A 56952-nucleotide genomic window follows, 5' to 3' on the forward strand; every position below is an offset into this window, starting at 1 on the left:
TCACGGCGATCGGCGAACCCACAGCACTGCATCGCGCGTTGGAGTCCGCGGAGGGCGTCCGGCAGTTCCGAGATGCGGTCGCCGACTTCGGCCTCGGGTATTCCGAAACCACCGAGAGGAACGTGACAGTGCGGGCGTACGACGGGTCGAGTGACCTCCGATCCGCGCGGGCCGGCCAGTGACGGAACCGCCGAACTCGGGGCGCCACCGGGCAACGTCCTCGTCCTCTTCGGACCCCGCTGCCTCCTCGGACCCCGCTGTGTCGGCCGCGCGCGACAAACGGCCGAAGCCCAGCATCGGCGAGTGGGTGAGCGGCCTCGGCGACGAGGCGATGCCCCACCCCGCGCTCGGGCCGACCCAGATTCCCGGCGGCTGGATCGGCGCCACTGTCCGCGATGGCGCCAAAACTCCTGGTCACGACGGTCCTGGTGTCGGTGATACGACAGATTTTCCGGACGCCGATCGGCCTTCCCCGCCCGCTGCCGCACCGCCTTCGCCGCCCGCTGCCGCACCGCCTAGCACGACCGCTGAGCAGGCAGATGTCGGTGTCCAAGATCCACAGCGGAATCCCGGCGAACCGGTACCGGCAGGCATCGATCGAGGTTCGGACCAAACGGACGAAGATCTTCATCGCGACCGTCCCGCCCTCCAACGTGACGGGGTTATCCACATCGCGCCCCCCACTGCGGACACCGGCGGTGCAGGATGGGTCGGCGCGGACGATCTCCGCGCGCCCGGCAACCGGCCCGAGGGAGTGGATCAAGAGATGTCGTCCGGAGTGAACGGCGGCGGCACGCCGGCCGGTCGCGGCTGGGCCGATGACCCTGCCCCCGATGGTGGCTGGGTGTCCGACGACGCCCCTTGGACCAGCCGTGACGACCGCCCGGCCGCGGGTCAGGCCTGGTCTGACTCCTCGGCTGGCTTTGACTCCTCGGCTGGCTTTGACTCCTCGGCTGGCTTTGACTCCTCGGCCGGCTATGGCGAGTTTCCGGTCGCCGGGCGCGCTGCCGGTGCGGTTGAGCCTGGCGGTGCCGACATGAACTGGCCGGCCCAGTCTGGCGCCGGGCAGATGGATTGGTCCTCCGAGCCCGCCGGCGGCCCGGCAGATCGGTCCTCCGAGCCCGCTTTCGGCCGGCCGGATTGGTCTCCCGAGCCCACTGCTGGCCAGGCGGATTGGTCGGCCAAGCCGGCTTTCAGCCCGCCGAATCAGCCCGCCAAGCCTGCATTCGGCCCGCCGAATCAGCCCGCCAAGCCCGCTTTCGGCCAGCCGGATCGGTCGGCCGAGCCCGCTGCTGGCCAGGCGGATCGGACTGCCGAGCCCGCTTTCGGCCAGCCGGATCGGACTGCCGAGCCCGCTGCTGGCCAGGCGGATCGGACTGCCGAGCCCGCTTTCGGCCAGCCGGATCGGACTGCCGAGCCTGCTGCTGTCGAGGCGGTTTCGGCCGCTGCGGCAGCCGCCCCGCAGCGCGCCCGCCAGACCCGTGCCGTCGACGACGGAGCGTGGCGCGACGAGCCTGCTTGGGCTACTGAGGCGGCCGCTCAACCCCCCTTTGCCGGCGCGAGTCAGCCGCCGGCCGGCACGGCTCAAGTCCCGGCGGGTTCCGTTCCGTCGCGCGGCGCCGGTGTGGCCCAGTCATCTGCCGCCGCTCCCCGAGCCGACCATGACGATGCTCCCTGGGTGACCCAGCCCAATGTGGGGTCCGTGCCGCGCGGCGACGCCGCCGTCCAACTGGCCGTCTCCGGTGACAACGGGCAGTCCGGGGTGAGCGACTGGCCGACCGCGACCGATACACCGGCACCCCGCCGCGACCTTCCCGCAGCCGGCGACGGCTGGGCACCGGCCCTCGACGGCGCGGGCCATTCAGAGTCTGCCGCGAGCTCGCAGTTCGGCGATCAAGCTGCCGGTTGGGGCGCCTCCAACGGCGTTGCGGCGCGCCACCCGGAAGACACCACCGGTTGGGATGATCGACCCGCCTCGCGTCATGTCGTCCAGCCGGAGGACAACACGTGGGCTCCGCAGCCCGCCGACGGCGGTGACCCTTCGAACGTCGCGCCCGACCAGAACGGCCGAGCCGGCCGCCGGGCCCACCACCTAGACACCGATGTCCGCGATGGCCAGGCCGCCGAGGTGGGCACCTGGGCGCCGGACGGTGCCGCGGGCGGCCACGCCGTCCCGCAGCGCAGTGCGACAACCGACGAGACGGTCGCCGACGGCTGGACCGCCGAGCAATACCCCGAGACGCAGCCCGGTCAGCCAGGTGACCCTCGCGGTGGCTGGGAGGCCGAGGGGATCCATGGCCAGGCGCTCGGCGGCCGACGAGCAGCCCGACCGGAATGGCCGGTGCCCGGCGACGGCCAGGACACCCAGTGGTCGGCCGAGGGCGGCGTGGCCGGCGGTCCCCTCAGCGAGGGCGACGACTGGCACAACCCTGCCCCCTCCGACACCGGCGTCGCCTTCGGCCGGCGAGGCCAGGACCCGCTGGTCCGTTCCGCGGTCCCGTCGATCGACCCCACCCAGCCCCGCGCCGCAGCCGCCATGCCCTTCGCCCAGAACGGGTTCAACGCCGCCGCGACGCCGCAAGCGGCCGCCCCGAACCCCGCTCAAAGCCTGGACCCGGCCGCCACCGCCCCGAACCTCCCCGCCCCCACCCTGAACGGGCCGGCCTTCGCCCCCGCGCCAAACTCGGCCCGGCCCGCTTCAGCACCGGGCGTCGCAGTCTCCCGGCAGAACGGAACCGCATCGGTGCCGGGCCAGGCCCCCGCTCCCGGATTCCCGTCGGCCCGACCGGCCGCCATCCCCGGCGCCGCACCCGTCGTTCAAGGTGGCACCCCTTTCACTCCCGGCGCGGCACCCTCCGCACCGATGGCGTCCAGCGACGCGCCTTTCGCCCCCAGCGGGACGGCCTCTGTCCACGGCGGCATCCCAGTCGTCCCCGGCGGCACACCTTTCGCCCCCGGCACGACGACCTCCGCAGCGAGCAGCGCGGCCGATGATCCGCCATTCGTGGCGGGTTCCGGCCTAGGCATCGCCAACGGCCCGCGTAGCCAGCACCTTGGCGACTCCGACGGGCTGGTGGGCGATCGTCGAGGCTCCACCAGGTTCTTCACCGGCCCGGACGACGAGCCCGACCGAACCACCGGCCAACCGGCCACGAACGGCGAGTTCCGACGCCCTGGTGATCCGAACGGCACTGCTGCCGACCGGTCCGGCTTCGCGCCGAACGACCACCGTGAGCAGCGCGGATATGGCTCAGCAGTCGACGGCTTGCAGGCAGCCGGTTGGGGACGGGCCACCTCCGCTCCGGCGGACACCTGGGCGAACGGTCAGGTGTCCGGCCCGACCCAACCCGGTCGAGCCGCGCCGAGCGCCGTCCATCCCGCCCTGACGAACGGTCATGCAGCCGCTCAGGCCCAGCCCTACCCCGACCAGTCCGGTCTTCCGAACGGCCGGCCGGCCGGCAACGTGCAGCCACACCCCGATCAGACCGGTCTGGCGAACGGCTGGACCGGCCAGGCTCGTGACCTGCACTCCGGTCAGACCGAGCAGGGCGCGGCCGCGGTCGGTTGGCAGCACGCAGGCAGCGAGGACGCCGACTCCGAGATCCGCGGTCGTAACGGTGCCGCTGGGTTGACCGGCTGGCAGCCGTCCGAGGACCAGCGGCCAGAAGGCGGGCGACGCGGCCGGGCCGAGACCAACGGCTCTGCGGCTTGGCCGGCGTCCGACGGCCAGCCAGCAGGGCGGCGCAGCGACGACGCCACGGCGAATGGCGCCTGGTCGACCGACCACGCCCAGCAGCCTGACGACCAGAACGCCACCACCACCGCCAACGGCTGGCAGACCGACGGCGGCCGGAACGCCACCACGACGGCCAACGGCTGGCAGAGCGATAGCGAGCCTCGGACCAGCCAAGGCCGCACTGACGCTGGCGCTGCGATGAGTGGACGGCAGCGCGCCGACGAGCAGCAATCCGGTGGCCGGCGGCGCCGGCGGGAAGACACCACGGCCAACGGCTGGCCGACCGCGGATGATCAGCAGCCGGGCAGCGGCCGGCCCGACAACGTAGCCGCTGCCAACGCCGACTGGCAATCCGCGGGCAGCAGCCAGCAGCTTGGTGGCGGCCGGCACGACAGCGCAGCGGCCGCTAACAGCGACCGGCAAGCAAGGGGCAGCAGTCAGCTTGGTGGTGGCAGGCATGACAACGGAGCCGCCACGAACACCGAGTGGAAGGCCGCGGGTGGCGAGCAGCTGGGCGCTGGACGGCACGGCGCCAACGCCGACTGGCAGGCTGCGGGCAGCCAGCAATCGGGCGTCGGGCGGCGCCGGCGGGAAGACTCCACGGCCAACGGGTGGCCGAACCCGAATGAGCAGCAGCCCGGTGGCGGACAGCACGCCAACGGGACAGCAGGGGCCAACGGCTGGCAGACCCCTAACGGCCAGGACCCGGTCGGCGGACAGCGCGGCGACGCTGCCCCCGGCACCAACGGCTGGCCCGCCGACGGGCAGCAGCCTCCGGGCGGACGACGCGCCCGGCCGAACACGCCCAACGGCCGGCCGGACGAGCAGCAGCCGGGCAACGGCCATGCGGCCCGCACGACCAGCGGCTGGCCAGGCGCTGACGGGTCGCAACCCGGGCTGGCGGGCTACGAAGCCCCAGCGGCCGAGGACGGCGGCGGCGGGCGGGGGCGAGATGCTGCGACAGCGATAGCAGGCGACCAGCGAGCCAGGCGCGGTCAGCACGGCGCGCCCGAGGCCGACAGCTGGGATGCGGGCGCCGGTGACTGGCGTGAGCAGGCTGACGACGCGGGTGACGACTGGCTGGGGGCGTTGCGTGGCGGCGCTGACGGTGGTCAGGGGCGGCGCGGTGCTCTTGGGCACGGCGAGCAGCGCGGCATGGGTGCGGGGCTGGATGAGGCCCGGGTCGACGCCCGGGATGAGTGGCGGGCCGCCTCGGGTGCGTACCCGCAGGTGGCGGAGTCGGACGCCGCGCGTACGGCGATCATCAACACCGCTGACGCGCCCACCGGGCTTCTGCCTATTGTGCCTTTAGCGGGTGAGCGGGGCGCCAAACCGGCCCGGGAGACCGTGGGCGACGGTGCCAAGGGGGCCGCCAATGTGGCCGAGGCGGCCGCGAAGGCGGCCGCTGCCCCGCCCGAGGAGAACCAAGACGCTGATGACACCGCGCCGAAACGGGGCGAAAAGGTCGTCAAGTTGCGTCCTGAGCAGACGAGTGACGGTTACAAGAGCGTGTACTCCGAACTGACCCGCCCCTCGATGGGCTCCCGCGTGCGCGCGGGTGTCCGCGGCACCGGCGAGATGATGATCACTCTCGGGTTGATCGTGCTGTTGTTCGCCGGGTACGAGGTGTTCGGCAACACCGCGGCGGTGAATGACGAGCAGTCGACGCTGGACGACGCGCTGGCGCAGGAGTGGAACGCGCCGGTCGTGGGCCCGTCGAGCCCGGCTCCGATCGGGCCGGACGCACCGGGCAAGGGGCTGGTCGGCCGGCTCTACATCCCGAAGCTGAACAAGAAGTGGGTCGTCGTCGACGGCGTGCGCGCGCAGGACATCAGGCTCGGGCCGGGGCACTACCCGGACACCGCGCTGCCGGGCAAGGTCGGCAACTTCTCGGTGGCGGGTCACCGGATCCGGTCGATCTTCTGGCGTCTCGACGAGATGCGCGACGGTGACATCATCGGCGTGGAGACCCGGAACAACTGGTTCATCTACAAGGTGTCCAGCACCGAGGTCGTGCTGCCGACAGCGGTCGAGGTGGTCGCGGCGGTGCCGGGCAAGCCCAAGGCCAAGCCGACCACGGCGATGCTGACGCTGACCACCTGCAACCCGAAGTTCAACAACTACGAACGACTCATCGTGCATGCGAAGCTGACCGATACCATCACCCGCGACCAGACCCTTCCGGACGCCGGGATCCCCGCTGCGCTCGCGAAGATCAAGTCGTAGGAGATTTCATGTACGCCTGGATCTGGCGCAAGCTGCCCTTCGGTCTGCCCGGGAAGCTGACCGGGTCCGTCGTGATCGCCGGTGCGATCGTGGCGGTGCTCTGGTTCTTCGTGTTCCCCTGGGCGACGCCGCTGCTGCCCTTCGACGACGTGCAGGTGGGAACCGGCACCCAGCAGGACCAAGGACCGGCCCAGCAGAACCCGAACGCGGTGCATCCGAGCGAGGAGTCCGCGCCGGACGAGATCCCGTACAGCACCGAGTCGAACGCCCCGCACCCGTCGTCGATCCCGGGCGGGTGATCTCGTGCGCATCCTGGTGATCGACAACTACGACTCGTTCGTCTTCAACATCGTCCAGTACCTCGGCCAGCTCGGCGCCGAGTGCGAGGTGCGGCGGAACGACGAGATTTCGGTCGCCGACGTCGCCGGATTCGGGGCCGCGGGTGTGCTGCTGTCGCCGGGCCCGGGCACGCCGGAACGGGCCGGGATCATGATGGACGTGATCCGGGAGTACGCCGGAAAGCTGCCGCTGTTCGGCGTCTGCCTGGGACACCAGGCGATCGGGGCGGCCTTCGGCGGCACTGTCGAGCGGGCGCCCGAGCTGCTGCACGGCAAGACGTCCGAGGTGCACCACAAGGGCACCGGGGTGCTGGCCGGCCTGCCCGACCCGTTCACCGCGACCCGCTACCACTCGCTCGCCGTGCTGCCCGAGACGCTGCCGGACGAGCTCGAGGTCACCGGACAGACCGAAAACGGCATCGTGATGGCCATGCGCCACCGCGAACTGCCGGTCGAGGGCGTCCAGTTCCACCCCGAGTCGGTCCTGACCGAGGGCGGTCACACCATGCTCGCCAACTGGCTCGCCGTGTGCGGCCTGCCTTCCGCCCTCGACCGCGCCCCCGCTCTGGCCGCCGAGGTCGAGTCCCGCCGCCGCGCCGCCTTCGCCTCAGCCTGAGCAGCGGCAGAAGCAAAGCGCAAACGAAAGCGGCGCGACCCGAAGGCCGCGCCGCGTGAAGCACAAGAGCTAGAAGATCCCGCCACCCGGATCGGTGATACCGCCACCGTTGCCCGGGTCGGGGTTCGTCGGCGACTCGGTGCCCGTCGGATCGGGATCCGGGTCGGGCTGCGCCACCACGTTGATCGTCACTGAGCTGCCCCGCTTCGCCTTCGACTTGCCCTTCGGGGTCTGACTGGCCACCGTGCCCGGCTCGCCCCCGGTCGGGACCTCCTTGACGGTGACGTTGAAGCCCTCGAGCAGCGCCTTGGCGGTGTCCTCGCTGCGGCCGGTCACATCCGGCACCTCGACCAGGTTGCCCCGCGAGACCTGCACCTCGATGGTGGTGCCCGGGTCGACCTGGTCGCCCGACTTCTCCACCTTGATGACCTGGCCCTCTTCGCGGGTGTCGTCGACCTCGCGAATCTTCGGGTCGAGCTTGAGCTTCTTCAGCGCGTCGATGGCCGCGTCCTCGGTGCTGCCGACCAGGTTGGTCGGGACCTGCACCTTGTCGGGCGCCTTGCACAGCGTGTAGGTGACCGGCTTGTCCACCGCGATCTGGGTGTTCTGCTCCGGCGTTTGCTTCGCCACTGTGGGCGTGTCGGGGCACTTGTCGGTGGTTTCCGGCTCGGTCGCCGAGAAGCTGGTGAACTTGGCGTCGGTGAGCTTCTTGGTCGCCTCGTCCTCGGTCAGGCCGGTCAGTTTCGGCATGGCCACCACGGCCGTGGCCGGGGTCTCGGGCTTCTTGTCGCCGCGGGACAACGCCAGGCCGACACCGAGCGCCACCACGGCGAGCACACCGAGGGCGGCCAGCACCGCCATCACCCAGGTCGACGACTTGCGCGGCGGCGGCCCCGGAGGCGGCACGGCGCCGGGCACCGGCCGGTGGATCTGGGTGGCGCCGGCCGGCGTACGCGCCGGTCCGGTCATTGCCATCGTCTCGGCCTCGGACATCACCGGGGTGGCCAGGACGGGACGGCCGGAGACGGCCCGGAGGGCGTCGGCGCGCATCTCCTGCGCGCTCTGGTAGCGGTTGATCGGGTTCTTCGCGAGCGCCTTGAGCACGATCGCGTCGATCTCCGGCGGCACCTCACGGTTGATCGAGCTCGGCGCCCGCGGGTCTTCGCGTACGTGCTGGTAGGCCACGCTGACCGGGCTGTCGCCGACGAACGGCGGATGACCGACCACCAGTTCGAAGAGCACACAGCCGGCGGCGTACACGTCGGAGCGCGCGTCCACCGACTCGCCCCGAGCCTGCTCGGGCGACAGGTATTGGGCCGTGCCGATCACCGCGCTGGTCTGCGTCATGGTGGTGGCGCCGCTGGCCAGGGCCCGGGCGATACCGAAGTCCATCACCTTGACCTGGCCGTTCGGGGTGACCATCACGTTGCCGGGCTTGATGTCCCGGTGGATGATCCCGTGCCGGTGGCTGAACTCCAGCGCGGCACAGATGTCGGCGATCATTTCCAGGGCGCGGCGCGGCTGGATCCGCTGCTCCTGGGCGAGCACCTCTTTCAGCGTGCTTCCGTTCACGTACTCCATGACGATGAACGGGAGTTTCTCGCCGGTGGAGGAGATCTCTTCGCCGGTGTCGTAGACGGCCACGATGGCGGGGTGGTTCAGCGCGGCGGAGTTCTGCGCCTCACGGCGGAACCGCTCTTGGAACGTCGCGTCGCGGGCCAGGTCGGTACGCAACATCTTGATGGCCACGTCGCGGCCGAGCCGGAGGTCACGTCCCTTGTGCACCTCGGCCATGCCGCCGTAGCCCAGCAGTTCGCCGACCTGATACCTGCCACCGAGCAGGCGGGCCTGCGCCGTCATAGCGTTCGTCGTCCTTCGCTCGCGCTCGTCGGCGCCCGCGGATCGGACGCCTGCTCTCTAAGACGGTACGACGTCGCCGGCGTTCCCTCGCCGGCCACGCCCGTGCGGACGACCGCGGCATTTCCCCCGGAATCGCCCAGGGCAGTCGTGTCACCCTGTTTCAGCAGGAAAGAGATAACACCTGCGCACAACAACACCAGCAGTGCGAGCACCACGGCCAACACGATCAGAACCTGTCGGCCGCCGGAACCCTCCGCCTTCTGCGCCATCGGTTGCTGATGGGGCTGCATCGGCGGTGCCGACGGGTGACGATACGGCTGTTGCGCCGGGGGCACGGAAGCGGCCCCCCGCGCCTGGGCGCCGGAGACCGGTCGGGGCACCGGCGGGTAGGGCGGACGTGCAGGTCCGCCCATTGGCGGGTGCATGGCGGGCGCCGACGGGCCGCCCGAGTGTGGCCGGTTGACCATCGGGCTGCCGGACTGCGGGCGGTTCATCGCCGGGCCGGCCGACCCGTTCACGGCCGGTTGGTGGGTGGCGGTGGTCAGCGACGAGGCGGACTGCCGGGCGACGCCGGCCATCGCGGCCGCGGTGGGCCAGCGGGCCGACGGGTCCTTCGCCATCGCGCGCTCGACGATCGCCCGCACCTCGGGCGGGATGTCCGACGGCAGCGGCCGGGCACTGTCCCGTACGTGCTTCATAGCGATCTCGATCGGGGTCGACCCGTCGAAGGGGCGATGACCCGAGAGGCATTGGTACGCGACCACGCCGAGCGCGTACACATCGGAGGCGGCCGTGGCCACCGCACCGGACGCCTGCTCGGGCGAGATGTAGGAGGCGGTGCCGAGCACCGACCCGGCCACGGTCAACTGGCCGACCATGGCCGACCGGGCGATGCCGAAGTCGGTCAGCACGAGCGTGCCGTTCGGGCGTACCAGAAGATTGCCGGGCTTGACGTCGCGGTGGACGATCCCGTTGGCGTGGGCGGCCTGCAGCGCGTCGGCGGCCTGGGCCACCAGCGCCATCGTGCGGGCCGGGGTCAGCCGTCCCACCCGGCTCAGCGTGCGGGACAGCGCGTCGCCCTCGACGTACTCCATGACCAGGAACGCGAGCTGCTGATCGCTGCCGTAGTCGTAGACGTCGACCACGCCGGGGTGGTTGATCGTGGCCATCGTGCGGGCCTCGCCGCGGAACCGCTCGGCGAACCCGGGCTCGTCCAGCAGGGCGGGCAGCAGGATCTTGACGGCGACCGTACGGCCCAGCACCTCGTCGGTGCCGCGCCAGACGTCGCCCATCCCGCCGCCGGCGATGCGCTCGTCCAGGCGATAGCGGCCGCCGAGGGTGACTCCAGGGCTGATCATCTCAGTCCCCTCCCCGTCCGGCCGCGGCCCGCATCATGAGCGCGGCGATCCGGGCCGCCTCGGCGCTGGCACCGCCGCCGGGCACGTTCTCCAGCATGACGCACGACGCCGAGATCGCCTCACCCTTCTCGTTGTAGGCGAACCCGATGAACCAGCCGTGGTTGCCGGCGCCCTCGGCGTTCTGGGCGGTGCCGGTCTTGCCGCCGACCTTGAAGCCGTTGATCCGGGCCTTCTTGGCGGTGCCGTTCTCGACGACGCTGACCATCATCTCGCGCAGGTCCTTGGCCACATCGCCGTTGATCGGCGTACGCAGAACCTGGGGGCTGGCCGTGTAGAGCGGGCGGCGCTCCGAGCTGAGCTGCTGCTGCACCAGGTAGGGCTTCATCTGCTTGCCGTCGTTGGCGACCGTGGCGGCGATCAGCGCGCCCTCCAGCACGGTCATCCGCACGTCGCGCTGCCCGATCGAGGACTGCGCCAGCGCGGCCTGGTCGGTGCTGCCGTCCGCGTTGGCCATGTCGCCGGTCTCGCTGGACGCGACGGCCAGGCCGCTGCCGTCCAGGTTGCCCACGGTCAGGTCTTTCTGGCCGAACCCGAACGCCTGCGCGGTCTTCTTCACGCGGTCGGCGCCGAGCTCGACGCCCAGCCGGGCGAAGCCGGTGTTGCAGCTGTCGGTGAGGGCTTCCTTCAGGGTGACCCGGGCGCCGGCGCAGGTCTCGTCGGCAGCGTTGCGGATGTCGGCGCCGCTGCCCGGTGGCCGGTAGACCTCGCCGGCCTGGATCTCGCTCTCCTGGGTCTTGCCGGCCTGGAGCGCGGCCGCCGAGATGATCACCTTCATCGCGGAGCCGGGCGGCTTGTTGTCGGCGATGGCCCGGTTGAGCAGCGGCTTCTGCTTGTCGCCGTTCAGCTCCTTGAAGGTCGCCGTGAACGTCTTCGCCTCGTGGCTGGCCAGCGGGTTCGGGTCGTAGCTGGGCATCGACACCATGGCCTGGACGGCGCCGGTCCGCGGGTCGATCGCGATCGCCGCGCCCCGCTTGACGTCCTTCTTGTTCTCGGTGAGTTCCTTGTAGGCGGTCTCCTGGGCCCGGGTGTTCAGGGTCAGCACGATGTTGCCGCCGCCGGTGTTGTCGCCGGTGAACATGTCACCGATCCGGTCGGCGATCAGCTTGTCGCTGGTCCCGGCGAGGAACTCGTTCTCGCTGCGCTCGATGCCGGTCTCCGCGTTGTCCACCGGCTTGTAGCCGATGACCGGCGCGTAGATCTCCTTCTTCGGGTAGATCCGCTGGAACTTGAGCACGCCGTCGGTGGCCTTGTTGGAGGCCAGGGGCTGACCGTCGGCCTCGATGATGCCGCGGGGCCGTTCGTACTCGGCCACGGTGACCCGGCGGTTGTAGTCGTTGGTGCGGTACTCGTCGGCCTTGTAGCCCTGCACCCAGTTGAGGTTGGCGAAGAGCAGCCCGAACAGCACCAGGACGACCACACCGGCCTTGCGCAGTGGTGCGTTCACGGCTTGATCACCTCCGTCATGGCGCCGTGCAGCTGAGCCGGCGGCGCCTTCGGCCCGCCCGGCCGTTCCTGGGGGCCACCCGCCGCCGGCCTGCGCCCCGCGTCCGAGATCCGGAGCAGCATGGCGACGAGAAGCCAGTTCGCCATGAGTGAGGAGCCTCCGGAGGACAGGAACGGGGTGGTCTGACCGGTCAACGGGATCAACCCGGTGATGCCACCCACGATGACGAAGACCTGCAAGCCCAAGGTGAACGCCAGGCCACCGGCGACCAGCTTGCCGAAGGAGTCGCGGACCGCGATGGCGGCGCGCAGGCCACGCTCGACGATCAGCAGATAGGTCACCAGCAGCGCGGACAGGCCGAACAGCCCGATCTCCTCGCCCATGCCGGCGAAGATGAAGTCGTTACGAACCTCGGGGATGTATCCGGGCGAACCGGCGCCCGGTCCGGTGCCGAACAGCCCGCCCGTCCCCAGGCCGAGGAGGCCCTGGACCAGCTGATAACTGCCGCCGACCCGTTCGTACTGCTCGGTGTTGAACGGGTCGAGCCAGACCTGCGCGCGGTCGTAGAAGTTGGCGAACGGGCCGCCCACCGACGCGCCGAGCAAGTAGGCCACGTAGACGCCGCCGAAGAACATCAGCAGACCGATGATCAGCCAGCTGGCCCGTTCGGTGGCGACGTAGAGCGTCACGATGAACAGGCCGAAGTACATCAGCGCCGTGCCCAGGTCTTTCTCGAAGACCAGGACCAGGAGGCTGAGCAGCCAGACGGTGACGACCGGGCCGAGGTCGCGGCCGCGCGGGAAGTCGATGCCGAGGAACCGCTTGCTGGCCAGCGACAGCACCTCGCGCTTGCGGACCAGGTAGTACGCGAAGAACGAGACCAGCGCCAGCTTGGCGAACTCACCCGGCTGGAGGGAGAACCCGCCGATCCGGATCCACAGCTTGGCCCCGTTGATCTCGGAGATGCTGCCCGGCAGGACGGCCGGGATCATCACCAGGACGATGCCGACCAGGCCCAGCGTGTAGGCATATTTCGATACCTGTTTGTGATCTCGGATCACCAGGAGCAGCACCGCGGCCAGGATCAGCGAGGCCAGCGTCCAGGCGAGCTGACGACCGCCGAACCCGCTGAACAGTCCCGGCTCGGGCAGCTTCCGATCGAGCGCCCGGGCGATGTCGAGCCGCCGCAGGAACCCCACGCCGAGCCCGTTGATCAGCGCGACCGTCGGCAGCAGCACCGGGTCGGCGTACGGCGCGGTGAACCTGATCACCACGTGCAGGCTCAGGAACAGGATGCTCAGCAGCGCGGCCGGAACCCAGAACGTCGGGGTGAGCTTGTCGTACTGGTTCGCCTCCACCGTGGCCCCGTACACCGCGACCAGGATCATCGCGAAGGCGAGGAGACCCAGCTCGGCGTTCCGGTGGGTCTTCAACCCCGGGATACGCGGCATCTCACCCGTCGTCGCGGGTGTGGGAGCCGGTACTGCGGGCGCGGTCAAGAAGCAGTCCCCAGACGTGGTGAGCGGAAGCTCAGTCCACCGGGCGGCAACCGACCGGTGGGATGACCGGCGGCGCAGCGTCGGAGGGCGAAGCGTCCGGCGTGGTGACGGGCGCGGAGGCCGGCGCCGAGGTGGCGTTCACCCGGCCCGGTGCGGAGGTTTCTCCGGCCGCGGAGGGCGCGACAGGTGGGGTCGAAGGCGTGACCGACGGCGCGGAGGCCGACGCGCTCGGGCCGCCGGCCGGCGCACAGACCGGCTTCAGGTTCGGGTTGGACGGCTCGTTGGCGGTCAGCTCGGCCAGCCGGCGCTCGGCGTCCGGGCGGTTGTCCGCCTGGATGCCCTCCTTGACCCGGTCCTGCGCGGTCGTGGTCAGGTCGTCCAGCCGCGCGTTGCTGGTCTGGTTGACGCTCGACAGGTCGAGCCCCGCCACCTCACCCGGCACGCCGCGGAAGATCGCCAGCTGTCCGGAATCGGTCGCGCCCACGTAGTACTGATCTTGCGTGTAGCGCCAGCCCAGGAACAGGCCGCCGCCGAGCATCGCGAGAAGCAGAAGCAGAAGCAGACCGGTACGGACGGGATGCCGCTTGGGCTCCGGCTCCGGCGCCTCGTACGCCCCGGCGTCCGGTTGGGCCGGGCGCGGTGGTTGCTGCAGAGCGGCCGCCCGGGCGGCAGCGGTGGACGCGTCGGCCACCGTCGAGTTGCCGCGGTCACGGGCGGCGGCGCCACCCACGATCGGCGCCTGCTCCATGATGTCGGCGTCGGTCGCGTCGGCGATCACCACGGTGATGTTGTCGGGCCCGCCGCCGCGCAGCGCCAGCTGCACGAGACGCTCGACACAGGCCTGCGGGTCGTGGATGTCCCGCATGCTGTCGCCGATGGTCTCGGCGCTCACCACGCCGGACAGGCCGTCGCTGCAGATCAGGTAGCGGTCGCCCTTGAGGACCTGGCGTACCGAGTATTCGGGGTCGATGTCCCGCCCGTCCAAGGCCCGGGTCAGCAGCGACCGCTGCGGGTGGCTGCTCGCCTCCTCAGGGCTGATCCGGCCCTCGTCGACCAGCATCTGGACGTACGTGTCGTCCTTGGTGATCTGGGCGAACTCACCCTGCCGGAGCATGTAGGCGCGGCTGTCGCCGATGTGCACCATGCCCAGCTTGCTGCCGGTGAACAGCACGGCGGTCAGCGTCGTACCCATGCCCTCGAGGCTCGGATTGGCGTCGACCGTGTCACGGAGCGTCTGGTTGGCGTTGCCGACGGCGTGACGCAGGGCGTCCACCAGGGCATCGCCGGGGACATCCTCGTCCAGCGGGGCCATCGCGGCTATCACGATGTTGCTGGCGACGTCGCCGGCGGCCATCCCGCCCATGCCGTCGGCGACAGCAAGCAGCCGCGGTCCGGCGTAGACGGAATCTTGGTTTCCGTCTCGGATCAGACCGCGGTCGCTTTGAGCGGCATAGCGCAGGGTCAGAGTCATGGCCGTAACTCGAGTGATGTGCGGCCGATCCGGATCGGCACGCCGAGGGGGACGGGGGTAGGTCCGGAGACCTTACCGCGATCAAGATAGGTGCCGTTCGTCGAGCCGAGATCCTCGACGAACCACTGCCCATCGCGGGGCACCAGGCGAGCATGGCGGGCCGAGGCGAAGTCGTCGGTGATGACGAGGGTGGAATCCTCGGCACGCCCGATCGTGATCTGCGCCTCCCCGAGAGTGATCCGGGTCCCGGCCAGCTGACCGGCGGTCACCACGAGTTGCCGAGCCGCCTTACCGCGCTTGGCCTTCGCCGGCGGCGGCCCGCCGAGCACCGCGCCACCCACCCCGCGTGGGCTGGCGACGATGCTCTTGGACCGCGAACTGCCGAAGAGGTCCCGGCGGATGACCCCGACCACGGTGAACACAAAGATCCACAGCAGGATGAGGAAGCCGAACCGGGCAACGGTGAGGACGAATTCGGGCAAGGTGACTAGCCGTCCACTCGGAACGTGAGGGTGGTCGTGCCCAACTGGATCATGTCGCCCGGGTTGAGCGCCACCGCGGACACGCGCTGACCGTTGACCATGGTCCCGTTGGTCGAGCCCAGGTCGGTCAGCACAACCTGACTGCCGTCGTAGTCGAGCCGGGCGTGCCGGCGCGAGATACCCACGTCAGGCAGGCGCAGGTTCGCCTGGTCACCACGGCCGATCACGGTCGAGCCCATCTGAAGCGGATAGGTACGCCCGTCGCCGGACACCAGGCCCACGTTGCGCCCGTTGTGCCCGCCGCCACCGCCGTGCTGCTGATAGCCACCACCCTGCTGGTCGTAGGGCGAGTACTGCGGCCCAGCGTCGTACGCCGGTTGCTGCACCGGGGCGACCTCGCCACCGGTGTAGACCTCGGCCGTGACCCGGAACATGCCCGTGTCCAGCCCGTCCCCACGCTCGATCTCGACTATCACGTCGCCATACACGGTCCAGGCCTGCTCACCGATGAACTCGGCCTGAGACTGCGCGAGTTCCTGAGCCAACGCAGCGGCGTACGGCGCCAACCGACTGTGATCGTAAGGTGACAGATCAATCACATAACGGTTCGGCACCAGCGTACGGCCGCCGGCGAGGATCGCCTTGTGCGCCTCTGCCTCCCGCTGCATGGCGTTAAGAATCTCCACCGGGTGCACGACACCCTTGAACACCTTCGCGAAGGCCCCCTCGACCAGGCCTTCCAACCGCTTCTCGAAGCGCTGCAGCACGCTCACCGGCTCCTCCTCGGGTTCCGAGGACATGATGGTATCCGGCCGCCGCTTCCGCGTCCCTGTGAAGAGCGACCGGCACTTCTGACCCTCGTATAACGCCCCCGGACGCCGTGCTAACCTTCTCGGCGTCGCAAGGGCTTGTATGCTCTCGCGGTAACTGGGACAGCGTAATCTGTCGCAGCTAGCAACGCGTCACGGGGATGTGGCGGAATGGCAGACGCGCACGGTTCAGGTCCGTGTGTCCGAAAGGACGTGGGGGTTCAACTCCCCCCATCCCCACGAGTGAGGGCTGAGGGCCCTGTGCGAGCAGAAAGCGCTCGCGCAGGGCCCTCACTCGTATGCCAGCTCCGGGGGCCGAGCCCCCGGAAACCCCGCGCTGTAGGCGCAAGCTGGAGCGAGATGCTCACCCCCGGGTGAAAAAACCCTGCACGCGCTGCGCGCGGAAGCGGCCAGGCTGCCCTGAGGGCTGAGGGGCTATGCTCGCGGCTGGTTTCGGACGGGCTGGAGGGGTTTCTGTGGGTGTTGCGCTGGTTACCGGTTCCGGGGGCCTGATCGGCTCCGAGGCGGTGCGGCACTTCGCTGGGCTGGGGCTGGATGTCGTCGGGATCGACAACGACATGCGCCAGGAGTTCTTCGGCTCGGAGGCGTCCACCGCCTGGAACGTCGAGCGCCTCCAGCAGGACCTCGGTAGTAAGTACAGCCACCACGGCATCGACATCCGCGACCGCGACGGCCTGGCCGCCATCTTCAAGAAGTACGGCCAAGACCTCTCCGTGGTGATCCACACCGCGGCGCAGCCCTCGCACGACTGGGCGGTGCGTGACCCGTTCACCGACTTCGACGTGAACGCCACCGGCACGCTCAACGTCCTGCAGAACGTTCGCGAGCACGCCATCGAGGCGCCGGTGATCCACTGCTCGACCAACAAGGTCTACGGCGACACGCCGAACCGGCTGCCGCTGGTCGAGCAGGAGACTCGGTGGGAGCTCGACCCGGCCCACCCCTGGGCGGCCGAGGGCATCACCGAGGAGATGTCCATCGACCACACGCTTCACTCGGTCTTCGGCGCCTCCAAGGTCGCCGCCGACGTGATGGTGCAGGAATACGGTCGCTACTTCGGCATGAAGACCGCGGTCTTCCGCGGCGGCACGCTGACCGGCCCGGCGCACTCCGCCACTGAACTGCACGGCTTCCTGGGCTACGTGATGCGGGCCAACATGGAACGCCGGAAGTACACGATCTTCGGGTACAAGGGCAAGCAGGTCCGCGACGCCATCCACAGCCACGACGTGCTCAGCGCGTTCGAGGCGTTCTTCCGCAACCCCCGCTCGGGCGCCGTCTACAACCTGGGCGGCGGCCGGCACTCGAACATCTCCAACCTCGAGGCGTTCGCACTGGCCGAGAAGATCAGCGGCACCGAGATGATCACCGAGTACGCCGACCAGAACCGGGTCGGCGACCACATCTGGTGGATCGGCTCGATGGCCCGGTTCCAGGCCGACTACCCGGAGTGGAAGCAGGTCTACGACGTGCCGATGATCCTCCAGGAGATCTACCAGGCCAACGTCGGCAAGTGGGTGCCCCAGGGATGATCGACAAGGGCAAGGGAAACGTGCTGGGGGTCCTGGTCGACATGGTCGACTACGAGGCCGCCACCGCGAAGATCCTGGAGGCCGCGCGGGATCGCCGGCCGTACGCGGTGACCGCTCTGGCCGTGCACGGCGTGATGACCGGCGTGCAGGACCCGGCCCACAATGCCCGGCTCAACTCGTTCGACCTGGTGACGCCGGACGGCCAGCCGGTCCGCGGCGCGCTCAACCTGCTTCATCACGCCGGTCTCGCCGACCGCGTCTACGGCCCCGAGCTGACCCTGCGGGTGTTGCGCCAGGCCGCGGCCGAAGGGCTGCCGGTCTACTTGTACGGCTCCACGCAGCCGACGCTGGACCGGTTGATCCCGGCGCTGGAGGTGATGTTCCCGGCCCTGAAGATCGCCGGGGTCGAGGCCTCCAAGTTCCGCACGTCGCACCCCGGCGAGCCGGCCGAGATCGCCGAGCGCATCAAGGCCTCCGGGGCCCGGATCGTGCTGGTCGGCCTGGGCTGTCCGCGCCAGGAGGTCTTCACGTACGCGATGCGCCCGCTGCTCGACATGCCGCTGCTGGCCGTCGGCGCCGCCTTCGACTATCACGCCGGTCTGCTGAAGAACCCGCCGCCGTGGATGCAGAAGTACGCCCTGGAGTGGCTGTGGCGGCTCGGCCTCGAGCCGAAGCGGCTGTGGAAGCGCTACGTCCTGCTCAACCCGAACTTCGTCGCCCGGCTCAGCGCACAGCGGTCGGGCGCCTGGAAGGCCACGCCACCGCCGGCGACGGACGCGCCCGTCGAGTCGTTCGCGGTCTAGGACAGTGCCGGGACCCCCGTGCCGGCGGGTCCCGGCCGACCTCCCCAGGTCGAGTCCGTGAGTCGACACTAGGACGCACATCACCGCCACGCCAGGGTGATTGTCCACTTCGCCCGGACGAATGATGGCTCTGCGTAAATCTTTCCGGACCATCCGTGACGGCCGCACCCCTTAGGGGTCACCGTCCGGTGATCTCCCGGTTTCGCGGGTTGCGCGGTGGGTGAAGTCTGTCGATGTGGACACCGTCGCGGACATCACCCTGATCGCCGGCCTCGCCGTGCTCTGGCTCACCGCCGGCCTGATCGCCGACGGGCTGCCCGGTTCGGCCACGGCCGCGATCCTGCGCCGCCGCGCGGTCCTGCTCGCGGCGGTGGCCGGGGCGGGCACAGCGATGCTGGTGGCGGTTCCGCTCATCAACCTGGGCCGGCCGGGCCCGGAGACCGCGGGTACGGCCGCCGTGCTGGTCTGCGTACCCGTCGCTGTCGTGCTGACGATCAGCCTGCGCCGCCTCACCCAGGTCCGGCACGGTGCGGCCGCGCTGAGCACCGCACCGCAGGCGCCGGTCCCACCCGGTCTGATCGCCGCCGCCGCGCACCCGCTGGTCGTGGTGCCGATGCAGGTGGCCGGGCTGGCCGCGATCGCCGGGCTGCCGATCGCCGCGGGCGTGATCGACGTCCCCACGGCGCTGCTGGTCGCGGTCGTCTGCGGCGCCGCCGGCCTGGTCGCGGTGGCCATCGCGATCCGGCACGGCCTGCGGCACAGCCGCTTGAGCGTCGGCGCCATCGCCCCTATCAAGCGCCTGCCCAAGCGGTGGGCCCAGTAGCTACTTGTTGCGAGCTTCCTGCACGTAGAGCAGCTCGAGGATGGACCGGGCGGCCTCGAACCAGCGGTCCAGCCACTCCGACGGCGGCAGGCTGCCACGGGCCGGCAGTTCGAGCAGCAGACCCCGCAGCAGCGGGTGGTCGGCCATCGAGCTCGAGGTGATCTGCGGCGCGTCCGACCAGTTCCCCGGCGAGAACACCGGCTCGGTCAGACCCTGCATGTCGAGGGACGGCAGCTTGGGGGCCCGGTCCAGCGCGCTGGAGGGCTCCAGTCCCTGGCTGCTCAGCCCGGGCGAGCGAGTCGGCAACGGGTTGCTGTCACGACGGGTGACCAGCTCACCGTCGGTGTCGGCGGTCTCGCGGCGGCTCTGCCGGTACGCGCTGACGCCGCCGCTGAACCGGTCCTGCGCGGTCGCGGAACCGTTGCTGAGGTTCTCGTTCATCGTCTCGCCTCGCTGATGTGATCAAACCGCGGTCCGGCCCGCGCTTAGGTCGTTCAACGAGGTTGGCCCGTTCGGGCGACGGCAAATGGGACATTTGGACATACCCTCAAACGCCCGGCCGGCATTCTGGCCGACCCTCCGCCAGGCGGCCGGAGGGCCGGCCGGCGCAGCTCAGAGGTCGAACTCGCCGTCCTTGGCCCCACCGACGAACGCGTCCCATTCGGCGGCGGTGAAGATCAATGCCGGGCCGGACGGGTTCTTCGAGTCACGGACCGCGATCGCGTGCTCGACGAACGCGACCTCGACGCAGTTGTCGCAGTTGGGGCCGCTCCTGGTGCTCTTGAACCAGGCCGCGCGGCCTAGGTCGAGCCTGAATCCCTTGGTCGTGATCTCCACAATGGCTCCTCTACCAGCGACTCGATCAACTTTGTCGACTCATCCGGGCTCAGGGCGATCGAGCGGATGAGGTCGAAGATCGAGTGGTACTTCCGCAGCTCGTCTTCCTTCTCAAGGAAAAGCCCACCGGTGGCGTTCTCGACGTACACCACGTCCGGATCAACCTGATCGGGGAAATCCAGGATCGCGAAGGCGCCGTCCATGCCCGCATGCGCGCCGGCCGCGAACGGCAGCACCTGGAGAGTCACGTTGGGCAACTCCTGCGCCTCGAGCAGATGACGCAGCTGTTCCCGCATGACCTCCTCGCCACCGACCGGCCGGCTGAGCACCGCCTCGTCGAGCACCGCCCAGAGATAGATGGGATCTTCCTGGGTCAGCAACGACTGCCGGGCGAGCCGGACATGCACCCTGCGATCAATGTCCTTCGGCGTATCACTCGTTCGGGCGTCGCGGATCAGCGCCAGCGCGTACTCCTCGCTCTGCAGCAGACCGGGGATGACCAGCTGCTCGTACGCGCGGATCCCGCGGGCCGCGGCTTCGAGGCCGACGTACGCGCCGACGAGCACCGCGCTGTACGGATGCCACCACCCTTTTTGCCGCGCCTCGCGAGCGATCTGCACCAATTCCTCGGCTTCGCGAGTTCCCACGCGATAAATGTCCAACATGTCGGCAACATCGCGGGGAGTTGCACTGTTATGTCCGGTTTCAATGCGGGACACTTTTGAGGGAGAACAGCCGATCCGCTCCGCCACCACCTCTATCGTGACTCCGGCTGCCTCGCGATATCGTCGCAGTTCCGCGCCCAGTCGGCGGCGGCGGATCGTCGGGCTTCGGCGGGGATTCACACGCCCAGTCTCGCGAATGATCGTCCGCCGATTCAACATCGTTTCGTGATCAAACAATCACGGACGGCTGACATGCAACTTGCATCGATACTGCGAGTAGTGCAATCTTCTGGGTATGGCCCAAGTCACTAAATGTTCTTGAGTGATCAGGTCACGCAAGCCCATGATCCCCTCATGGATTCGAATGTCCACCATGGAGTGATACGACTTTGCGACAGGTTGGTGCACCGAGAGGATGATTGACCTCCGGCAGGCTTGCAAAGGTGTACGAGCCGGGCACACTGGAGCATCGCCGGTCACCATGTGCGGCTGATCAATTCCACCCCGCAGACGAGATTCAGGACAGGAGAAGACGTGCTACCTCGGTCCGGCGATGTCATACACGTGACGAAGGCGGCGAGTGTCCAGTTCACGGCGCCGATGCTGTTCCGCGTGATTCGGGTGCACGATTGGCCGACGTACGACGGCTGGATCTGGCTGGACGGCTACGAGCTGAACTCGACCGGCGAAGCGGTGGAACGGCGCTCGATCTTCGTGCAGGTCAACGGATTGCGACAGGTGGGAAAGGCCCCTGATCCGCGTACCCGTAACGGCCGGCGTCCCGGGCAGAACACCGGAACGATCCGGGTCCGCTCCACCAACTGACCTGCCCCTCAGTTCTGGCCCCGCGTGCCGCCGATGCTCGGCGGAGCCTGCTGCGGCGCCGCGATGACCAGCGTGACCACGGTGTCCGGCGGGACCTCCTGGCCCTCCGCCGGATCGCTGTCGATCACCGTGCCGGCCGGGTTCTCGCTCGGCCGCACGATCGACCGGAACTTGAGACCACGCCTGGTCAGCGCCTCCTGCGCCTCCTGTTGGGACAGTCCGAGCAGCGCCGGCACGGTGATCTCGGTCGGGCCGGTCGGCTCGGTCGTGGTGGGCTCGGTGGTCGGCGGTGTCGTGGTCGGCTGATTAGTGGTGGTCGTGGTCGTGGTCCGCGGCGTCTGAACGCCCGGCGCCGAGATCTGTGGCACGGCCGGCGAATCGGAGGGCTCGTCGGAGTTCGTCGCGATCAGGTAGACACCCCAGCCCAGCGCGCCGAGCAGCACCAGGCCGACGATGCCGACCACGATCGGCAACCACCACTTGCCGCGCGGCTCGCGGGGTGAGCTGGTGGCCCAGTCGTCGGCGGAGGTCCAGTCCTCACGGGTCGGTCGCGGCGGACGCACCGTCGCCCGGCCGGCCCACGCGCCGTCATCCTTCACCGGCTCGCCGACCCTGGTCGCGTCCACGCTCGCCGACGAGTTGACCCTGGTCTCGTCCGCGCTCGCCGGCGCGTTCACTCTGGTCGCGTCCGCGCTCGCCGACGGGTTCACGGTGGTCTCGTCCGGGTGACCCGGCCGCACCCGTGTCCGATCATCATCATCGCCGTCATCGTCGAAGGGCGAGAACTGCCGTGTCTGGTCGGACATCGCCGCTCCCTCTCTCGCACACCCGGCGCCCGGGTCAACGTATCGAATCTTGCCGCCGTCGTGTGGCACCCGCGCGACAATGACGAACTCGCAGCCATCGGCACGTGCCGCTACAGTGCCCGCCATGGCCGCGAAGGGTTGGACGACACAGGTGGCCGCCGCGACCGGGGTGGCCGCCGCGACGGGCGCCGCACAGCTGGGCCTCGGCTACGGGCTCGGCGTAGTGGTGTGGCCGGTGACCCCCGGCGCCGACGACAGCATCTGGCTGGGCAGTCTCGGCTGGGCGACATGGATCGCCGCGAGCTCGACGGTGTTCGGCGCGATCATCGCCGCCGCGCTACGAGGCACTCGGCCCTCCGGGCCCTTGCGCGCCGGTCTGGCCTTCGCCGCCGGGATCGGTGCGCTGCTGACGGTCGCGCTGGTCGCGTTGCCGGCCCGCCTTGCTTCGGTACGCGCGGACGGCTTGAACCCCGAACAGACGGCAGCGCTGTACGCCGTGATCGGCATCGTCCTGGGCGTGCTCATCGCGTACTGGGCGGTGATCTCCGGTCCGGTCGCGGCCAACCTGATCGCCACCTCGGCCTACCTCTGGGCCCTGGCGGCGACCGCGATCGTGGTCGAGCTGACCGCCGGCCGCCCCGCCGCCACCTACCTGACCAGCTGGCAGTTCGCCAGCATCGCCGAAGATTCCCGGTACGGCGCGATCTACTGGCCCAGCGCCCTGATTACCCTGGGCGCGGCGTTCCTGCTCGGCGTACTCGCCGCGTGGCCAGCCGCCCGCCGGGGAAACCACGGCGTGGGTACGGCCGCATCCGGCGCCGTCGGCCCCACCCTGGTCGGCGCCGCCTTCCTCTTGCTGGCGCCCCAGCTCACGGGCGCGATCGGACAGCTCCAGTCGGCGTACCTGATCGCCCCCTACGCCGTCCTGGCCGGCCTCGCCGGCTCCGCCGTGGTGACCACCGCGGCCCACCGCCGAGCCGCCACCTCCCCTCCCGGCACTTCCCCTCCCGCCGCCCCGCCCACCGCCGGCGCACCCACGGATTACGACGATGACGACTGGTCCGAGGCCATCGGCCAACGCCCACCGTCCCGCACGAAGCGCACCCGCCCCGCCGCCGAGCCCACCCGCCAGGCCTCCGTGGGCTCCACCACCCGCCCGCCGCGCGAGTCCGTCCCAGGCCCCGCCGCCCGCCAGCCGTCCGCGAGCCCCGCGCCCCGGCAGTCGTCCCCGGCCTCCCCGCTCCGGCAGGCCCCCTCGAGCTCCTCGACCCGCGAGTCGTCCTCGACCCGCGAGTCGTCCTCGACCCGCGAGTCGTCCTCGACCCGCGAGTCGTCCTCGAGCCGCGAGTCGTCCTCGACCCGCGAGTCGTCCTCGAGCCCCGCCGCGCGTCAACCCGCCGCAGGCCCCACGCCCCGCGAGTCCTCCACGAGCTCCGCCAGGCGCCAGCCCTCCGCGAGCCCCGCGAGTTCGGACCCGGAGCCGGCGGGCGGAGCCGATGCTCCAGGCCGCCGGCAACCCGCCCCGCCTCCCGGGCAAGCACCTCCCGCCAGCGAAAAGCCTTCTCGCCGAGGCGGCCTCTTCGGCCGGCGCAAGCAGGACACCCCCGACGACGAGCCCGCCCTCGACCTCAAGCCGCCGACCTCGCCGCCTCCCGCGGAGAAGCCCTCCCGAGGCGGCCTCTTCGGCCGGCGCAGGCAGTCTTCCGCCGACGCCGACGCCGCTGGCGCTGGCGCTGGCGACGAGCCCACCGCCGACCTGGGCCGATCCAAGAACCCGTCGCCCACCCAGCTCGACCCATCAGCCCGGCAGTCAGGCCCGACGAAGCCTCCGGGTGCGCCGACGGCTCCGGGTACGACAGCCACCGCTCCGGGTGCGCCAACCGCCACTCCGGGCACGCCGACCGCCACTCCGTCAGCGCCCAAAACCGCGACAACAGCGCCCCCCAGCACTTCAGCGGAGCCCACCAGCGTGACAGGAGCGCCGACCAGGTCACCCGCGGCGTCGCCAAAGGCCCCGAACACCGCAGCACCGTCATCCCCGGCGCGAGCAGCGACCGAACCCGGCCCCGCCACCAAGCCTCCAGCACCCGCAGCCGACCCCTTCAAGCCGAGCGCGGTGAGCCGCCCTCGCAAGGGAACGTCGACCCGGAAGCAGACCACCCCACCCGCAGAGTCCCGGAACACCGACGAGCCGAAGGCCGACAATCCGCGCCCGGCCGATCCCGCACCGCGCAAGTCAACAGTCGCCGCCCCACCGGCAAGCCCTCCGATCGCCAAGATCAACCCGCCGCGAGAGCCTGACTGACCACAGCGCGCCAGCCCGACAGCACGCCAGCCCGACAGCGCACGAGCCGACAACGCGTGAGCCCAACAGCGCGCGCCCGCCGCCCGGCTCAGAGATCGAAGTTTTTCGATTGAGCGCGCCGCCACCTCCCCCACCCCGTCACTGGGTGGGCCGCCGACCGTAGCCTGCGAAAATGACGGTCTGACGACAATCCACAAAGCACAAGCGCCGCCCCCGACGAGCGGAGGCGGCGCCTGTGTAAGAACCAGAGGGTCAGGCCTGACGGATGGCCTCGCCCTCGATCTCGATCTTGATCTTCTTGCTGACCATGACGCCGCCGGACTCGAGGGCCATGTTCCAGGTCAGGCCCCAGTCCTCGCGGTCGATCTCGGTGGTGGCGCTGAAACCGAAGACGTCGAAGCCGTAGGGGCTCTTGCCGGCGCCCTCGAACTCGACCTTCAGCTCGACCGGCTTGGTGATGTCCTTGATCGTGAGCTCGCCGTTGAGGACGAACTCGCCGTTGTCCCAGGACTTGAGGCCGGTGCTGCGGAAGTCGATGGTCGGGTACTTCTCGGAGTCGAAGAAGTCGCCGCTGCGCAGGTGGTTGTCGCGGTCGGCGGCGTTGGTGTTGATGCTCGCGGTCTGGATCGACGCGGTGACGGAGGACTGCAGCGGGTCCTCGCCGACGACGATCGTGGCCTCGGCGGTCTCGAAGTTGCCACGCACCTTGCTGACCATCAGGTGTCGTGCCACGAAGCCGACGCGCTTGTGGTTGGCGTCGAGCAGGTAGGTGCCGGCGGCCGGGACCTGGAGGCCCTGGAACTCGCGCGGACCGGTGGCGACAGACTCGGTCATGACTGGATCTCCTTGAAGCGACGATGAGGGAAGGATGTTTGCGTGACGTAGCAACTATATCTCGCGCAATATTCCCCCTGTCAAGTGTCTGTTACAGTTGACAGGGTGAACGTCGACCTGTCAGACCCCCGCTTCACGGCCATCGGCTTGCTGACCGAGGCCTTCACCGGCCTGCGCGGCCACTTCGAGGCCCAACTCGACCAGCACCGGCTGTCGATCGTCGAGTTCGAGGTGCTGATGCGACTGGCCCGCACGCCCAGCCACCGGCTGCGGATGACCGACCTGGCCGGCCAGACCTCCCTGTCCACCAGCGGGGTGACCCGGGTGGTCGACCGGATGGACCGTGACGGCCTGATTCGTCGCGAGGCGTGCTCGGCCGACCGGCGCAGTTCGTACGCGGTGATCACCGACGCCGGCCTGGAACGGCTCGACGCCCTGCTGCCCGAGCACCTGGAGATCATTCAGCGCTGGCTGGTCGACCCGCTCTCGCCCGGGCAACTGGACGCGCTGCTCGAGGGACTGCGCAAGATTCGCGATGCGGTCAACCCGTGCGCGACGGCGGGAACCGGCGAACCGGCAGAACTACCGGCAGAACCCGCCAGCGCCTAGGGCATACGGGGCGAATCGCCCGAATCCGGCTACTGATCGCCGCTAGGGTGATCACCGCAAGGGGGATGCGGCGGACCGAGGTCGGTTTGGCGGGGCGACGGGGGAGCCATCGTTTTCGCCGCGTACCGGTGGGGCGTTGTGACGGCCGGCGCTGTGGGGGGCCACAGAGAGCGCCGGCCGTCTCACGCCAGGGCCTCACTCCAGCCGGGCTCTCTCATGCGGCAGCAACACGATGCCGCCCGCAGTGCAGATCTCGTCGAGGCGTGACAACGCCGCCTCCCGCTGATCGGGGTCGGGCGTCGTCGCGGCCAGCCCGACCAGCGCCTCGACCACATCCCGAGGATCCACATCTCCGGCGTACGCGTCGGCGGCGCGGGCGTAGCACTCAGCCGCACGCTTCTGATCGCCGGTGGCCATGGCGATCGCCGCCTCGACCATGGCGGCCGGCCCGTCCAGGAAGCCGCCCCCAGGGCCGTCCGAGGAAAGCGGGCCGTCCGAGGGAGAAGGGCCGTCGGACGCCGGGCTCAGCTCGGCCAGCATCGCCTCGGCCTCGTCGACCCGCCCCCACTCGGCCAGCGCCAGCCCGATCCGGCCGATCACCCGCCGACGGTGCATCGGGTCGCCGAGCACCTCGAGCTCGGCCACCGCCTGGCGGCCGAGCATCTCCGCCTCGCCGAACTCGCGGTCGAGCCGGGCCACCTCGGCCAGGTTGGCCCGGGCCAGGGCCTGCAGCCGGTGTTCGCCGCAGCGGGCGGCCAGCCGGTCGACGGCGGCCAGCCGCTCGCGGGCCGCGGCCAGGTCGCCGATCCGGATTTCGTGCCAGGTCAGGTTGTTCTCGGCGACGGCCATGTCGCGCACCCGGCCGGTCTCGCGGGCCAGTTCGAGCGCCGCGACGCCGTGCCGGCGGGCCTGGTCGAAGCCGTCCTTGGCCATCCACAGTGCCGCCAGCTGGGTGTGTGCGGCGAGCTGACCCTCGATCACGCCCAGCCGCTCGAAGTCGGCCAGCGCCTCGGCGGCCGAGACGATCTCGTCGCCGTCCGGGCTCGGCCGCGCGGCCAGCTGGGCCAGGCCGATCTTGGCCCAGGCGCGGACCACCGGGTCGGCGGAGGCGGTACGCGGATCGTCCAGCAACCGCCGGAGCCACTGCCGGCCGGTCACGTCCCGGCCCCGGAACCGCCACCAGCGCGGCAGGGCGGCGGCCAGCCGCAGGGCAGTGCGTGGATCTTCGGACGCCGCGAAGGCCAGGGCGGCGCCGACGTCACCGGCGACGTCGTCGAGCCGGTTCGCCGCCTCGGCCAGGTGAGGGCCGACGAGCTGCGGCGCGATGCCCTCGGCCAGGTCGGCGATCACCTCGGCATGGCGCTGCCGGCCACCGGGCAGCTCGCCCTCGGCCGCCGCCTGCTCGGCCGCGTAGTCGCGCACCACGTCGAGCAGCCGGAACCGGAATACCCCGCTCCCCCGGACGCTGAGCAGTCCCAGCTCCAGGAGGCGGTCGAGCAGGTGGACGACGTCGGTGTCGCCGGCGCGGCCGGGCTCGATCATCTGCTCGGCCAGCGACACCGACCAGCGGTGCCGGAACAGGCCGAGGCGGCGCAGGGCGTACTGCTCCTCGGTGGCGAGCAGGTGGTAGCTGGCGGCGACCGCGTCGCGCAACGACACCGCGTCGTCGCCGGGCCGGCCGGTCAGGTCGAGGAGACGGTCGCCGTAGCGGTGCAGGATCTCGGCCACGGTCAGCACCCGGCCGTGCGCGGCGGCCAGTTCGATCGCCATCGGCAGGCCGCCCAGCCGGCGGACCAGGGTGGCCAGGGGCTCCACCTCGTCGGGCGTGACCGGCTCACGGCGTACCCGGGCCAGGCGGTCGAGGAACAACGCGACCGCGGGAAAGTCGCTGACCTCGGCCAGCGTGCGGGCCGACTCGGGCGGCGCGACGAGAGGCGCGAGCGACCAGACCCGTTCGGCCGGCAGCCCGATCGGGTGGCGGCCGGTGGTGATGAAACGCAGCGTGGGCACGCGTTCGAGCAGCTTGGACAGCGCCTCGGCGACGGCCTCGGGCGATCGCTCGACCGCGTCGATGAGCAGCACCCCGGAGGTGCCGGCGAAGCGGGCCGACAGGTCTTCGAAGCGGCCGACGCCGAAGACCGCGGCGACCGTGCTCAGGATGTCGCCGGTCGCGAAGCCGTCGGTGACGACCAGGCCGGCCACGCCGCCCGAGTGCGCGTCGACCACGCGGTGGCAGACGGAGAGGGCGAGCGCGGTCTTGCCGACGCCGGCCAGACCGACCAGGGTGACCACGCGCGGGTGCCGGACCGGGCCGGTGAGCAGGTCGGCGAGTTCGGCGGCGTCGGCGTCGCGGCCGATCAGCTCGGCCGAGGGCGGCAGCCGGACGTAGCGCTGGGCCGGGATCGGATCGGCGCTCTGGCCGCGCGCGGCGAGCAGGAACGCGTGCCGATCGGCCCCGGTCAGGGCGAGGGCGTTGGCCAGCAGTTCGACGGTGGTGCGTTGGGGCCGGGAGGCGCGGCCGCGCTCCAGGTCACGGACCGTACGCACGCCGACGCCGGCCCGCTGGGCGAGTTCGTCCTGGGTCAGCCGGGCCTGTCGGCGATGACCGCCCAGCATGGCCCCGAATCCCGGACCGTCGACACGGTCCGCCCCGTGATCAGATGCCATGCCCATGAACCTAGGCATGTCGATCGATGCATGTCGCCCGCTATCAGGCTAGTTGTCCGGGAACGCACCCACTTGGGTCGGAATACCGACAGGAAACTTACGCTCCCCGTGCACCTTAACGATCGCTCAGAGTCCCAGGTCGCGTGCGATGAGCATCCGTTGTACCTCGGACGTGCCTTCCCCGACCTCAAGGATCTTGGCGTCCCGGTAGAACCGGCCGACCGCCGACTCGTTCATGAAGCCGTACCCGCCGTGCACCTGGGTGGCGTACCGGGCGTTCTCCATGGCCGCGTTGCTGGCGTGCAGCTTGGCCACCGCCGCCTTGGCCTTGAAGTCCTGACCGGCGATCATCCGGGCGGCCGCGTCGTAGTAGGCCAGCCGCGCCGTGTGTGCCCGCAGCTCCATGTCGGCGATCATGAACTTCACGGCCTGGAAGTTGCCGATGGTCCGGCCGAAGGCCTCACGCTGGTTCGCGTACGCCACGGACTCGTCCACGCAGCCCTGGGCGAGCCCGACCGACAGCGCCGCGATCGCGATCCGTCCCTCGTCGAGGATCCGCAGGAACTGGGCGAAGCCGCGGCCGCGCTCGCCGAGCAGGTTCGCGGCCGGCACCCGGACGTCGTCGAAGGACAGCTCGTGGGTGTCCGAGGCACACCAGCCGACCTTGTCGTACGCCGGCGCGACGGTGAAGCCGGGCGTACCCGAGGGCACGATGATGGTGGACAGCTCCTTGCTGCCGTCCGGGTTGACGCCGGTCACCGCCGCCACCGTGACCAGGACCGTGATGTCGGTGCCCGAGTTGGTGATGAACGCCTTGGTGCCGTTGATCACCCACTCGCCGGTTGCCTCGTCGAGCCGCGCCCGGGTGGTGGTGCCGCCGGCGTCCGAGCCGAAGCCCGGCTCGGTGAGACCGAAGGCCGCCAGGGCCTCGCCCGAGCACAGTTGCGGCAGCCAGCGGGACCGCTGTTCCGGCGTACCGAAGCGGTAGATCGGCATCGCGCCCAGCGAGACCGCCGCCTCCAGGGTGACCGCGACGGAGCTGTCGATCCGGGCCAGTTCCTCGAGGGCGAGGCAGAGCGCGAAGTAGTCGCCGCCCATGCCACCGTGCTCCTCGGGGAAGGGCAGGCCGAACAGGCCCATCTTGGCCATCTGCCGGACCAGGTCGTACGGGAACGTGTGTTGCGCGTAGTGCTCGGCGATGACCGGCGCGACCTGTTCACGTGCGAACTCCCGCACGCTCTCACGCAGCGCCTCCTGCTCCTCGCTGAGCCGGAAGTCGACCATGACTGCTCCCTTACACCGGTGTGACGCCGTGCCGGCGCCGAGAGAAGAAACGTTCCTTGCCACGCGCGGCCGCGAACCGGCGGATCAACTCGGTCCGCAGGTCGGCGGGCGCCACGATGGCGTCGATGACCAGCTCGGAGGCCAGCCGCACGATGTCGATGTCGCGCTCGTACTCGGCGCGCCTGGTGGCGACGAACTCGGCCCGCTCGGCCTCGTCCTCGATCGCCGCGATCTTGTTGGCGTACACCGCGTTGACGGCCGCGTCCGCGCCCATCACGGCGATCTTGGCGGTGGGCAGGGCGATGGTCGCGTCCGGCTCGAAACCGGGGCCGGCCATCGCGTACAGCCCGGCGCCATAGGCCTTGCGGACCACGACGCAGATCTTGGGTACGGTCGCCTCGCTGATCGCCGTGATCATCTTGGCGCCGTGCCGGATGATGCCCTGCTTCTCGACCGCCGTGCCGACCATGAACCCGGGCACGTCGGACAGGAAGAGCAGCGGGACGTTGAACGCGTCGCACAACTGCACGAAGCGGCTGGCCTTGTCGGCCGAGTCGACGAAGAGCACGCCGCCCTTGAACATCGAGTTGTTGCCGACGACGCCGACGACCTCGCCGTTCAGCCGCGCGAAGCCGATCGTCAGCTCACGGGCCCAGAGCGCCTGGATCTCGAAGAACGACCCCTCGTCGACGATCCCCTTGACGTACTTGCGCATGTCGAAGGCCTGCCGCTCGCTGACCGGGACCAACGCTTCGAGGTCCACAGTGGCCGGCTCGGCCGCCGACGCCGACGGCGGCTTGCCCTGCCAGTTGCCGGGCAGGTAGGAAAGGTAGTTCCGGACCACGTCGAGCGCGTCCTGCTCGGTCTTGCAGAGGAAGTGGCCGACGCCGGACTCGGCGCAGTGCACCCGGGCGCCGCCCATCGCCTCCAGCGTCGTCTTCTCGCCGGTGACCATCTCGACCATGCGGTCCGAGCCGAGGTACATGCTCGCGTTGCCCTCGACCATGGCCACCACGTCGCAGAACGCCGGGATGTAGGCCCCGCCGGCCGCGGACGGCCCGAACAGCGCGCAGACCTGAGGGATCGAGCCGGACGCCTTGACCTGGTTGTGGAAGATCTTGCCGGCGCCGCGACGGCCGGGGAAGAGGTCGACCTGGTCGGTGATGCGCGCGCCGGCCGAGTCGACGAGATAGACCATGGGTACGCCGTCCGCGTACGCCCGCTCGATGACCCGGATGATCTTCTCGACCGTCCGGGCGCCCCACGAGCCCGCCTTGACCGTCGAGTCGTTGGCCATCACGCCCACCGGCCGGCCGTCGATCTTCGCGGTTCCGGTGATCACGCCGTCGGCGGGCAGGCCCTCGGCCAGACTGTTGGCGTAGAGCCCGTCCTCGACGAACGAACCCTCATCGGTGAGCAGCCTGATCCGCTCCCGGGCGAAGAGTTTGCCCTTCGCCGCGTTGGCCGCGTGATAGCGCTCGGCGCCACCCGCCTCGACCCGCTTGCGGGTCTGCGCCAACGCCTCGTACTCGGCTGTCACTGTGCCCCCTGACGTCGTAACCTGAACGATCGTTAGGGTAGCGTAGCGCGCCCAGCACCGGAAGGGAGCCTCCGCCGGCTGCGGAGGCTCCCTTCCGTTTTATTGGTCACCGGCGCTGTGGAGGAGCACCGGCTTCATCCGACGCCGCGAGGCGCCGGCTCGGGTCGCACCCGGGACCGGTGCGACCCGCGCCTTTCAGGGTGTTACCGGGTGAGCGTCAGCCCAGGCCGCCGAGCAGACCGTTGGTCAGGCCCGCGACGTTGGCGTTGTTGCCGCCCAGGCCGCCGGTCACGCTGTCGACCGCGGAACCCTCGGTCGCCGCCGACTTGGCGTGCGCCTTGCCGGCCTTGCGCGGCGCGTCGCCGTACTTGTCGCCGTTGTTGCCGGCGTAGTCGTCGTCGCCGTTGTTGCCACCGTTGTTGCCACCGTTGTTGCCACCGTGGTGGTGGTGACCATCGTCGTCACCGTCGTGGTCGGCGTCGTAGTCGTCGTCGTTGCCGTTGTCGCCACCGTTGCCACCGCCCTGGTGACCACCGTTGCCGCCGTTGCCACCGAAGTCGTTGCCGCAGTCGGCAGCGGCGTTGGCCGCACCCAGCACGCCCAGCGCGTTGCCGCACAGGTTCAGGCCGAGGTCGACCGGCGCGGCGATCTGGGCGCCGTTCGCGATGCCGACGTTGTTGTGCGAGTCCTGCTTGATGTCGTCGTTGCCACCGCTCTCGACGTTCTTCGAGGCGCCGGCGGCGTGCGAGGCGCCGGCCACGGACACGGCGTTGCCGGTCACGTTGGCGAAGCCGTTGATCGGGGCGGCGAGCTGCAGGCCGTTGAGGGCACCGAAGTTGTCGTAGGTGACCTGCTCGATGCCGCTCTCCTGCTTGCCCTTGCCCTTGCCCTGCCCGCCGAAGAGGTTCCAGCAGGCGGCCTGGCCGTTGGCGAAGCCGAGCACGGAGGCCGAGTTGCCGCAGACGTTCGCGCCGAGGTTGATCGGAGCGTAGATCTGGGCGCCGTTGAGCAGCCCGTAGTTGCTGTGCGAGAGCTGGGTCGGGTCGCCCCCGCCCTTCTTCTCGGTGGTGGCGCTCTCCTTGGACTTGCCCTTGGAGTGGCCACCGAAGCTGTTCACGCCGGTGCCGGCCGCCTGGGCCCCGCCGGCCGCCGCGACGGCGTTGCCGACGACGTTCACGCCGCCGTCGACCGGGATGAGGACCTGCGCGCCGTTCAGGGCGCCGTAGTTCTTGGTCGACTTCTGCTTGTAGGAGCCGCCCTCGAACACGTTGCCGCAGGCGGCCTGGCCACTGGCCCAGCCGAGCGCGGAGATGGCGTTGCCGCAGACGTTCGCGCCCAGGTCGATCGGCGCGGCGGCCTGGATGCCGTTGCCGATGCCGTAGTTCCAGGACGTGTCCTGCGAGACCTTGTCGTCCGCGTGCGCGGCGTTGGCCGAGGTGAACAGCAGGGCGCCCGCGGCCAGGACACCGACGCTCAGAGTCTTGCGAACCCAAGTCTTCATGAGAAAATAGTGCCTTTCAGAATGTAAGCAGAATGTGATTGCACATATTCAGTTGGCGTTTCGCGGAACGGTGCATAGGGGCGCAGCGGTGCCCGGCATCAATTGCTGGAACCTGACTCCGCTTGTCGACGTGCGCCCAACAGCGGTGGAATGTGACGTGAACCGGCCGGAATGTGATTCGCCGTTTGTGCGCAAACGGTCAGGGAATCGAGGCGGCGGTCACTCAGTCAGGTGAGACGGTCGGTGCCTCGGCGTCGTGCCGCCGGACCTCGACATCGGTCGCCTGGAGCAGCCGGTGGGAAGCCACCGAACCGCTCGCGACCGCGGCCGGGAGGAAGGCCGCTGAGCCACCCTCCGTCGGAGCACCCGACGCGTTGGTCGAGATGCCGCTGAGTGCCCCGAACTGCACCTGCGGGGATGCGGGGAGATCGCCACCACCGGGCGTGCGGCCCGGCTCGGCCGCCGTGATGGCGTGCCTGGTGATCGCGTGCCGCGTGCCTGCGGACGCCTTCGGTGCCGCGGCGTCGTGCGGCCCGGCCGGCTGGCTCGGGGACACGACGTGCGCGGGCGGTGCTGGGTCCGCGATCCGGGTCGCCACCGCGTCGGTCACCGGCGACTCGGCCGGTGCCGGGCGCCGCGACTCGGTCTCGTCCGCCTCAGGGGCGGCCGGAAGGGCCTGGGCCGATCCGGGAACCGGGTCCGGTGTCCGGGTGAGCGGTGCCGCCACCGGGGCGATCTGCTCGGGATCCGTGGCGCCGTCGGTGAGACGGCTGGGGCCGGTCAGATCCCGGACGACGTGATCGGCCGTGCTGAGCACGGGCGCCGCGTCGTCCTTGGCGTGTGCCACCGCGCCGACGACCTTGAGCGGCTCGTCGAGGACGGCGGTGACACGCCGGTCTTTCCTGGTCGCCGGGCGGTCCGTGTCCAGCGGCCGGGCGGCCGCCTGCAGGACCCGGTCAACCGGCGTCTCGGTGCTGCTGCCGGTCAGGACCGTGCCGACCAGCGACGACACCTCGGTCGCCGGGTCGTGGTCCGCGGCCTGAGCGGCGGCTCCGGTGAGCAGCCAGGCAGCGCCGGCGAGGCCACCGATGACAAACGCACGCAGTGCCCAACGCCGTCCGCGCCGCTCCGCCCCCTGGCTGTGGGGCGGCATGGGCGTGGTCGGGGCGCTGGTGGGCGCGACGGACGACGCGAGCGTCCCGAGCGGCGTGCGCTCGATCACCCACCCCGTCATGTCCCACCCCTTTGTCGTCGGTCCCCTGCCGAACGGCCCATATCGGCCACTCGGTATGGGTAACGAAACGACAGAGGCGGGGTCACGCCGACAAATAGTAAAAATAATCGGGCCGGGAATTACACCGTTCGCGTCCGCGGTCCGGCCCGGAGAACACCGGACGGCAGTTGTTTGCCCAACAGTTTCTCGGCCAACTCGGCGACCTCGATCAGAGCGTCCAGGTCGATTCCGGTGTCCAGGCCCATGTCGTGCAGCATGTGGACCACCTCTTCCGTGGCCACGTTGCCGGAGGCGCCCGGCGCGTACGGGCAGCCGCCGATCCCGCCGACGCTGGCGTCGAACTCGGTCACGCCCAGGTCGAGCGCGGTGAGGATGTTGGCCAGCCCGGTACCCCGGGTGTTGTGGAAGTGCAGCAGGTCCGGGCGTACCGCGGACAGCAGGTCGCGCACCCGTCGCGGGGTGGCCATCCCGGTGGTGTCGCCGAACGCGATCCGGTCGGCGCCGTCGGCCCGCACCCGGGCCACGATGCCGGCCACCCGGTCGGGGTCGATGTCGCCCTCGAACGGGCACCCGAAGCTGGTCGCCACGATCACCTCGAGCGTGGCGCCGGCCTCGTGCACCAGCGGGATCAGGGCGGTGATGTCGTCCAGCGACTCGGCGGTGGAGCGGTTGAGGTTGCGGCGGTTGTGCGTGTCGCTGGCCGAGACGACGACCTCGATCTCACCGAAGCCGGCCGCGAGGGCCCGCTGGGCGCCCCGCGTGTTGGGGATCAGCGCCGACCAGCGGATCTCGGGACGCTTCGCGACCCGAGCCCACACCTCGTCGGCGTCGGCCATCTGCGGGATCGCCTTGGGATGCACGAACGACACCGCCTCGATCCGGCGTACGCCCGTGCCGCCCAGCGCGTCGATGAGCCGCACCTTGCTGTCGGTCGAGATGGGCTCCTCGTTCTGGAGCCCGTCCCGGGGTGCCACCTCACGGATCGAGATCATCACGATCACCTCATCCTGGCGACGATGCCCGTGTCGTAGTCGCCGCTGGTGAACTCGGGGTTGTCCAGCAGCTCGGTGAAGAACGGCAGGTTGTTCTTGGGACCGGCGATCTGGAAGCCGGCCACCGCGGTCCGGGCCCGGGCGATCGCCTCGGCGCGGTCGGCGGCGTACACGATCAGCTTGGCCATCAGCGAGTCGTAGTGGGGCGTGACGGTCAGGTCGGGCGCGTACCCGGAGTCGACCCGGACGCCCTCACCGGTCGGCTCGACCCAGGTGGTGATGTGGCCGGGGCCGGGGAAGAACCGCTTCGGGTCCTCGGCGTTCACCCGCAGCTCGATGGCGTGGCCGCTGGTGGTCAGCGCGTCCGGGTCGAAGGTGGGCGGCAGGCCGCTCGCGATCCGCAGCTGCTCCTCGACCAGGTCGATGCCGTGGATCAGCTCGGTGATCGGGTGTTCGACCTGAAGCCGGGTGTTCATCTCGAGGAAGAAGAACTCGCCGGTGGCCGGGTCGAGCAGGCACTCGACCGTGCCCGCGTTGCGGTAGCCCACCGCCTCGCCGGCCAGCACCGCGGCGGCCAGGAAGCGTTTCCGCAGCTCGGGGCTCACCGCCGGGGACGGCGCCTCTTCCACCAGCTTCTGGTTACGCCGCTGCACCGAGCATTCGCGCTCGCTCAGGGCGATCACCCGGCCGTCGGCCAGGCCGAGGATCTGCACCTCGACGTGGCGTACCCGGGGGAAATAGCGCTCCAGCAACACCGAGCCGTCGCCGAAGGTCCGCTCCGCGAACGCGGAGACCTGGTCGAACGCCTTGCGCAACCCGGCCTCGTCCTCGGCCACCGCCATGCCCATGCCGCCGCCGCCGGCCGACGCCTTGACCATGACCGGGTAGCCGATGCCGGCGGCGACCGCGTCGTCGGCCGAACCGGCGGGATCCTGGGTGCCGGGCGCGACCGGGACCCCGGCAGCGGCCATCAGATTGCGCGCGTTGATCTTGTCACCCATCGCGGTGATCGCGTCGGCGCCCGGCCCGACCCAGACCAGGCCGCCGGCCTCGACGGCGCGGGCAAAAGCCGCGTTTTCGCTCAGGAAGCCGTAGCCGGGGTGGATCGCCTGGGCGCCGGTGGACGCGGCGGCGGCCAGGATCGCCTCGGCGTTGCGGTAGCTCTGAGCCGGCGCCGCCGGGCCGATCGCGACCGACTCGTCGGCCTCCAGCACGAACGGCAGGCCGGCGTCGGGCTCCGAATGGACCGCGACGGTGCGGATGCCGAGGCGCTTCGCGGTGCGGATGATCCGCCGCGCGATCTCGCCGCGGTTGGCCACCAGCAGGGATTCGATCACTCCTGGGCCCGTCCTTCGAGGGCGCAGGCCGCCGCCGTACGCAGCAGAGCCGCCGCACGCTGCCGCTCGACCTCGTCGCCGAGGAACGGCGTGGAGTTCATCAGGCCGAACGCGGCGTGGGCGAGCACCCGGGCCTCGCCACCGTTCAGCTCGGGCCGCAGGGTCGCCAGCACGCCCACCCACTCCTCGACGTACTGACGCTGGAGGCGGCGGATCTGCCGGCGCGGCTCCTCGGGCAGCCGGTCGAGCTCGTGCAGGTGCAGCGCGATCACCGCCGGATTGGCCAGCGCGAACTCGACGTGGAAGGCGATCAGGTCGGTCAGCGCGGCGTGCGCGTCGTCGGGGTGGCGGGTCACCCGCTCGCGGCCGCCGTGGAGCAGGCCCTCGCTCACCGGGATCAGGGCGGCGACCAGCATCGCCTCCTTGCCGGCGAAGTGGTGGTAGAGCGCCGGCCCGGTGACCCCGGCGGCCGAACCGATGTCGTCCATCGAGACGCCGTGGTAGCCCTTGGCGGCGAAAAGGCCGACCGCGATGTCGAGGATCTCGTCGCGCCGCGACCGCCGGCGTGGTGCGGGCGGGCCCGGCCGCTGCTGCTGATCTACCGTCACCGGAAAACAATAACCCGCCGTCAAGTTCCTTACTTAACGCTCGTTCAGTGAGATGGCCCTCGTCGTGTACGGCTCGGCCGTCAGCACCCGCTCGACCGCGGCCGACCGGGCCGGCGTGCCGTTGCGGGCGTCGAACCGGGTGCCCAGCTCACGGGACGTACGGGACATCTCGGCCGCCAGCTCGGCGGCCGGAACGGTCTCCTCGCCCCGGCGGACCGGCGCGTCGCCGTGACCCAGCTCGGTCAGCCGGCGCAGCAGCAGCCCACCGGACGCGGTGAAACTCATCACCGCCGCCGGCGACGGCGCCTTCGGCAGCCAGCTCAGGTGCCGTTCGAGCAGCTCCAGGCCGCGGTGCTCGTTGCCCGTACGCGCGCAGAACTCGATGTGGTCGGCCACCGCGCCCATCTCACCGAGCTTGTCCTTGGCCCCGCGGTACGACCGCCGGAACGCGTCCGCCGCCTCGTCCGAGCGCCCGGTCCGGAGGTAGGGGAACATCAGCGCGCCGAGCACCGACTGCGGCTGCTTCTCGCAGTCCAGCTTCTGGGCCAGCGCCGCCTCGCCGACCGCGATCGCCTCGGCGTCCCGGCCGGTCGTGGCCAGGTACGCCATCCGGCTGTCCGGGTCACAGCCCGCGCAGTCGGACAGGTCGTCGCGCGGCGCGGTGACCCAGCGCTCGTACCACCGGGCCGCCGCGTCGTCGTCGCCGATGTGCCGGGCCACCAGGTGGCGGTAGTGGTAGACGGCCTGCGTCTTCTCGCCGGCCTCGCGGTAGCGGCGTTCCATGTCGTCCAGCACCGCGTACGTCCGGTCCAGCGGCACCTCGGGGAACTTCAGCAGCCCGCTCACCGCGAACTTGAAGTACCAGAGCAGCTCCCAGCTCCAGGCCTCGTGGTGGTCGAGACCCGGGTCGGCGTCGTACTCGGCCAGGCAGCGGGAGAACGTCACGAACGACTTCGCCGGCTCGCCGCTCATCACGTACGACTGGGTCAGGATCATCCGGGTCTGGAAGGCCAGCTCGGTCTCGCCGGCCGCGTCGGTGTGCCGGAGCACCTGCTCGAGCGCGGCGACCTGGCCCGGCCCGTACGGCAGATCGGTGGCCTGACCAAGCATCTGCCACAGCTCGTTGTATGAGTAGGCCATCACGCGCCACCCTCGACGGCGTGGCCCAGCAGGCCCAGGAACGAGCTGTTCAGCAGGTCGGCGTCGGCCGGCCGGATCGGGTGGTAGCCGAGCAGCAGCGCCTGGCCGTAGAGCGCGTCCACGGCCAGACCGGCCAGCTCGGGGTCGGCCAGCCCGCAGATCCGGCGGACCAGCGGATTGTTGTGGTTCAACACCAGCTGAGGCCGGTCGACCGGCACCGCGGCGGCCACCGCGCCGAGCACGTCAGCCCACAGGTCGTCGACCTTGTCGCGGGTCGCGCTCAGCTCGCGGCCGAACGCGGCGCTGCGGCTGACCAGGTAGAGCGCGGGCAGCCGGCTCGGCTCGAACGCCCGCAGCAGCACCTCGCAGCCCAGCCGGTCGAGCCGGCGCTGGGCCGCGGCCAGGAACGGGCGCAACGCCAGCTCGGCGTCCCGCTCCACCGACTCGAACCGGGTGGCCAGGTCGGACGGGTCCATCCGCTGAACACCGGGCAGCCGGGACAGGATGTCGGTGTCGTACGCGTACCCGGCGTTCACCAGCACCATGTCCTGCGCCGCGGCCACCGCCGCGAGCTGCCGGAACTGGTCGACATCGTCGACGTAGCGCACCACGCCGTGCCGCTCGCGCAGCTCGGCCAGCGTGGCCCGGCCGGCGTTCGTCTCCATCGGCAGCCACTGCTCGACCAGGCGCAGCATCTCGTCGTCGTGCAGGGCCAGCGCCTTGACGCCGAGGTGGTGCACGCGCAGGAAGTCGCCCAGCCGGCCCGGGTCCACTGTGGCCAGCCGCACCAGCCAGCCGCGGAGCTGGTCGGCGATCGCGTCCCGGGTGTCGGCCAGCAGCGAGTCGTCGTACAGGGCCTCGCGGCTGGCGGTCGGGCGCAGTTCGGTGCTGTCGACCACGCAGCGGACGAAGAACGCCCACTCGGGCAGCAGCTCGTCGACCGACTCGGCCAGCAGCATCCGCTTGAGGTAGACCCGGTGCCCGCCGCGCGTCGCCGGGTTGGCCGGGGTGGGCAGCACGAACGCCGCCCCGGACAGGCCCGCTTCGGGTACGGACAACGGGATCACGTCGAACGGCGTGAACCCGAGCGTCTCGGCGCCGTACCGCAGCATGTCGGCCCGGCTGCCGGCCCACGGAAGCGTCCCGGTCGTGGTGCGCCGGTCGTCGACCGTGACCTCGACCGGCAGCAGCGAGCCGTAGAGCGTGGCCAGGTGGACGACCGTGTCGTGGGTGCGGAACTCGTCGGTGCCCCGCCGCGGCAGCAGCGTGACCTCGGTGCCGGGCTCGCGGTCCTCGGCCGGCCGCACCTCGTAACGCCCGTCGGAGAACCCGATCCACCGCACCGCCGGCTGCCCGGCCTGCTGGGTGTGCACCCGGATCTCGTCGGCGACCAGGAAGCAGGAGAGCAGGCCGATGCCGAACTGGCCGAGGAACTCGTGCCGGGCGAAGCCCAGCTCGTCCCGCTTCGAGCTGCGGCCGATGGTGGCCAGCAGCTCGTGGACCTGCGCCTCGGTCAGGCCGATCCCGTTGTCCACGACCCGGATCAGGTCGTCGGTGGTGGTGATCCGCACCCGCCCCGCGTGGTCGGCGCCCACGGCGGTGATCGCGTCCACCGCGTTCTGCAGCAGCTCACGGACGTAGACGCGAGGGCTCGCGTACAGGTGATGGCTGAGCAGATCGACGATGCCGCGCAGGTCGACCTGAAACGTGTTACGCACGCAGAGAAGGTAGCGATCTCGGCGCGTTTTGGGCGTCCCGTTTTAGGGCTGGTCGCCTTTGGCGATGGGCGCGCGGACCAGGTTGCCCCACTCGGTCCAGGAGCCGTCGTAGTTGCGGACCCGCGGGAAACCGAGCAGGTGGGTGAGGACGAACCAGGTGTGGCTGGACCGCTCACCGATCCGGCAGTACGCGATCACGTCGTCGGACGGCGAAAGGCCCAGCCCGGCGCGGTAGATCGCGGTGAGCTCGTCGGCGCTCTTGAACGTGCCGTCCTCGTTGGCCGCCGACTTCCATGGCTTGCTCAGCGCGCCCGGGATGTGACCGCCGCGCAGGGCGCCCTCCTGCGGGTACGCCGCCATGTGGGTCAGCTCACCGGAGTATTCCTGCGGCGACCGCACGTCGACCAGCGGGCGCCCGGCCGTGCTGTGCTCGGCCACCTCTTCCCGGAAGGCGCGGATGGCCGCGTCGTCACGAACCGGCACCGGGTAGTCGGCACGCTCGCGGACCGTCTTCTCGCGGGTCAGCTCGCGCCCCTCGTCGGCCCACTTCTGCCGGCCGCCGTCGAGCAGCCGCACGTCGGCATGGCCGAACAGACTGAAGACCCACAGCGCGTACGCCGCCCACCAGTTGAAGTTGTCGCCGTAGAACACGATCGTGTCGCCGCGCCCGATGCCCTTGGCCGCGCACATCTCGGCGAACGCCGCCGGGTCGAGGTAGTCGCGGGTGACCTGGTCGTTGAGCTCGAGGTGCCAGTCGACCTTGACGGCGCCCGGGATGTGCCCGGTGTCGTAGAGCAGCACGTCTTCGTCGGACTCGACCACGACCAGGCCGGGCTCGCCCAGATGGGCGGCCAGCCACTCGGTGGTGACCAGGCGCTCGGGGTGCGCGTACGCCTGAAGTTCGGTGTTGTCGTCCAGCTCCACAGCCATGCCTCGAACCTATCCCCTATTCGACCGGACCGAGGGTGGGTCGCTTCGCGGTGACCAGATCGCCCGAGGACCGGCCCTGGAGGCGGCGCTTGATCCACGGCGCCAGGTGTTGACCGGCCCAGCGCAGGTCGGCGCCGCGGGCCAGCAGCCACGGCGTCGGGGCGGGGGCCGGCGGGATCAGCAACCACTCCTCGTCCACGCCGACGCCGAGCTCGGTCAGCACCCGGGCGGCCACCCGGCGGTGTCCGGCCGGGGAGAGGTGGATCCGGTCGGTCGACCACATGACCGGGTTGTTGCGGAAGGCGTCGTCGGCGAACAGGTCGATCAGGTGGGCGCCGTGCCGGTCGGCGATCTCACCGACGCCGCGGTTGAGCACGGCCACCCGAGGGCCGTAGATGCGCTGGCCGGGCAGGTGGGTCGAGACGTCGGCGAAGCGGAACATGACGACGTCGGCGCCGGTCGCGCGAATCTGCTCGATCACGCCGTCGAGCCGGGCGATCAGCGCTTCCGGATCGGCCTTGCGGCGCAGCGCGTCGTTGCCACCGGCGGCGAAGCTGACCAGGTCGGGGCGCATGGCCAGGGTCGGTTCGAGCTGCTCGGCGATGACCGCGTTCAGCAGCCGGCCGCGGATGGCCAGGTTGGCGTACCCGAAATCGGGGCCAACCTCGACCGCCAGCCGGGCCGCGACCAGGTCGGCCCAGCCCCGGAAGGTGCCATCCGGGTACGGATCGTCCATCCCCTCGGTGAAGCTGTCACCCATCGCCACATAGCTGCGCCAGGTCATCGTCCGCCCCGTTCTATGTCCTTTACAGCTATCTAGCTAAGCACTCGTTCACGGCGAAAAGCAGCGTGACGCTGCTGACACCCGTTACCTACACTCGCGGCCATGCTCCTGCGGATGTCCACGATGCTGCTCAAGACCCTGCGCGAGGACCCGGCCGAGGCGGAGGTGCCGAGCCATCGGCTGCTGCTGCGCGCCGGCTACATCCGTCGCGCCGCGCCGGGCGGCTACACCTACCTGCCGCTGGGCAAGCTGGTGCTGGACAACGTGGCCCGGGTGGTCCGGGAGGAGATGGCCGCGGCCGGCGCCCAGGAGGTGTCGTTCCCGGCGCTGCTGCCGCGTGATCCGTACGAGACGAGCGGCCGCTGGACCGACTACGGCGACGAGATCTTCACGCTCAAGGATCGGCGGGACACCGAATACCTGCTCGCACCCACCCACGAGGAGATGTTCGCGCTGCTGGTGCAAGATCTGACCAGCTCCTACCGGGACTTCCCGATGATCCTGTTCCAGGTGCAGACGAAGTACCGGGACGAGGCCCGCCCCCGGGCCGGCCTGCTGCGCGGGCGCGAGTTCCTGATGAAGGACGCGTACTCCTTCGACCTCACCGACGAGGGCCTGGCCGACGCGTACGGCGTGATGCGCGTCGCGTACCAGAAGATCTTCGCCCGGCTGGGTCTGGAGCACACGATCGTGTCGGCCATGGCGGGCGCGATGGGCGGCTCGGCCTCGGAGGAGTTCCTGGCCCTGGCCGACGTGGGCGAGGACACCTTCGTCGGGTGTGCCAAGTGCGACTACGCGGCGAACACCGAGGCCGTCGTCACGCCCGCGCCGCCGGCCCCCGAGGGCACACCCGGCCCGCTGACCGTGCACGACACCCCGGACACCCCGACCATCGCCTCGCTGGTCGCCCTGGCCAACGAGCGCGCGCTGGACGGCCGGACCGACTGGACCGCCGCCGACACGCTGAAGAACGTCGTGGTCACGGTGCACCACCCGGGCGGCGAGCCGGAACTGCTGGCGATCGGTGTGCCCGGCGACCGCGAGATCGACCTCAAGCGTCTCGACGCCGCGCTGGCGCCCGCCACGGCCGAGCTGTTCGACGACTTCGCGTCCCGGCCCGACCTGGTCAAGGGCTACATCGGGCCGCAGGGCAGCAAGATCCGCTACCTGGCCGACCCGCGGGTGGTGGCCGGCACGGCCTGGCTGACCGGCGCCAACCAGCCCGGCAAGCACGCCACCTCGGTGGTGGCCGGCCGCGACTTCACACCGGACGGGACCATCGAGGCGGCCGAGGTACACGCCGGCGACCCCTGCCCGCGGTGTTCGGAGGGGGAACTCACCATCCGCCGGGGCATCGAGATCGGGCACATCTTCCAGCTCGGCCGGCGCTACACCGACGCGTTCAAGCTCGACGTGCTCGGGCCGGACGGCAAGCCGGTGCGGCCGACCATGGGCTCGTACGGCGTCGGCGTGTCCCGGGCGGTGGCCGCGGTCGCCGAGCAGCACCACGACGAGCGCGGCCTGGTCTGGCCGGCCGAGATCGCCCCGGCCGACGTGCACGTGGTCGCCGCCGGCAAGGACGGGCAGGTGGAGGCCGCGTTGCGGCTGGCCGGCGAGCTCGTGGCGGCCGGGCTGCGGGTGCTGGTCGACGATCGCCCGGGTGTGTCGGCCGGGGTGAAGTTCACCGACGCCGAGCTGATCGGCATCCCGCACACCGTCGTGGTCGGACGCCGTCTGGGTGACGGGTACGGCGAACTGCGTGACCGCCGAACGGGTGGCCGTGACGAGGTTCTCATGTCGGACATGGTCGCGGCCCTGACCAGCGTGTAACGATGGCGGTCTCAAGCGACGGGAGGTGCGGACATGGCCAGGACTTCGGTCGCCGAGGTGATGACGCGACGGGTCATCTACCTCTCGGGTGACACGATGCTCGACGAAGCGGCACAGGCGATGCGCGACCAGGCGATCGGTGACGTGGTGGTGACCCACGGGCCGACCATGGCCGGGCTGGTCACCGACCGCGACATCGTGGTGCGCGCGATCGCCGAGGGGCTGCCGCCGAAGACCACCACGCTGGAGACCATCGCCACCCGCGAGATGATCATGGTGGAGCAGTCGGCGTCGGTCGAGGAGGCGGTCCGGGCGATGCGCGAGCGTGGCGTACGCCGCCTCATCGTTTGTGACAACGACCGCAAGGTGGTCGGCATCGTCTCGCTCAGCGACCTGGCACTGCTGCCCACGGCCGCCTAACGCTTCTCGTAGAGCCGCCGCACGGCCGCGATCAGCTCGTCCAGGCCGGTGGGCGGGCTGTCCGCGCGCCAGGCTCGCCGGGCACGAGTGGCTGGGCATCGCGATGGTGATCGCGGTCAACGCCGGGTCGGTCTTGACAGGCCTTCCGGGCCGGGCCGAGACTCGCTCCAGGGCCGACGCGGCCCGCCGCTCGCGCCCCTCCCGGGGTCTGGTGAACGCGTCCACGCCACCCTGATTGATTCGCTTCCTCCGCTCGGCGAACCAGTCGGCAATGCGAGCACCGGCCACGACGTTCGCCGTGGAGAGGGATCAGCCATGCGGACCTTCCGCGACGCCAAGATCATGGCCAAGACGCTGCGCAGCGAGGTTCTCGCGCGTACGCAGGCCGACCTGCCACACAGCGCGGCGCTCGAGATCGTCGCCCGCCAGTTCGGTTTCGACGACTGGAACGTGCTCGCCGCCCGGATCGCGGCCGCATCCGCCTCGCGCATCGTGCCCGCTGTGGAGACGTCCGGGCCCGAGGTGACCGACCCGCGCCGGGCCACCACGAGCACGATCCCGGTCCTGCGGATCTTCGCCGAGGAGCGGGCGCTCGAGTTCTACGTCGAATTCCTCGGGTTCACGCTCGACTTCGGCGGGCCGGCCGGCGGGCCCGGTACGTCGTTCTACGGCCAGATCATCCGGGGCGCGACGACGTTCCAGCTGAGCGAGCAGCCGTACGACCCCGGGGCGGGCGCCACGGTGGTGATCAACATCGACGGCCTCGACGAGCTGCGGGACGAGCTGCGCCTGCGCTACAGCGCGATGGGCAGCCGGGTCTGGGGACCGGCCGTGTGGGTGCCCGAGGTGCAGGAGATGCCCTGGCAGACGCGGGTGATGACGATCTCCGATCCGTTCGGCAACCACCTGCGGTTCAGCGAGCCGCTCGACCCGGCGGCGCGGGCCGGCCTGCCACGCTGGGCGCCTGGCATCACCATCGATCGAAGGTCGCGGTAGAATCACTCCGCACGCCCACGAAGTCCCTGGTCAGAGCGCTTTAGGCTGAGGTCGAACGAATCGCTTGGCGAGCCCGCCGGTCCTGGTCCGGTCACCGCAGGCCGACACGCGTGAAAGAAGCATCAGCCGTTCGGTTGTTGCATCAGGTGGGTGACAGACGCCACTATTCGATCCGTGGGCGATCTCCTGACGACCGGGCAAGCGGCCATCATGCTGCGTTCGTCGCGTGCGCATGTGGTCGACCTCTGCCTGCGCGGGCTGCTGCCGTACGTCCGGGTCGGTGGCCAGCGCCGCATCCGCCGGGCCGACGTCGAAGCGTTGATCCAGCCGGGCCTCAGCCGCGACGAGACCGAGTCACTGTGGCTGCACCGCGCGGTGGCCGGCAAGGTCGTCGCCAATCCGCCGGCCCTGCTCGCGGCCGCGGCGATCAACCTGCGCCGGCTCCGGCGGCTGCACCCGTCCGGCGAGAACTGGGAGTGGCTCGACCGCTGGGACGCGCTGCTCGACGACGGCGTGGAGGCGGTCCTCGACGCGCTCACCTCCAATTCCGAGCACGCGGTCGGCCTGCGCCGCGCCTCCCCGTTCGCGGGCGTGCTCAGCGAGGTGGAGCGCAGGACCATTCTTCTCGCGTACGCCGAGAGCCGACGCGGCCACGCCCGCCGGATGCGGGCCGACCAGCTGGAACGCGTACTCAGATCGGTCTGAGGACGATTCGGCCCGCCGGGGGCGGCTATGGATCGGGCGGACCCGAACGCAACGCGGCTACCGGTGGAGCCAGACCAGCAGGTCCGGGGGCGCCAGCTCGGCCGCCCGGGCCAGGTAACGCTCGTGCTCCGCGTCGGTCAGCAGCTCGCGGCCCGACCCGGAACCGCCGCGGCGGAAGAACGCCGTCCGGTCCTTCATGATCCCGGCCGGGTCCGGCGCCAGGTCGGTGGCCCGCTCCCGCATGCGCTGGAAGCCGGCGGCGTCGACCAGATCCTGATCGGGTACGGGCAACCCGAGGCGTTCCCCGATCCGGCGCATCTCGGCGCCCAGGTCGGCGGCGAGGTCGGCGTAGTGCACCAGCAGGACGTTCGGTTGCCGGGCGGCTCGTTGCCACGCGTCGCTGAGGTGCCACATGACGCCCGGGAGCGAGTCCAGGTCGTCGGCCGGCTCGGCGTCCCGCTCGATCCAGCGCAGCAGCGACGGCTTGATCGGCGGGCTCGGGGCGGCCTCCACGACCGGGCCGCCGGTCAGCTCGGCGATCCGCGCGCGGTTGAGGTTGTCGCCCTGGTGGAAGAGGGACACCGCCATGTCGAGCGGGTGCCGCGCCACCACGATGTAGGTCGCCCGCGGGTCGAGCGGGATCCCGTCCAGCGGAGTGTGGGTCTTGATGAAGCGGCGGTGCGTCTGGGCGTCCAGCCGGGCGAAGACCTCGTCGCGCGGCACGATCAGCCAGTCCAGCCACGGCGACAACGTCGGTAACGAGGCCGGCAGGTCGGGGCGCCGGAAGATCAGCAGGGCGCAGATCATCTGCATCCACGTGGTGCCGCTCTTGGACCGGGTGCTGATCACGATGTCGCCGTCCCGGAACGGGAATCCGTCCCAGCGACTGCTGTCCTCGTCGTCGGACTTATAGGAAGGGCGATCGCGCATCTGGCCGACCCTATTGATCGACCGGCTCCGGTGTCTTCTCGATTATCGCCAGGCTGGTGACCGTGCGACGACGTTCGACAACGAAGTACGCGCAGCTCAGGGCGTACCCGAGGGAAAGCACGAGCCCAACGGCCCGGACCGTGCCGGGAGCGACGGCCAGGACGGTCGTGATCAGCGCGCCCGCCGCCCAGCTCGCGAGCAGCACCGCGTTGACCGTGTCGTGGGCGGCCCAGCCGGCCATCGAGCGGCGCGCCTGCCGCCGGATCTCCTCCATCAGCGCGTGGCCCATGCCGACCGCGAGCATGCCGAGCAGGATCGTGGCGAAGATCGAATGCGCGCCGCCGGCCACGGCCGCGATGGCCGTACCGCCGCTGAGCAGGGCGAGGCCACTGACCGTGCCTACCCTCGCGCTACGTCTCTCCTCCACACCCACTGACAGTCGGCAAGATCACCCGCCGCCTGAGGTTGTCACGTTCCCGGCGCGTGCCGCGTCCTGTTTTCATGACGACAATCCTGGTGACCGGCGCGAGCGGCAACCTGGGGTCGGCCCTGCTGCCGCGGCTGACCCCGACCTACGACGTGCGGCCGATGAGCCGCCGGTCCCGGCCCGGGTGGGTCGCCGCCGACCTGGCCACGGGTAAGGGCGTGAGCGAGGCGGTCCGAGGCGCCGACGTGGTCGTCCACCTGGCGTCCTCGCCCACCAGGACCGTCGCCTGGTCTTCCAGCCGGTCGCGGTCGAGGACGTGGCCGGTCGTATCGCCGAGCTGATCGCCGGGCCGCCGGTCCAGGGCATCGTCGAGTTCGGCGGTCCGCGGCGGCTGACCCTGGACGAGCTCGCGACCGCCTGGAAGCGCGGTTCCCGTCGTCCCACCTGGCCCATCCACATCCCGGGCCGCTTCGGCCGCGAGCTCCGCGCCGGCGCGCTGACCACCTCGGCCGAGCCGCGGGGCACCCGCACGTGGGAGGACTATCTGTCCCGACTATCTGCGGAGGCCGGTCGTGGGCGAGGATGACGGGCGTGATGGCAAGCCTGACGCTAGAACCCGCCCTGTCCCGGCTCGACCTGCTGGCCGAGCCGGTGGCCGCGGCCCTCGAGGTGTGGCCCGCCGAGGCGCCGGTCGACGGCGATCAGGTGCTGGTCGCGTCGATCGATCCGACGCTGGCCGACACGGCGGCGTTCTGCGAGGCGTACGGCGTCCGCATGGAGGAGTCGGCCAACTGCGTCATCGTGGCCGGCAAACGCGAGGGCATCACCCGGTACGCGGCTTGTCTCGTGCTGGCCACCACCCGTGCCGACGTCAACGGCGTGGTGCGTCGCCAGCTCGACGTCCGCAAGGCCAGCTTCGCCCCGATCGACGAGGCGGTCCGGCTGACCGGCATGGAGTACGGCGGGATCACCCCGATCGGCCTGCCCAAGGACTGGCCGATCCTGGTCGACTCCCGGATCGGCGCCGAGCCCCACGTGATCATCGGCTCGGGCGTACGCCACAGCAAGATCGCCATCCCCGGCCCGGCCCTCGGCGCCCTGCCCAACGCCACGGTCATCGACGGGCTTGCCCGTTTCACGTGAAACGATCGGTTCAGCCGGCGTCGACGGCCTCGCGGCGGTTGATCTCGGCGAACGCGTCCTTCAGCACCTGGACCTCCTGGGCGCCCTGGATCGCGTACTTGTTGTCGATCACGAACGTCGGCACGCTCGTGATGCCGAAATCGCGGGCCGCCATGATGTCGGCCCGGACCGCGTTCACGCCATCGGTCGAGGCCAGATAGGCGAGCGCCGCCGACTCGTCCAGCCCGATGGTCCGGGCGACCCGGGCCAGCGCCGGCTTCGACCCGATGTCGACGCCGTCGGCGAAGTGCGCGATCTGCAACGCGTCCAGCATCGCCGCCTGCCGGCCCTGCTCGGCCGCCCAGGCGATCAGCCGGTGGGCGTCGAAGGTGTTCGCCGCCACGGCCCGCTCGAAGTTCAGCTCCAGGCCGTCGCCGGCGGCGAACGCCCGTACGTGATCCCAGGCCTCCTGGACCCGCTCAGGCCCGCCGAACTTCGGCGCCAGCGCCACGCCCAGCGGCACCGGCTGGGGAACCGGCGTCGCGTCAAGCTGATAGGCCCGATAGGTGACCGTGGTCGTGGAGTCGCCCCGCAGCGCGGTCTCGAGCCGGGTCTTGCCGATGTAGCACCACGGGCACACCACGTCGGACCACACCTGGATGTCCATGCTCACCCCTGGTTTCCCGTCTGTTCCCGGACCTGGCGCTTCAACCGGCCCAGGATCGCCGTGCCGCCGCGGATGCGGAGCGGGCTGATCGCCTGGCCCAGGCCCATCTGGGCGTACAGGTCGTCGGGCACCGCCAGGATCTCGTCGACGGTCGCGCCCACCAGACCCTCGGCCAGGATCCCGGCGAACGCCCGCGTCGTCGGCGCCTCGGGCGGGCAGTCGAACCAGGCCTCCACGGTCTGGTCCGGCCGCACCGAGGCCTTGAGGAAGAACGCCGTCTGGCATTCCGGGACCTGTTCCATGCCCTCGTGCGCCGCCATGCCCGCCGGCAGTGCCGGCACCGCGTCGGAGAACTCGAGCAGCATCTCCAGCACCACGTCACGCGGGGCGGAGGCGAACTCCTCGACGATCTCGGCGAGCTTCGGCGGCATGTCGGTCACGATCCGACCCTACTGCGGCCGCGCAGCCCCGGTGATCTCGACGTAGTGCGGGTTGTACATCACACCGAGCACGTTGCCGAACGGGTCGACCACCGACGCGGTCACGAAGCCCTGGTCGCCCTGCGGCGTGATCGGCATGTGCTGCTTGGCCCCCAGCGCGAGCAGCCGCTCGACCGTGCCCGCCAGGTCGTCGACGTGCCAGTGCATGACCGCGCCGCCCGGCTCGGTGCCGCCGCCCGGGGCCCACCGCCGGTCGATGATGCCCAGCTCGGCCTCGAAGTCCCCGACCCGGAACTCGGCGTAGGCGAGCTTCCCGTCCGGTCCGTTGCGGTGGAAGTAGGCCTCGGTCCCGAGGAATTCGGCGTACCAGGCCTCGGCCGCGGCCACGTCGTCGGCCCAGATGTTCAGCGTGGCGAATCCGCGAAGTGTCATGGGACGAGCCTAGAGACACTTGTGGAACGTATGGTTCCGCATGTGCTGGACACTTCGGTCCGTCTCCTGCGCCTGCTGACCCTGCTCCAGATCCGCCGCGACTGGTCCGGCGCCGACCTGGCCGGCCGACTGAGCGTGACCACGCGCACGATCCGCAACGACATCGAAAGACTGCGGATCATGGGGTACGAGGTGAGCTCCAGCACCGGCATCACCGGCGGCTACCGGCTGGCCGCCGGGACGGCCATGCCACCCCTGGTCCTCGACGACGACGAGGCGATAGCCGTGGCGCTGGGCCTCCGGGTGGCCGCCGCCGGCACGGTCGCCGGCCTGGAGGAGACCTCCCTGCGGGCCCTGACCAAGCTCGAACAGACGTTGCCGTCCCGGCTGCGCCCCCGCCTGGACGCCCTGCGCCACGCGATGGTGACCGCCCCCGGCGGCAGCCCCCAGGTCGATCCCCAGATCCTGACCACCGTCGCCGCCGCCTGCCGCGACCACCAGCAACTCCGCTTCGACTACACCCCGCCGGCCCGCTCCGGCCACACCGACTCCCCCGACCCCACCGTGCGTCGCGTGGAACCCCATCGCGTGGTCTACACCGGCCGCCGCTGGTACCTCCTGGCCTGGGACCTGGACCGGGCCGCCTGGCGCACCTTCCGAGCCGACCGCATCGTCCCGCGCCACCCCACCGGCCCACACTTCACGCCGCGCGAGCCCCCCGAGGACGCCGCCCGCCACGTGGTCCGGGGCACCGGTTCGCTGGCCTGGCCCCACCAGGCCCGCGTCCGTCTGCACGCACCCATGGCCACCATGGCCGAGACCCTCCCGCCGGCGGCCGGCCTCCTGACCGAGATCGACGCCGGCACCTGCCTGTTCGAAACCGGCACCAACTCCCTGCACGACCTGGTCAAGTTCCTGACCAGCCTGAACGTCGACTTCACGGTCGACGACCCACCCGAACTGCGCACGATCCTCCGCGACCTGGCCGCCCGTTACTCCGCCGCCGCGGGTTAGTCCACAGTGGGCGCGAGCATTGATGCGACGTCCCACTGGGATTCGATGACGCTGCGCGCGAACAGGTATCGGCGCACCCGCAACGCGTCCAGGTCGCACAGCGAGGCCATGCGGTTGGCGAAGCCGGCCGGGTCGCGGGCCAGCCGGTCGGGAAAGTTCAGCATGTGCTGGATCGGGTCGTAGGCCGGATCGCCCACGTACGGCTTCGGGTCGACGACCAGCCACGGCTCCCGTTCGGCGGCCAGCACGTTGTCCGGGTGCAGGTCGGTGCAGAGCAGCACGCTGGTGGTGGCCGACGCCGGCAGGGTTCGCCACAGGTCGAGGCCGGCTCGCGCCAAACCCTGATCATGGGGTACGGACGGAGCGAACCCGGCCGCCCACATCTCACACATGCCGGCCAGGGTGCGGAACGGATGCCCCGGCGGCGGGGTGATCCACAGGCGCTTGAGGAGCCCGGCCACCACGTCGTCGCGTTCCACCGGAGGCAGCGCCGCCGACAGCATCGTGCCCGGCCGACATTCCTCGAGCAACAGAGCCGTCGTCTCCTCGTACACCAGGCTCCGCAGAACCCGGACCACCCCGCGCCCGGACCAGAACCGCAGGCCGGCCGCCTCGTCGCGGGCCTCGTCGTGCCGCAGGCCGACCTTGAGCACCGCGCGCGAGCCGTCGTCGCGGGTCACCGGCGCGACCCAGGCCGACGAACCGCCCGGCTGATAGGCCGGGCCGAGCCGCAGCGACCAGCGTTCGGCCAGCCCGGCGACCCGCGCGGGCAGGCCGGCGATCCAGGCCCGCTCGGAATCGCCGGCCGTGGCCATCCAACGCAGGTTGACCGGAAGCGGGGCATCGATCATGCCGTCACGCTAGATCAGGTCATCACCGCCCCGGCCGGTCCCGGCGCAGGATGGTCAGGACGGCCGGGCCTCGGTCAACAGCAGCCTTCAGCGGGCCCGGGCCGCCCTGCGGACGGCCGGTCCCGTGCTCGAGGACATGCGCGAACCGGCCGGCCCCGAGGAGCGGGCGGTGGTCGAGCGCTACCTGGTGGCCTTCGAGGCGGCCGACGTGCCCGCGCTCACCCGGCTGCTGGCCGACGACGTGGCCCTGGAGATGCCGCCGGTCGACCTGTGGCTGGCCGGTCGCGATCACTACCGGGAGTTCATCGAGCGCGTCTTCGCCATGCGGGGCACCGGCTGGCGCCTCCGGCTGGTGCACGCCAACGGCAGTCCCGCGCTGGCGGCGTACGCCGCCGAGCCGGCTACGGGCGTACTCCGGGCGCATTCGCTTCAGGTCTTCGACGTGCGCGGCGGCCTGATCCGGCGCTGCGTGGCCTTCGTCGACCCCGCGCTGTTCCGGCTCTTCGGCCTCCCCGGCCAGATCGACCCGCCCGCCGGCCAAACCAACCCGCTTTCGAGTCTCCCCGGCCAAACCAACCCGTAAGGTCCGACGCCGGTCTGCCGACCGTGGGAGGCCGTGACCTACACCCCTGGCGGCGGTTACCAGACCGACCCCTACTCGCAGCCGTTCCCTGGCCCGGCCTTCCCGTCGCAGTCCGGGTATCCGCCGATGCCCCCGCCGCCCCAGCCGCCGGCGCACCGCCGGGGCCTCACCATCGCCCTGGCCGCGATCGGCGCGGTGGCGATCGCCGGCACGGCCGTGGTGGCAACCCTGGTCGCCACCACGAAACGCCCCGAGCCCAGCGGCACGGTCACCGGCACGACGGTCAACACGGCCCAGTCGGCCGCACCCACCACCATGATCGTCACCGGCACGATGACCTTGAAGGACGACGACCTCCTCGTGTACGAGGGAGGCTGCGCGGGCGACGGCGGCTACAGCGACATCTCCGACGGCGCCTCGGTGACCGTCACCGACGCGGCCGGCGCGATCGTCGGCCTGGGCCACCTGACCGGCTCCGAGACGTCCGGCTACGACGAGTGCGTCTTCTCGTTCGTGGTCAGCGACGTCCCCACCGGCAAGGGTTTCTACGGCGTCGAGGTCACCCACCGCGGGGCGGTCAAGTATGGCGAGTCAGACCTGGCCACCCCGGTCCACGTGAGCCTGGGCACCTGACCGCCCGGCCCAGTCGAGGACCCGGAGCGCCCGCAGGGTGTTCCATCGGCTGGGCCGCCCGTCGCCATCCTCCAGCACGAAGGGCACCGCGCCCGGGTGCGTGTTCTCCAGCAGCCAGGTGCCGTCCGGCGGCCGCTTGGCCGCGACCAGGTCGAGCGCCTCGTCCATCCGCGGGTCGTACCGGTCGGCGAGCCGGAAGTAGTCCAGGGCCCGCAGCACGTCGTAGTGCCAGCGGGCCGGGAAGGAGAACTGGGTGAAGGCCGGCGCCGCCGGTTCGCCGGTGCTGCGACGCCGGAACAACCGCCGGTCGAGCAGGAACTCCTCGGCCTCGCGCCGGGCCGCCGTGATCTCGGCCGAGCCACCGGTCGCCCGTTCGTAGGCGAGCAGCCCTTCGAGCACGTCGAGGGTGCTGGCGAACGACGACACCGTCGCCCCGGTCCAGGTCCAGCAGTTCCAGCCGCCGTCACCGAGCCGGTCGGCGAGCAGCCGCCCGACCACTCCGCCGGCCTCCGCGACATGCCCGAACCAGACCCCGAGCACCACGGTCATCCCGTTGATGCAGGGCTCCACCTCGCCGTCGAAGAACGGCCGCCCGTCCGCCTCCCAGCGCACGTTCCGGGCCACCTGGGTCACGGCCGCGTGCACCCGCGGGTCAGCCGGATCCACCCCGAACTGGCAGAGCTGCTGCAGAACGAACGCGGTGGCCGTCCACGGCTGCCGGTCCTCGTGACCCTCGTCCGGGTTCGGCACCGGGAAGTACGCGCCGCCACCCCAGCTGCCGTCCGGCTCCTGCGACCGCAGCAGTCGCGCGCCCCACCCCTCGCGGGCAACCCGGGCACGCTTTCGAGCCACCTCATCGGCCGGCGCCGCGACCAGATCTCGCAGGACCTGCCAGCGCACCGCCGGATCGGAGTCGAGCAGCCACGCGATCACGTCCATCGCCCGAGATTACGAGCGCTCCGGCGTCATCGTCACGATCGGCGGGAAGGCGGTCACCGCGGAGGGCCGGTATTGGTGGGCCGGAGGCAACACCATGCGAACCAACCGGCGACAATCGCGGGCGACCCCGTTGCCGCTGCGCTGCGCAGGCAAGCCGGTGAATGGAGGACTGAATGTATCGCCGCGTCGCCGGCCAGGACTTGATTAACCGTCAGCCATGACCGGGGCCTGGAACCGGATCTGGACGCTGCTGCCGGTGCCGCTCCGCGTCGTAGCCGTAGGATCTGCCCAGGCAGCGGGAAAGGATAATGGTCTCAGTGGTCACGTGCCACGCGATCAGGTCAAGTCGCAGCTGGGTGTGTACGTCGAGGCTGCACTGGCCCGCATCACGTCCTGGCGGGTGAGACCTCGACCGTTGGCCGGCGGGGAGCGCAGATCTCGGCAAGGCAGGCCCAGGCACCTGGCACATCGAGCGCGCGGGCGGCGTACGCGATGTCGAGCAATTCCGCGCTGAGGTACCGGTCGTACTTCTCGTGGGCCTTGGCCCGTACGGTTGCGGCCAACCACACCGGATCGGGCGGGGGCGCGGCGACGAGCGCACGGACCAGGTCGCGCAGTTCCGCTGGTGTGCAGTCGCCGACCGTGATGGCGAGCCCGTCCTGCCCGACCCGGCGGCCCAGACCGGCGAGCACGACCGCGATCGTGTTCATGATCCGGTCACCGCGCCACGGGAAGAGCACAGCGTCCGACCCGGACGCGAAGATGCCCGAGGTGGCGTGTCCGGTCTCGTGGAACGCCGTACGGCCCTCGGCCAGCATGGTCCGGGCGGCCGCGTCGAGATAGCGGGGCGTCTCGGTCGAACGGTACAGCCGGCGCATGGTGCGCCGTACCTCGTCGGCGATCTCGCCTCCGGTGCCGGGAAAGACGGGAGGGCGGCCAGCTTCCGCGGCTGTCAATTCGATGACCCGCAACGCGACATCGACGCTCAGCACCCGCCACCGCGCTCCGCTGAAGATGAGCATGGTACCGGGCAGGATGGGACGGTCGACCGGCAGCGAGCCGAGCGTGTAGCCGTCCGCGACGAGCCGGTAGTGCTCCGAGGTGCGAAACGACGCGTAGAAGCTGTAGTGGTTGACCAGGCGGTCGCCCGCACCGCCCGGCAGCAGCCGACCGTCGTCCTGCTGCTGGAGCAGATCGTGCCGGCCCATGTCGCGCAGCAGGGTCGCGAAGGCGGCTCGGTTCGCCCAGACGAAGGGCCCGCGTGCGCAGAGCACGTCGAAGAGCTGCCCGGCCGTCGCGCCGCCATGCTGCGCGGCGATCGACAGGACCTGCTGAATGAGCGTCGACACGTGCAGACCCGTGTCGTCCGGGGACTCGTACCAGCCGGCGAGCAGCAGCTCGACCATCGCCACGCTCTGGAAGAGCTCGGCGCGTAGCGCGTCCGTCGGGTTGCTGCCCTGGCCTCGCTCGCGCTCCGTGACATAGATTCGCAGGATCGCCGGCCGACCGGGCCTGCGGCCTGAGCGGCCGAGACGCTGGCGCAGGGCGTTCACCGTCGGCGGGGCGCCGACCTGGGCGACGGAGTCCACCGAACCGACATCGATGCCCAGCTCCAAGGTCGACGTGCAGATCGCGGTCACCGGTATGGCCGGGTCCTTGAGTCGCTCCTCGACGTGCTCGCGGATCTCCTTGGACAGGCTGCCGTGGTGAGCGAGGAACTCGGCGCGCGTGCCGGCGTACGCGGCTCGACGGCTGATCATGTCGGCGTAGGTTTCCACCGCGGCACGGGAGTTCGCGAAGACCAGATTGTCGGTGGCGCGCATCGTCTGGAACAAGTGGTCCGCGATCGCCGCCCGATCGGCCGGCTCGGCGTTGGCGGGCGGTTCGGTGATCGGGGCGAGGTAACCGCGGATCTGCAGCCTGATCTCGCCGCCGGGCTCCGCCGACGTCACCATCGCCACCTCGGTGCCGTATCCCGGTCGCAGGAATTCCGCCGCCGTGTCGAGGTCGCCGAGGGTGGCAGACAGCGCGATTCGCGGAACCCGCCGACCGGATGCCAAATCGACGCGGTGCAGCAGGGACTGCAGTTGCGCACCCCGTTCGGTGCCGATGAAGCTGTGCAATTCGTCAACGATCAAGTAGCGCAGGCCGCCGAAGATCCGCCGTACCCGATCACCGCGCCGGACGAACAGGGCCTCCAATGATTCCGGGGTGATCAGCAGGAGCCCGGCGGGGGAACGCAGGACACGAGCTTTTCCCGACGCGAGGGCGTCGCCGTGCCAGCGGTGCACGGGGAGGTCCAGGCATCCACAGAGGTCCAGAATCCGGTCATACTGGTCGTTGATCAGGGCTTTCAACGGGCTGATGTAGAGCGCCCCGAGGCCGGTGACGGCCTCGGGCTCCCCTGCGAGCGCCGAGCAGATGGGCAGCAACGCCGCCTCGGTCTTCCCGCTCGCCGTGGCCGACGAGATGATCACATCGCGGGCGCCGTCGATGACCACGTCCGCGGCGCGCTCCTGGACGTCGCGCAGCCGAGCCCAGCCCTGGTCGTAGACCCAGCGCTGAACCTGGGGGTGATACCGGGCGAAGGCCCGTGACGGCGTCCCGGCCGGCGGGTCAGAGCCGGAAGGAGGTGAGTTCGTCATCGTCGGCCGGCGTGGGCAGGTCGGCCTGGTCGGGCCGTACCGTGAGATCGACTGCCCCGACCAGCGTCGTCCAGGTCAGGTCCGGGTGCTGGTCAAGCATGGCGAGCAGGTCGAGGAAGCCACGAATGGTCTCGCGCGGCGTACGGAAATAAGCATCCCCGATCCGATCCGCGCAATGCTTCATGTACGCGGTGAGCGCCTCGTCCGGCACGAGGTAGGCAGCGGGGTCGCCACCCGCGTACACGTGCCGCAGCTTGGTCAACAATACGAACATGTCTTCCGGCGTGAGGTTGCCCAGCCGCAGCACCGGGCCGGACCGGTCGATCCGGTCGTCCGCGGTGAAGCTGTTCGCAGCCAACCGGGAGGCCAGCGCGGGGTACGAGAACAGGCCGCGCCGGGTGTCCATCAGGAACTCCGGCGTGCCGCCGAACAGGAACCCGAGGCCTTGGGCGTCGCCCTGCAGGCTGTCGTTGAGAATGCGCAACACCTGCTCGTAGTTGGCGTTGCGGGCCGCGGAGCTGGGCAGCTTGTACAGGTTGACCATCTCGTCGATGCCGACCAGCAGCCCGCTGAACCCGGCCAACCGGACGAACCGGCCCATCAACTTGAGATGATCGTAGAAGC

53 protein-coding genes and 1 tRNA gene (2 of these 54 only partly in view) are annotated in these 56952 nt (G+C 70.7%); 21 read left to right on the plus strand and 33 right to left on the minus strand.

Annotated elements, in window-relative coordinates; all coding sequences use genetic code 11:
- From AB0O15_RS00575 to AB0O15_RS00590, 4 genes are all read left to right on the plus strand, one after another.
- On the plus strand, positions 1–182 hold the end of the coding sequence (locus AB0O15_RS00575; protein WP_364312093.1) for a DUF881 domain-containing protein. Its footprint begins 628 nt before the window's first position; the window shows 182 of its 810 coding nt (coding positions 629–810); the start codon falls outside the window, past its left edge; its stop codon occupies positions 180–182.
- Between the two features lie 662 nt (positions 183–844).
- Complete coding sequence (locus tag AB0O15_RS00580) at positions 845–5962, plus strand: class E sortase (RefSeq protein ID WP_364312096.1); 5118 nt, start codon at positions 845–847, stop codon at positions 5960–5962.
- 8 nt (positions 5963–5970) lie between these two features.
- On the plus strand, positions 5971–6261 hold the full coding sequence (locus AB0O15_RS00585; protein ID WP_364312099.1) for a hypothetical protein: 291 nt from the start codon (positions 5971–5973) through the stop codon (positions 6259–6261).
- Positions 6262–6265: 4 nt separating this feature from the next.
- A complete protein-coding gene (locus tag AB0O15_RS00590; RefSeq protein ID WP_364312102.1) occupies positions 6266–6916 on the plus strand; it encodes an aminodeoxychorismate/anthranilate synthase component II in 651 nt (216 codons plus the stop codon).
- 69 nt (positions 6917–6985) lie between these two features.
- Here AB0O15_RS00590 and pknB read toward each other — a convergent pair whose 3' ends face one another.
- The 7 genes from pknB to AB0O15_RS00625 form a co-directional block, all read right to left on the minus strand.
- Positions 6986–8776: a Stk1 family PASTA domain-containing Ser/Thr kinase gene (pknB, locus tag AB0O15_RS00595; protein ID WP_364312104.1), complete on the minus strand. Its 1791-nt coding sequence runs from the start codon at positions 8774–8776 to the stop codon at positions 6986–6988.
- Positions 8773–10134, minus strand: a complete 1362-nt coding sequence (locus tag AB0O15_RS00600) for a protein kinase (protein WP_364312106.1) — start codon at positions 10132–10134, stop codon at positions 8773–8775. The genes pknB and AB0O15_RS00600 overlap by 4 nt, the downstream gene beginning before the upstream one ends.
- A gap of 1 nt (position 10135) precedes the next feature.
- A complete protein-coding gene (locus AB0O15_RS00605; protein ID WP_364312108.1) occupies positions 10136–11638 on the minus strand; it encodes a penicillin-binding transpeptidase domain-containing protein in 1503 nt (500 codons plus the stop codon).
- On the minus strand, positions 11635–13089 hold the full coding sequence (locus AB0O15_RS00610) for an FtsW/RodA/SpoVE family cell cycle protein (RefSeq protein ID WP_364312110.1): 1455 nt from the start codon (positions 13087–13089) through the stop codon (positions 11635–11637). Before AB0O15_RS00610 ends, AB0O15_RS00605 begins: the two co-directional genes overlap by 4 nt.
- A gap of 79 nt (positions 13090–13168) precedes the next feature.
- Positions 13169–14608: a protein phosphatase 2C domain-containing protein gene (locus AB0O15_RS00615; protein WP_364312112.1), complete on the minus strand. Its 1440-nt coding sequence runs from the start codon at positions 14606–14608 to the stop codon at positions 13169–13171.
- Entirely contained in the window at positions 14605–15090 is a 486-nt protein-coding gene (locus AB0O15_RS00620; protein WP_364312114.1) for an FHA domain-containing protein, read from the minus strand. Before AB0O15_RS00620 ends, AB0O15_RS00615 begins: the two co-directional genes overlap by 4 nt.
- A 5-nt stretch (positions 15091–15095) precedes the next feature.
- A complete protein-coding gene (locus AB0O15_RS00625) occupies positions 15096–15890 on the minus strand; it encodes a DUF3662 and FHA domain-containing protein (RefSeq protein ID WP_364312116.1) in 795 nt (264 codons plus the stop codon).
- 166 nt (positions 15891–16056) lie between these two features.
- Here AB0O15_RS00625 and AB0O15_RS00630 point away from each other — a divergent pair.
- From AB0O15_RS00630 to AB0O15_RS00645, 4 genes are all read left to right on the plus strand, one after another.
- Positions 16057–16139 (plus strand) — tRNA-Leu (locus tag AB0O15_RS00630).
- A gap of 236 nt (positions 16140–16375) precedes the next feature.
- Positions 16376–17452: an NAD-dependent epimerase/dehydratase family protein gene (locus AB0O15_RS00635; RefSeq protein ID WP_364312119.1), complete on the plus strand. Its 1077-nt coding sequence runs from the start codon at positions 16376–16378 to the stop codon at positions 17450–17452.
- Positions 17449–18255 carry a WecB/TagA/CpsF family glycosyltransferase gene (locus AB0O15_RS00640; protein WP_364312122.1) on the plus strand — a complete coding sequence of 269 codons (807 nt, stop codon included), beginning with the start codon at positions 17449–17451 and terminating at the stop codon, positions 18253–18255. The genes AB0O15_RS00635 and AB0O15_RS00640 overlap by 4 nt, the downstream gene beginning before the upstream one ends.
- A 220-nt stretch (positions 18256–18475) precedes the next feature.
- Positions 18476–19078 (plus strand): hypothetical protein, encoded by a 603-nt coding sequence (locus AB0O15_RS00645; protein ID WP_364312124.1) that lies wholly within the window; start codon positions 18476–18478, stop codon positions 19076–19078.
- Here AB0O15_RS00645 and AB0O15_RS00650 read toward each other — a convergent pair whose 3' ends face one another.
- The 3 genes from AB0O15_RS00650 to AB0O15_RS00660 form a co-directional block, all read right to left on the minus strand.
- Positions 19079–19519 carry a hypothetical protein gene (locus AB0O15_RS00650; protein WP_364312127.1) on the minus strand — a complete coding sequence of 147 codons (441 nt, stop codon included), beginning with the start codon at positions 19517–19519 and terminating at the stop codon, positions 19079–19081. It lies immediately after the preceding gene.
- A 171-nt stretch (positions 19520–19690) separates the two neighbouring features.
- Positions 19691–19909, minus strand: a complete 219-nt coding sequence (locus AB0O15_RS00655) for a DUF397 domain-containing protein (protein WP_364316912.1) — start codon at positions 19907–19909, stop codon at positions 19691–19693.
- A complete protein-coding gene (locus tag AB0O15_RS00660; protein WP_364312130.1) occupies positions 19879–20760 on the minus strand; it encodes a helix-turn-helix transcriptional regulator in 882 nt (293 codons plus the stop codon). The genes AB0O15_RS00655 and AB0O15_RS00660 overlap by 31 nt, the downstream gene beginning before the upstream one ends.
- A 354-nt stretch (positions 20761–21114) precedes the next feature.
- On the opposite strand from AB0O15_RS00660, the gene AB0O15_RS00665 reads away from it, so the two are divergent.
- Positions 21115–21405 carry a hypothetical protein gene (locus tag AB0O15_RS00665; protein WP_364312133.1) on the plus strand — a complete coding sequence of 97 codons (291 nt, stop codon included), beginning with the start codon at positions 21115–21117 and terminating at the stop codon, positions 21403–21405.
- Positions 21406–21413: 8 nt separating this feature from the next.
- Here AB0O15_RS00665 and AB0O15_RS00670 read toward each other — a convergent pair whose 3' ends face one another.
- Positions 21414–22211: a PASTA domain-containing protein gene (locus AB0O15_RS00670; RefSeq protein ID WP_364312135.1), complete on the minus strand. Its 798-nt coding sequence runs from the start codon at positions 22209–22211 to the stop codon at positions 21414–21416.
- Positions 22212–22335: 124 nt separating this feature from the next.
- Between AB0O15_RS00670 and AB0O15_RS00675 the strand changes: the two genes are divergently transcribed.
- Complete coding sequence (locus AB0O15_RS00675; RefSeq protein ID WP_364312137.1) at positions 22336–24516, plus strand: hypothetical protein; 2181 nt, start codon at positions 22336–22338, stop codon at positions 24514–24516.
- Between the two features lie 252 nt (positions 24517–24768).
- Here AB0O15_RS00675 and AB0O15_RS00680 read toward each other — a convergent pair whose 3' ends face one another.
- Positions 24769–25350: a YceI family protein gene (locus AB0O15_RS00680; RefSeq protein ID WP_364312138.1), complete on the minus strand. Its 582-nt coding sequence runs from the start codon at positions 25348–25350 to the stop codon at positions 24769–24771.
- Between the two features lie 105 nt (positions 25351–25455).
- Between AB0O15_RS00680 and AB0O15_RS00685 the strand changes: the two genes are divergently transcribed.
- Entirely contained in the window at positions 25456–25959 is a 504-nt protein-coding gene (locus AB0O15_RS00685) for a MarR family transcriptional regulator (RefSeq protein ID WP_364312140.1), read from the plus strand.
- A 195-nt stretch (positions 25960–26154) separates the two neighbouring features.
- Here the strand turns inward: AB0O15_RS00685 and AB0O15_RS00690 are convergent, their stop codons facing one another.
- From AB0O15_RS00690 to AB0O15_RS00745, 12 genes are all read right to left on the minus strand, one after another.
- Entirely contained in the window at positions 26155–28626 is a 2472-nt protein-coding gene (locus tag AB0O15_RS00690) for a helix-turn-helix domain-containing protein (RefSeq protein ID WP_364312143.1), read from the minus strand.
- A 126-nt stretch (positions 28627–28752) separates the two neighbouring features.
- Positions 28753–29910 (minus strand): acyl-CoA dehydrogenase family protein, encoded by a 1158-nt coding sequence (locus AB0O15_RS00695; protein WP_364312146.1) that lies wholly within the window; start codon positions 29908–29910, stop codon positions 28753–28755.
- A 10-nt stretch (positions 29911–29920) separates the two neighbouring features.
- Positions 29921–31450: an acyl-CoA carboxylase subunit beta gene (locus AB0O15_RS00700; protein WP_364312149.1), complete on the minus strand. Its 1530-nt coding sequence runs from the start codon at positions 31448–31450 to the stop codon at positions 29921–29923.
- A 217-nt stretch (positions 31451–31667) separates the two neighbouring features.
- A complete protein-coding gene (locus AB0O15_RS00705; RefSeq protein WP_364312152.1) occupies positions 31668–32951 on the minus strand; it encodes a chaplin family protein in 1284 nt (427 codons plus the stop codon).
- Between the two features lie 223 nt (positions 32952–33174).
- A complete protein-coding gene (locus AB0O15_RS00710) occupies positions 33175–34185 on the minus strand; it encodes a hypothetical protein (RefSeq protein WP_364312154.1) in 1011 nt (336 codons plus the stop codon).
- Between the two features lie 119 nt (positions 34186–34304).
- On the minus strand, positions 34305–35186 hold the full coding sequence (locus AB0O15_RS00715; protein ID WP_364312155.1) for a hydroxymethylglutaryl-CoA lyase: 882 nt from the start codon (positions 35184–35186) through the stop codon (positions 34305–34307).
- A complete protein-coding gene (locus tag AB0O15_RS00720) occupies positions 35183–36514 on the minus strand; it encodes a biotin carboxylase N-terminal domain-containing protein (protein ID WP_364312158.1) in 1332 nt (443 codons plus the stop codon). Before AB0O15_RS00720 ends, AB0O15_RS00715 begins: the two co-directional genes overlap by 4 nt.
- Complete coding sequence (locus tag AB0O15_RS00725) at positions 36511–37122, minus strand: helix-turn-helix domain-containing protein (RefSeq protein ID WP_364312161.1); 612 nt, start codon at positions 37120–37122, stop codon at positions 36511–36513. The genes AB0O15_RS00720 and AB0O15_RS00725 overlap by 4 nt, the downstream gene beginning before the upstream one ends.
- Positions 37123–37155: 33 nt before the next feature.
- Positions 37156–38262 carry a hypothetical protein gene (locus AB0O15_RS00730; protein ID WP_364312164.1) on the minus strand — a complete coding sequence of 369 codons (1107 nt, stop codon included), beginning with the start codon at positions 38260–38262 and terminating at the stop codon, positions 37156–37158.
- Positions 38262–39980 carry an HSP90 family protein gene (locus tag AB0O15_RS00735; protein WP_364312167.1) on the minus strand — a complete coding sequence of 573 codons (1719 nt, stop codon included), beginning with the start codon at positions 39978–39980 and terminating at the stop codon, positions 38262–38264. Before AB0O15_RS00735 ends, AB0O15_RS00730 begins: the two co-directional genes overlap by 1 nt.
- 42 nt (positions 39981–40022) lie before the next feature.
- The gene (locus AB0O15_RS00740; RefSeq protein ID WP_364312170.1) at positions 40023–40910 is read right to left on the minus strand and encodes a sulfurtransferase; all 888 of its coding nucleotides are present in this window, start codon (positions 40908–40910) and stop codon (positions 40023–40025) included.
- A 16-nt stretch (positions 40911–40926) separates the two neighbouring features.
- Positions 40927–41694 carry an SGNH/GDSL hydrolase family protein gene (locus AB0O15_RS00745; RefSeq protein ID WP_364312172.1) on the minus strand — a complete coding sequence of 256 codons (768 nt, stop codon included), beginning with the start codon at positions 41692–41694 and terminating at the stop codon, positions 40927–40929.
- Between the two features lie 102 nt (positions 41695–41796).
- On the opposite strand from AB0O15_RS00745, the gene AB0O15_RS00750 reads away from it, so the two are divergent.
- The 4 genes from AB0O15_RS00750 to AB0O15_RS00765 all read left to right on the plus strand — a co-directional run bounded on the left by AB0O15_RS00750 (position 41797) and on the right by AB0O15_RS00765 (position 45645).
- Positions 41797–43524, plus strand: coding sequence for a proline--tRNA ligase (locus tag AB0O15_RS00750; RefSeq protein WP_364312175.1), 1728 nt, complete (start codon positions 41797–41799; stop codon positions 43522–43524).
- Between the two features lie 33 nt (positions 43525–43557).
- Positions 43558–43944 carry a CBS domain-containing protein gene (locus AB0O15_RS00755; protein WP_364312178.1) on the plus strand — a complete coding sequence of 129 codons (387 nt, stop codon included), beginning with the start codon at positions 43558–43560 and terminating at the stop codon, positions 43942–43944.
- Between the two features lie 315 nt (positions 43945–44259).
- Entirely contained in the window at positions 44260–44940 is a 681-nt protein-coding gene (locus tag AB0O15_RS00760) for a glyoxalase superfamily protein (RefSeq protein ID WP_364312181.1), read from the plus strand.
- Positions 44941–45114: 174 nt separating this feature from the next.
- Positions 45115–45645 (plus strand): helix-turn-helix domain-containing protein, encoded by a 531-nt coding sequence (locus AB0O15_RS00765; RefSeq protein ID WP_364312184.1) that lies wholly within the window; start codon positions 45115–45117, stop codon positions 45643–45645.
- A 57-nt stretch (positions 45646–45702) separates the two neighbouring features.
- Here the strand turns inward: AB0O15_RS00765 and AB0O15_RS00770 are convergent, their stop codons facing one another.
- Entirely contained in the window at positions 45703–46575 is an 873-nt protein-coding gene (locus tag AB0O15_RS00770; protein WP_364312186.1) for a sulfotransferase domain-containing protein, read from the minus strand.
- A gap of 10 nt (positions 46576–46585) precedes the next feature.
- Entirely contained in the window at positions 46586–47002 is a 417-nt protein-coding gene (locus AB0O15_RS00775; protein ID WP_364312189.1) for a hypothetical protein, read from the minus strand.
- Positions 47003–47076: 74 nt separating this feature from the next.
- Between AB0O15_RS00775 and AB0O15_RS00780 the strand changes: the two genes are divergently transcribed.
- The 3 genes from AB0O15_RS00780 to AB0O15_RS00790 are packed head-to-tail and all read left to right on the plus strand — an operon-like array spanning position 47077 to position 48145.
- The gene (locus tag AB0O15_RS00780) at positions 47077–47343 is read left to right on the plus strand and encodes an NAD-dependent epimerase/dehydratase family protein (protein ID WP_364312191.1); all 267 of its coding nucleotides are present in this window, start codon (positions 47077–47079) and stop codon (positions 47341–47343) included.
- Positions 47319–47588 (plus strand): hypothetical protein, encoded by a 270-nt coding sequence (locus AB0O15_RS00785; RefSeq protein WP_364312194.1) that lies wholly within the window; start codon positions 47319–47321, stop codon positions 47586–47588. Before AB0O15_RS00780 ends, AB0O15_RS00785 begins: the two co-directional genes overlap by 25 nt.
- A gap of 8 nt (positions 47589–47596) precedes the next feature.
- A complete protein-coding gene (locus tag AB0O15_RS00790; RefSeq protein ID WP_364316915.1) occupies positions 47597–48145 on the plus strand; it encodes a YbaK/EbsC family protein in 549 nt (182 codons plus the stop codon).
- A gap of 10 nt (positions 48146–48155) precedes the next feature.
- On the opposite strand, the gene AB0O15_RS00795 is transcribed toward AB0O15_RS00790, so the two are convergent.
- Genes AB0O15_RS00795 through AB0O15_RS00805 form a run of 3 tightly spaced genes read right to left on the minus strand, consistent with a single transcriptional unit; the run spans position 48156 to position 49663 of the window.
- Positions 48156–48791 (minus strand): DsbA family oxidoreductase, encoded by a 636-nt coding sequence (locus tag AB0O15_RS00795; RefSeq protein WP_364312196.1) that lies wholly within the window; start codon positions 48789–48791, stop codon positions 48156–48158.
- Positions 48792–48793: 2 nt separating this feature from the next.
- The gene (locus tag AB0O15_RS00800; protein WP_364312198.1) at positions 48794–49231 is read right to left on the minus strand and encodes a SufE family protein; all 438 of its coding nucleotides are present in this window, start codon (positions 49229–49231) and stop codon (positions 48794–48796) included.
- A gap of 9 nt (positions 49232–49240) precedes the next feature.
- The gene (locus AB0O15_RS00805) at positions 49241–49663 is read right to left on the minus strand and encodes a VOC family protein (protein ID WP_364312201.1); all 423 of its coding nucleotides are present in this window, start codon (positions 49661–49663) and stop codon (positions 49241–49243) included.
- Positions 49664–49705: 42 nt separating this feature from the next.
- Between AB0O15_RS00805 and AB0O15_RS00810 the strand changes: the two genes are divergently transcribed.
- Positions 49706–50677, plus strand: coding sequence for a YafY family protein (locus AB0O15_RS00810; RefSeq protein WP_364312204.1), 972 nt, complete (start codon positions 49706–49708; stop codon positions 50675–50677).
- Here AB0O15_RS00810 and AB0O15_RS00815 read toward each other — a convergent pair.
- Complete coding sequence (locus AB0O15_RS00815; protein WP_364312206.1) at positions 50674–51528, minus strand: aminoglycoside phosphotransferase family protein; 855 nt, start codon at positions 51526–51528, stop codon at positions 50674–50676. The two genes, AB0O15_RS00810 and AB0O15_RS00815, sit on opposite strands and share 4 nt — an antisense overlap.
- A gap of 124 nt (positions 51529–51652) precedes the next feature.
- On the opposite strand from AB0O15_RS00815, the gene AB0O15_RS00820 reads away from it, so the two are divergent.
- Positions 51653–52111 (plus strand): nuclear transport factor 2 family protein, encoded by a 459-nt coding sequence (locus AB0O15_RS00820; RefSeq protein WP_364312209.1) that lies wholly within the window; start codon positions 51653–51655, stop codon positions 52109–52111.
- 33 nt (positions 52112–52144) lie between these two features.
- Positions 52145–52744: a hypothetical protein gene (locus AB0O15_RS00825; protein ID WP_364312211.1), complete on the plus strand. Its 600-nt coding sequence runs from the start codon at positions 52145–52147 to the stop codon at positions 52742–52744.
- On the opposite strand, the gene AB0O15_RS00830 is transcribed toward AB0O15_RS00825, so the two are convergent.
- The 3 genes from AB0O15_RS00830 to AB0O15_RS00840 all read right to left on the minus strand — a co-directional run.
- The gene (locus AB0O15_RS00830; RefSeq protein WP_364312214.1) at positions 52703–53683 is read right to left on the minus strand and encodes a hypothetical protein; all 981 of its coding nucleotides are present in this window, start codon (positions 53681–53683) and stop codon (positions 52703–52705) included. The two genes, AB0O15_RS00825 and AB0O15_RS00830, sit on opposite strands and share 42 nt — an antisense overlap.
- 386 nt (positions 53684–54069) lie before the next feature.
- Positions 54070–56328, minus strand: coding sequence for a DEAD/DEAH box helicase (locus tag AB0O15_RS00835; RefSeq protein WP_364312217.1), 2259 nt, complete (start codon positions 56326–56328; stop codon positions 54070–54072).
- Positions 56300–56952, minus strand: partial view of an ATP-binding protein gene (locus tag AB0O15_RS00840; protein ID WP_364312219.1) — the 3' portion only. Its footprint extends 670 nt past the window's final position; the window shows 653 of its 1323 coding nt (coding positions 671–1323); its start codon lies beyond the right edge, outside the window; its stop codon occupies positions 56300–56302. Before AB0O15_RS00840 ends, AB0O15_RS00835 begins: the two co-directional genes overlap by 29 nt.

Origin of the sequence: Actinoplanes sp. NPDC089786 (genome assembly GCF_040684855.1) — a bacterium.
Taxonomy (GTDB): Bacteria; Actinomycetota; Actinomycetes; order Mycobacteriales; family Micromonosporaceae; genus Actinoplanes.

What these genes read in the sequence shown, in the direction of transcription:
- AB0O15_RS00585 (WP_364312099.1), top strand. Translation starts at nt 5,971, where the DNA reads ATGTACGCCTGGATCTGGCGCAAGCTGCCCTTCGGTCTGCCCGGGAAG.
- pknB (WP_364312104.1), bottom strand. Translation starts at nt 8,776, where the DNA reads ATGACGGCGCAGGCCCGCCTGCTCGGTGGCAGGTATCAGGTCGGCGAA.
- AB0O15_RS00600 (WP_364312106.1), bottom strand. Translation starts at nt 10,134, where the DNA reads ATGATCAGCCCTGGAGTCACCCTCGGCGGCCGCTATCGCCTGGACGAG.
- AB0O15_RS00610 (WP_364312110.1), bottom strand. Translation starts at nt 13,089, where the DNA reads ATGCCGCGTATCCCGGGGTTGAAGACCCACCGGAACGCCGAGCTGGGT.
- AB0O15_RS00615 (WP_364312112.1), bottom strand. Translation starts at nt 14,608, where the DNA reads ATGACTCTGACCCTGCGCTATGCCGCTCAAAGCGACCGCGGTCTGATC.
- AB0O15_RS00625 (WP_364312116.1), bottom strand. Translation starts at nt 15,890, where the DNA reads ATGTCCTCGGAACCCGAGGAGGAGCCGGTGAGCGTGCTGCAGCGCTTC.
- AB0O15_RS00640 (WP_364312122.1), top strand. Translation starts at nt 17,449, where the DNA reads ATGATCGACAAGGGCAAGGGAAACGTGCTGGGGGTCCTGGTCGACATG.
- AB0O15_RS00650 (WP_364312127.1), bottom strand. Translation starts at nt 19,519, where the DNA reads ATGAACGAGAACCTCAGCAACGGTTCCGCGACCGCGCAGGACCGGTTC.
- AB0O15_RS00670 (WP_364312135.1), bottom strand. Translation starts at nt 22,211, where the DNA reads ATGTCCGACCAGACACGGCAGTTCTCGCCCTTCGACGATGACGGCGAT.
- AB0O15_RS00675 (WP_364312137.1), top strand. Translation starts at nt 22,336, where the DNA reads ATGGCCGCGAAGGGTTGGACGACACAGGTGGCCGCCGCGACCGGGGTG.
- AB0O15_RS00680 (WP_364312138.1), bottom strand. Translation starts at nt 25,350, where the DNA reads ATGACCGAGTCTGTCGCCACCGGTCCGCGCGAGTTCCAGGGCCTCCAG.
- AB0O15_RS00690 (WP_364312143.1), bottom strand. Translation starts at nt 28,626, where the DNA reads ATGGCATCTGATCACGGGGCGGACCGTGTCGACGGTCCGGGATTCGGG.
- AB0O15_RS00695 (WP_364312146.1), bottom strand. Translation starts at nt 29,910, where the DNA reads ATGGTCGACTTCCGGCTCAGCGAGGAGCAGGAGGCGCTGCGTGAGAGC.
- AB0O15_RS00705 (WP_364312152.1), bottom strand. Translation starts at nt 32,951, where the DNA reads ATGAAGACTTGGGTTCGCAAGACTCTGAGCGTCGGTGTCCTGGCCGCG.
- AB0O15_RS00710 (WP_364312154.1), bottom strand. Translation starts at nt 34,185, where the DNA reads ATGACGGGGTGGGTGATCGAGCGCACGCCGCTCGGGACGCTCGCGTCG.
- AB0O15_RS00730 (WP_364312164.1), bottom strand. Translation starts at nt 38,262, where the DNA reads ATGGCCTACTCATACAACGAGCTGTGGCAGATGCTTGGTCAGGCCACC.
- AB0O15_RS00740 (WP_364312170.1), bottom strand. Translation starts at nt 40,910, where the DNA reads ATGGCTGTGGAGCTGGACGACAACACCGAACTTCAGGCGTACGCGCAC.
- AB0O15_RS00745 (WP_364312172.1), bottom strand. Translation starts at nt 41,694, where the DNA reads ATGACCTGGCGCAGCTATGTGGCGATGGGTGACAGCTTCACCGAGGGG.
- AB0O15_RS00750 (WP_364312175.1), top strand. Translation starts at nt 41,797, where the DNA reads ATGCTCCTGCGGATGTCCACGATGCTGCTCAAGACCCTGCGCGAGGAC.
- AB0O15_RS00755 (WP_364312178.1), top strand. Translation starts at nt 43,558, where the DNA reads ATGGCCAGGACTTCGGTCGCCGAGGTGATGACGCGACGGGTCATCTAC.
- AB0O15_RS00760 (WP_364312181.1), top strand. Translation starts at nt 44,260, where the DNA reads ATGCGGACCTTCCGCGACGCCAAGATCATGGCCAAGACGCTGCGCAGC.
- AB0O15_RS00770 (WP_364312186.1), bottom strand. Translation starts at nt 46,575, where the DNA reads ATGCGCGATCGCCCTTCCTATAAGTCCGACGACGAGGACAGCAGTCGC.
- AB0O15_RS00780 (WP_364312191.1), top strand. Translation starts at nt 47,077, where the DNA reads ATGACGACAATCCTGGTGACCGGCGCGAGCGGCAACCTGGGGTCGGCC.
- AB0O15_RS00790 (WP_364316915.1), top strand. Translation starts at nt 47,597, where the DNA reads ATGGCAAGCCTGACGCTAGAACCCGCCCTGTCCCGGCTCGACCTGCTG.
- AB0O15_RS00795 (WP_364312196.1), bottom strand. Translation starts at nt 48,791, where the DNA reads ATGGACATCCAGGTGTGGTCCGACGTGGTGTGCCCGTGGTGCTACATC.
- AB0O15_RS00805 (WP_364312201.1), bottom strand. Translation starts at nt 49,663, where the DNA reads ATGACACTTCGCGGATTCGCCACGCTGAACATCTGGGCCGACGACGTG.
- AB0O15_RS00815 (WP_364312206.1), bottom strand. Translation starts at nt 51,528, where the DNA reads ATGATCGATGCCCCGCTTCCGGTCAACCTGCGTTGGATGGCCACGGCC.
- AB0O15_RS00830 (WP_364312214.1), bottom strand. Translation starts at nt 53,683, where the DNA reads ATGGACGTGATCGCGTGGCTGCTCGACTCCGATCCGGCGGTGCGCTGG.
- AB0O15_RS00835 (WP_364312217.1), bottom strand. Translation starts at nt 56,328, where the DNA reads ATGACGAACTCACCTCCTTCCGGCTCTGACCCGCCGGCCGGGACGCCG.